Genomic DNA, 57,671 nt, shown 5'->3' on the forward strand with positions numbered 1-57,671 from the left:
ATTTATTTGTGCCTAAGTATTCTGTAATGCCATCTGTAAAAGGATTTTTTGCGCAAGCTAATAAAATCACGAACACTATCGATTTGTCTTGGGAATACTCAAACAATACTGTCGATAGTTTCGAAATTTATAAGGCATCAGATAAAGATCCTTTGCAATTAATTCAGGTTGTAGTTGGAAAAACAAAACGCTTGTCTGACCCAACAATTGCTATCAACACTACTTATAAATATGGTATCAGAGCTGTATTTAAAGACGGAAGAACATCTCAAATGGAATTTTATACTGTTAAATTTTAATCTATGAAAATGCTATATTTCGATTACGAATATTAGAAATAAAACCATTATGAAAAAAATATACTTGATGCTTATTGTCATTTTATCTGTCAGCTCTTATGGGCAGTCATTTAATATGGAATCTACAGGATACTTAGCTAACGCTGCTCCTTCCTGCATTACTTATGGCCACTTTGATTATTATTTTTTTGCATACGGTATTGGATCAAATGATCATAATTTTAGTTCTACTATTCCTGGCTTAAGTGAATTTACAATAGATAAAATACCAAATCTTCCAGCATCAACTATTGATATATCTATGTTTTTAAAGCAAATAGATTGTATGAACCCTGTAAAAGTTTTTGTGAATAGTAAGAGTTTTAAAAAAACAATAGTACAATTAATAACCGGTGATTGGGATTGGAACGTTTCTAGTGGAGATATGAGTTTTCCTGTAGGATACAAGACAACAAAATTTACACCGATAGGTATGAGTCTGGCATCAAATATTAGTACTGTATGCTCTGGCTCTCAATTAGATTTTTTAATTGTATCTCCAGCTGGTTTCCAAAAAGAAGTTTATCATTGGCAATATTCCTTAGACAATAAAGCAACGTGGAAAGACGCGGTAAATTTAATGGATCAGTCTGAAATTAACAATACTCAAATACCTCAATTTACAATTCAACAGATTTTAGGTAATGAGCATGAGAAATATTTTGACAAGCAAATATTCTTCAGACTTGGCTATAGGCAAGACAGGCCATTTACAAATTCTGTAGCAGTAACTTATTTATCATGTGCGCCTGTAGCAGAATATATAAATTATGAAGCGCCCCAATGTAAAGGAGATAATATTCAGAAAATTGAAGTTTTTTTTGATAGAAAATTAAAGGATGGTGAGGATTTAAGCATTATTTATGTAATGAATACAGATCCTATGAAAACTACTCCACGTTTTCAAAATACTGCATTAGTTACCTCATTTATTTTAGATCCGGCAACTAATTTGTATAAATACTCCTTTCCAAATTTAGGGGAAGCATTAGAAAACGGAAACTTTTATACTGTAAAGTATCAGGCACGATTAAACGGACAGCCGATGGGTTCCCTCCAGGTTTCCCAACAACCTTTCCAGTATATTGACCCTGCAAAAATGCAATTTAAAATAACGGGACAAACTCAGCCAACTTGTTTTGGTGCAGAAGATGCAACAATTGATATTGAAATTTTAAGTGGAGAATCACCTTATAATTTTTATGTAGATAATGTTTTAAGGGCAGCATCTAAAATTGACAATTTACACTATAGGATAATAGATTTAAAAGCAAATGCAATAGAGTATAAAATTAAAGTAACAGACAAAAATGATTGTATTGAAAAAGTATATTAAAACAACTTTCATTTTATTATTCTTAGCTATTAAAACCAATAGCCAAACTTATAATATTACTCTGAAATACAGTGCAAACGGTGCTGGGTGTCATGCTGCTAGTTATAATTGGAGTTTTTACGGAGATGGTGTCTTGCTTGATGATTTCGGCTCAGGAGGTAATAATATGAATGTGCCTCTAAAAACTGTTGTTTATGATACTTACGCAAACTCTTCCTTCTCTTTATCAATTTCAAGTGGATGTACTCCCTTAGGTGCCTCTACTAAAGATTGTAATGATGAATTCAATTACAGTACAACTGCTGTTAATTTAATTAAAGGAACAGCAGGCTTATCAGCCAGCGGATGTAATGGTAGTGTTTACATATCAAAATTTATTCCAAATGTAAATATTAAAAATTTAGATACTTCAACGCCAACAGAGGTTTGCGCAGGTTTTCAACTAAGTTTGGCAGCCTTTCCTGCAGGTTTTCCTCAAGAGGCATATCATTGGCAATATTCTGTAAACAATAAAGTCTCGTGGATTGATGTACCTGCTACTATGTCAGGCAGACAGACAAATGATATTGCTACACCAACATTTTCTATGCAGGAACTTTTGGGTGCAACTCATGCAAATTATATGGACAAACAAATATTTTTTAGATTGGGATATTCTGGGACAGCTTTTACAACTCCACTAGCATTAACTTATTCTGCATGTTCTCCAATAGTTACTAATATAGAATATGATCCTCCAAAATGTAATGGAGACCAAATCCCTAAAGTATCCGTATCATTTAACAGACCATTAAATACAACTGAATATCTATCTTATATTTCTATTGTAGACAAAAATAATGGAGCATTAAGTAATCAACGCATAAATACAGTTTTTGACATAGATAATCCTCAAAAATATACTTTTTACAATATTACACCATTAGAAGATACCAGAACTTACCAAATTAGTTATCAAGCACAAGAAGGATCTATTGCACGAGGTTCAATGCTTTCCACTTTGGATTTCACCTATAATGATCCTAAAAAAATGCAATTTAAAATAACAGGCCAAACTCAGCCAACTTGTTTTGGAGGAACTGACGGATCTATAGAAGTTGAAATTCTTAGTGGTGCAAATCCCTATAATTTTTACATCGATAATGTTTTACAACCTATATCCGAAATTACACAAATAGATGCATCCCATTATAAAATAACAGGTTTAAAAGCAAATGTTTTGGGATATAAAATTAAAGTAACAGACAAAAATGATTGTATTGAAAAAGTATTTTAAAATAACTGTCGTTATATTATTTGCTGTTATCTACAGCAGCTATGGACAAACCTATACTATCAAAGTCGCATATGATGCGTCTAGTGCGGGTTGTCATGCTGCAAGCTTTGGATGGAAATTAAGTGGTAATATGGTAACAATTGGATCATTCAGTAAGGGGGGAAATAGTATGAATATTAATGAGAGTCAGACTTTCGCTACTGTTCCCACTTACACTTCTTTTAGTTTATCCCATAGTAGTAATTGTACACCTCTCCGTAAAGATGATATTGATTGCATTGATAGTTACACACTCACTAAAACTGTTGTAGAGATGCTGCAAGGTGCCTATCTGGGAATGGGCGGTTGTAATGGAGGAGTTGATGTTAGCTTTTTCCAGCCCAATGTCAGTATCGAGAATTTAGACACTGCATCGCCAACAAAATTGTGTGCAGGATTCTCATTAAGTTTAGCAGCTTTTCCTTTAGGATTTCCCGTTGAAGCATATCATTGGCAATATTCTACAGATAATCAATCAACTTGGATAGATGTTCCGGCTGGCATGAATAATACTCCCACCCCATCATTTACAATGCAACAACTTTTAGGTGCTAATCATGCGAATTATTTGAATACGCCAATTTATTTTAGATTAGGTTACACAACCAGAGCTTTTACAACGCCTTTAGCTATAACATATTCTTCGTGTGCTCCAGTAGCACAATACATTAATTATGAAGCACCAAAATGCAACGGTAACAGCATCGAGAAAATTGAAGTCTTTTTTAAAGAAAAATTAAAAACTGGTGAGGATTTAAGCATTATATATGTAGTAAATACGGATCCCGCAAAAACTACTCCACGTTTTCAAAACACTGCATTAGTAACCTCGTTTATTTTAGATCCGGCAACTAATTTGTATAAATATTCCTTTCCAAATTTAGGGGAAGCATTAGAAAACGGAAACTTTTATACGGTAAAGTATCAGGCACGATTAAACGGACAGCCTATGGGTTCCCTCCAGGTTTCCCAACAACCTTTCCAGTATATTGACCCTGCCAAAATGCAATTTAAAATAACAGGCCAAACTCAGCCAACTTGTTTTGGTTCTGAAGACGGGACAATTGATATTGAAATATTGAGTGGTGAATTGCCTTATAATTTTTATGTGGACAATGTTTTAAAAACAGCATCTAAAATTGACAACTTACATTATAAAATAACAGGTTTAAAAGCAAATGTTTTGGGATATAAAATTAAAGTAACAGATAAAAATGATTGTATTGAAAAATTATAAGCTCCTTTTTATATTATTATTTGCCTTTATAACAAAAGGCTATAATCAGACCTATACTATAAAAATTGACTATGACGCTTCGTCTGATGGTTGTCATGCCGCTGGTTATTCTTGGGATTTTAAAGGAAATACCTCAATAATAACATCTTTTGGCGATGGCGGAAACAACATGGAAGTTAATGAAAGCCAAACTTTTACAGCTGTACCAAATTATTCCTCTTTTAGTTTTTCACTTCATAGTAGTTGTGTCGCGCTTGGTTCGTCTACTACTAATTGTAACAACAACTTCACTGCTACTAAGACTGCTGTTCAAATGCTGCAAGGCGGGTATTTAGGATTAGGAGGTTGTAATGGTGGGGTAAATATTGATTCTTTTAAACCAAATGTGGTAATACAAAATTTAGACACAACAGATCCTTCAAATATATGTGCTGGATTTTCGCTGAGTTTAGCGGGTTTCCCTGCTAATTTTCCTGCGGAAGCTTATCATTGGCAATATTCAGTAAATAATCAGGTAACTTGGATTGATGTTCCAGCTACAATTGCAGGAAGAGCAACAAATAATACTCCTACCCCAACATTTTCTATGCAGGAACTTTTGGGTGTTAATCATACTAATTACATAAACAAGCCAATTTATTTTAGATTAGGTTACGCAACTACTTCTTTTACAACTCCATTGATATTATACTATTCTGCCTGTACTCCTGTAGTAACAAATATAGAATATGAAGCTCCAAATTGTAATGGGGATGCAATTCCTAAAGTTGCGATTTCATTTGACAGGCCCTTAGATAACGATGAGACACTTGTCTACATATATATTAGGGATAAAAATAATGGTGCTATAAGTAATCAACGTAATAATGTAGTTTTTGATACAGCTGATCCTAAAAAATACACCTTTTATAACATTAGTCCTCTTGAAAACACAAGAACTTATGAGATAGGTTATCAAGCAAAAAAAGGAACAATAATGCGTGGATCGATGTTTTCTACACAAAGTTTCACTTATAATGATCCTGCAAAAATGCAATTTAAAGTGACTGGTCAATCCTTACCTACTTGTTTTGGAAACGAAGATGCAACAATTGATATTGAAATTTTAAGTGGTGAGTCTCCTTATAATTTTTATGTAGATAATGTTTTAACCACTGCTTCTAAAATTGATAATTCACACTATAAAATTACAGGCTTAAAGGCTAATGCAGTTGGTTATAAAATTAAAGTAACAGATAAAAACAACTGTATAGAAAAATAAACAACCCAAATACAAAATGATGATGAAAAAATACTACTTACTATTATTATTCCTTACTAGTTTATTGGGTTATTCGCAAGTTGGAGCACTTCAGCCGGACGGATCAAGAGCAGTAACAATAACACAACCTTCTGCAATAGAAATATTAGGATCAGCTGTTAATGCAAAAGGAAATAGCCAACCTAATGGGGAAATAAGCGGTTACGGAATTTCTGGCGGAACACCGTTTAGTGGTCCTTCGTACACAGAGACATGGACAAAAAACGGAGCTTCTTTTTCTATGACTAATCCGAATGCCCTGTCAGCAGGAGTATATGTTGTAAATGTATGGGATTCTAAAGGATGTAATACCTCTCAAAGTTTTACAATTAACGAGCCTGCGCCGTTATTAGTTAGTATTACAACTCCACAAAAAATAACGTGTTATGATAAAAATACGGGGACTCTAACTGCAAATCCAAGCGATGGTTATCCCTATAGTGCAACACCTATTACTCGTGCTTATTCATATGAATGGTTTAAAACAGATAATCTGGCAGGAGCAAATCCAGTAGCGATCAATCAATATTCTCAAACGGCAATTAACCTAAAAGCAGGATTTTATAAAGTTACTATTAAAGATGGTGGAGATAATTATGCATCTGCTTATGCAGAGTTAATTCAAAACGATCTTATAACAGCAACACCAACCATAACAAATGTAAAATGTAAAGGAGATGCAACTGGAGCTATTTTCCTGACACTTGCTAATGGGACAGGATCTTATGATGTGAGCTGGAATGATGGGCCAGTAACTAAAGACAGAACAGGATTAACATCAGGATTGTATAAATATACCATTACAGATGCTGCTGTTCCCGGATGTTCTATTACAGGTAACGTGAACATAACAGAACCTAATGATGAATTAATTTTTAATCCAATAATACAGACACAACCTTCTACTCCTCTTTCTAGTGATGGAACCATAAAAATTACTGCAACTGGCGGTACTTCTCCGTACACTTATCAATGGACAAAAGATGGAAGCGCTTTTACTCCAAATACCAATAGTTCAACAGGTTTGACAACAGGATTAACAAACGGAAAATACAAAGTTATTGTTACAGATAGTAATAGTTGTACTCAAGAAAGCCCAGAAATGGTGCTCGATGCGCTAGGTATTATACTTTTAAACAAAGTAGATATTTATTGTAAAGGTGATGCAAGTGGTAGTATAACAATTAAAGCAGTTGGTGGTTTTGGAAACTATGCTTATCAATGGTATGAAATGAATGGCACAATAGCAACTCCTTTAATTAATGAAACAAATCCAACATTAACTCTTCAGCAAACAGGATTCTATCGCATCAGAGTTCAGGATCATGTTAATCCTGATGTTTATGCTGATTATGAATTAACAGAACCTGCTCAACCACTTTCAGCAACATTTACTTCTACAAGTGTTAATTGTGCTGGAGGAAATGACGGAACTGCTTTTATTGCAGCAACCGGTGGAACTCCAAATAGCGGTGTATATACTTACGAATGGTTTAAGGATGGTATTTTGTTATCTACGATTACAACTTCTAGCTTAAATACACTTTCTGCCGGAGTTTATAAAGTAATTATCAAGGATAAATTACAATGTTCTACAGAGGTAAATTTTACTGTCATTGCTCCTACTGCTATTATTATTCCGAATGCGACAATAACAAACGTTGCCATTTTTGGACAATATACAGGTGAAATTAAATTGGCCCCTGTAACAGGTGGAAACGGTACATATTCATATAAATGGACTTATGATCTTGATCCTTTATTTATTAAATCCACAAAAGATATCGCTGGCTTAAAAGCAGGAACTTATATTCTTGAAGTACGAGACGCAAAAGCGGGAGTAGCTGATAATGTAGGATGTATTGCTACAAGAAGTTTTATAGTTACTCAAAACCCTGAATTAATTGTGACTGTACAAGAAACAAAATCTATTCTATGTAATGGAGACTTGAATGGTGAAATCAAAGCCAATGTATCTGGTGGAGTTTTAGGATATAATTATGTATGGTACAACAGTAAAGGAGATATAATTGGAGGGGACACAAATACAATTACAAATTTAGGTGCAGAACAATATAAAGTAGTTGTGACAGATTCTCAAGGGGCTCAAAAGACTTCTTCAATTTTAAATTTAATTCAGCCAGACAAATTAACCGTCTCATTAGCAAATAAAGTTAATGTTTTATGTTACGGAAATCAAACCGGAACAATTGATATTAATATCGTTGGAGGAACTTTACCTTATACATTTGCATGGAAAAAAGATGCTCAACAAGCAGTTTATGCTACATCAGAAGATTTAAACAATTTAACATCCGGAATATATAGTGTTTTAATTAAAGATAAAAATAATTGTGAGATTTCATTAGACAACATCACAATTACACAACCAAATGCTCCGTTAGCAATAAAAGATATTGAAGTTAAAAACCTTAGTGGTTTTGAAACCAAAAATGGTAGCATAGAAGTTTTAATATCAGGAGGAACGCCAATTTACACATATGCCTGGAGAGTAAAAGGATCTGCAACAATTATTGGAAACAAAAGTTTATTAGATCAATTAGCAATTGGTACTTATGAACTGACTGTAACAGATGCTAATAATTGTACTATAGTTAAGGAATATACTTTAATACAGCCAGACAAGCTTTTGATTACTGCAATAAATGAAACCGAATCAATAAAATGTTTTGGTTACAAAGAAGCTGTTTTAAAAGCGACAATAAGCGGAGGTGCTCCTATAGGAGTTGCCGATGCTGATAAAAATTATATTTATAAATGGTATAATGAACTTAATCCTTCTGTAATAGTATCAACTACTAATCCAACAGAAGCATTAATTGCAGGAAATTATTTCTTAGAAGTTTCAGACGGATTTGGAAATAGTTATACTTCAAATAAAGTAATCGTAAAAGAACCTACTCCGGTAAAAATCAATTTTACACAAACAAATGTTTCATGTAAAAATCAGCAAGACGGATCAATTCATATCACAACAAGCGGTGGTACAGGAATACACACAATTACATGGAGTAAAACTTCAGATGCAGATCCTAATTCTATAAGCAATCTTTTTGCAGGTAATTATTCAGTTACCGTAAGAGATGCTAATAATTGTACTGCCACTCAGAATTTTGTAATAACTGAACCCGAAGTATTAGCTATAAATAAAGTAGTTAAAACACCTCCGTCAGGTCAGGGAGTTGATGATGCAAGTATTGCTGTAACAGTTCAGGGAGGTACCCCAAATTATAATTTTCAGTGGTATGATCAAAATATGAATTTGATTTATACAGATAATAATAAAGCTTCAAATACCAGCATCTATAATATTTATGCAGGGCAATATTTCATAAGTGTTACAGATGCAAATGGATGTTCGATTGTAGCAAGAGATTTAGACAAAGTTGATCCGTTATTTATTAACGTTGTACAAATAAACACCGTACAATGCCACGGCGATGCAACTGCCAGTATAAAGGCGCTTACTTCTGGCGGTCTTCCTGGTTATTATTATAAATGGTATGAAGTAAATAATCCATCTGTTATAGTGAGTCAGGCAGAAACTTTAATAAATGCAAAAGCAGGTACCTATTATGTCATTGCTACAGATTCTTTTGATAAATCTATTCAAAGTCAAAATATTACAATCACAGAACCTACCCTATTAACTAATTCTCTTTCTGCAGAATATGTTCGTTGTGGAGATGGTAATGATTGGACTATTGTTTCAAATGCTTCAGAAGGTTCTGCTCCTTACACCTATTTATGGAATACAGGTGCAAAAACGCCTAATTTAATTGATGTGGTTCCAGGAAACTATTCATTAGTAGTAACCGATAAAAACGGATGTACAATCAATAAAAGCATAAATATTACAACTCCGGCACATTTAGATGCATCAGAAAACATAAAAATTCCAACCTGTTATGCAGGTTCAGATGCTACAATCGTTGTAACGACAATTGCAGGAACTGCACCATACATTTATTTATGGAATACAGGAGAAACATCAAATACGTTAAGCAACGCTAAAGCAGGAACTTATTCAATCGAAATTAAAGATGCTAAAGGCTGTATTATTTCAAGAACGTATACAATTGTAGATCCACCAAAAGATGTAATTGATCTTGGTGAAGATGTAACGTTGTGCTTTGATCAGACCTTAACAATCAATGCTACTATTGCTGATAATCAAGCAACGTATTCATGGACATCAGACAAAGGTTTTAAAAGTACTAATGCTATGATTACGGTTTCTGAACCTGCGAATTATACCGTTATTGTAACGAATAAATTAGGATGTGAAGCTACCGATACCATCAAAATATCGAGTCAAAGCACTGCTATTAGTGCTGAATTTGCTGTTTCATCGCAAGCCTTTTTAAATGAAAAAATTATAATTGTAGATATCAGTAATCCTATTCCTGATACTGTCGAATGGATTTTGCCAGCTGGCGCAACTGTAGTTTCAAAAGATAAAGATTATGCTGAAATAAGTTTTAATCAGCTTGGAGAACATGATATTACGATAATTACAACAAAAGGAAATTGCGTTGCCACTCAGACCAAAACCGTAATGGTTACAGAAGGAGAATACGAAAATCCGGATAATACAGATTCTCAGAAAAAATTTGATTTAAAGATTTATCCAAATCCATCTGACGGAAAATTCACTGTAGATGTTACTCTGGATAAAATAATGCCAGGCCACATCAAAGTTTACAGTTTAAGCAATAATCAGGTAATAGACTCTAAATATGAGGAAGGCAAAGACAATTACTCTTTCAATTTTAGTTTAAATGGTCTTCCTTCAGGAGTTTATTTTGTTTTGTTTGAATCTCAACAAGGCACTAAATTGAGAAAAATAATCATCAAATAAGTTGTGTTTTTCAGAGTAAGTATCAATTAATAATGAAAATCAATCAGCAGAAAATAGCTGCTGATTTGATTCTCATATCATAACAAAGATGATTTTAAAAAGATTAAATTTTAATATAATATTACTTTTTGTAAGTGCATTTGGGTTTTCGCAGAACTTTAATGTTCAGGAAGTTGGTAAAGCAAAATTGGTAAATGTATCCGGAGGAGCATCTGCCAATACTGTATTTTATTCAGGAAATGCTGCCAGAGAACCTTTCAGCTATTTTTTAAACGGAAATATTAATTTTAATATAGCCGGATTATACAATATTCCATTATCGTTTTCATACACCAATCAAAAATTCGGATATGAAAAACCTGTACTAATGAACCGTTTGAGCATACATCCTTCTTATAAATGGATTACTGCACATATTGGTGATGTTAGCATGACATTTTCTCCTTATACCTTGAGCGGGCATCAATTTTCTGGTTTTGGAGTCGACTTAACTCCACAAGGAAAATTTAAAATTAGTGCGATGTACGGTCGATTGATAAAAAACAGCGAATACAATAGTGTTTATCCAACAATACTTCCCACTTATAAAAGATTCGGATATGGATTTAAAACAAATTATGCATTAGAAGAAATAACGCTTGGCCTTACTTTTTTTAAGGCAAAAGATGAAATAAACTCTATATCAAATCCAATTCCATTTGAATTAGGTGTTTCTCCGAAAGAAAATGCAACAGTAAGTTTTGAAACAAATTTTAAGCTTTTTCAAAAACTACAAGTCTTTACAGAATTTGCAAACAGTAGCATTACCGAAGATACCAGAACAAGCGATGGAACAAAAGCAAAAGGAGTTGCGGCTTTGTTTTTAAGCCCAAACAACACAACAGCAAGTTATAATGCTTTCAAAGGTCAATTGGTATATCCAGCCGGAAAAGGAACTCTAGGTTTAGGATATGAAAGAATTGATCCTAACTACAGAACATTAGGCGGATATTATTTTAACAATGACTTAGAAAATATTACGGTAAATGCTTCTCAATCTTTATACAAAGACAAAGTTTCTATCTCTGTAAATTTAGGATTGCAAAAAGACAATCTCGATAAACAAAAAGAAAGTCAGATGAAACGTTTAGTTTCAGCACTTACAATTGATTATAGAGCCAATGAAAAACTAAATTTTAATATCAATTATTCTAATTTCCAGTCTTACACCAACAGTCGAAATCAGTTTGATTATATTAATCAGGTTTCTGATTTTGATTATCTGGATACTTTAAATTTCAGGCAAGTCAATCAAAATGCTTCGCTTGCAGTAAACTATTTATTAAAGAGTGACAAGCGCATAAAAAAATCGATTAATGCTAACTTTTCGATGCAAGATGCCGTAAATCAGCAACAAGGAAAAACAATTGCAGGTGGTGCGAGCACTTATTACAACTCCGGCATTTCATATAGTATTGGATATCCTGAAAAAGATTTGAATATTAACGCTGCGATAAATAATACATACGGAAAAACCGACGACAATAAAAGTTTTATTATTGGTCCAACAATTGGCGCTACGAAGTTATTTTTCGATAAAAAATTCACAACTTCAGCATCAACAAGCTACAACACAAGTTATAACAATGGAGATAAGCAAAACGATATTATCAATTTTAGAGTAAACGGTTCTTATATCTATTTGCAGAAACATAATTTCAATATGGGAATTATTTCATTGTTCAGTAATTCTTCAAATGGTACTTCGACTCAAAAAAATAACGACTTAACTGGTACATTAACCTACACTTATTCTTTTGACAAGATAAAATTACGTCCTAAAAGAGAACCAAGAACGGAAGAAGATTTAAAATTAAATGGAGAACCAAATCTAAAAATAAGTTCTAACGGAAAAATATTTGAAGGTACGCGTGATGAAATTACAACACAATTAAAAGATATGCAACTGGCCTTAAATCCATTGCCTGCTGAAGAAGATACTAATCTGGAACATCTGTTAACATTATCAACTTTAACTCCTGATGAAAAACAGTTTAAAGATAAAGTATTGGATTATTTAGAAGCGTATGATTCTGAAGCAGAAACATTAAAAAAATACAACGAATATCTGGCTGAAGCTTCTCAAAAACTGGAAAAAGAAATTTCGACTAAAGATGAAAGTCTTGAAAATGCTTACGTAATTGCGATTGGAAGAGTAAATAGTCATCCGTTAAATGGTAAAAATGAAGCTGATATTATGGATAAATCAGCTTATAAATCGTATTTGAGATTGGTGGAAAGAAGTGATAATAGCCGTGATCAGCTAATGCATCACAGATGGATGATGAAGGAAATTTCGGCTTTGTCCAAAATCCCGGCGACTGAAATTCAGAAAAACCAATACGCAGCTGATTTTAGCAAACAAGAAATCGAAGAAGCTTTTAAATTAATAAAAGATAAAAAATCAGCAGTTGAAATAGTAGAAGCTATTGAAATAAAAATGATTCCATTTTATCATAATCTGGCAGTTAAAAATGCCACAATTGATGATATTGATTTAAAACATATTCAGAAATAAAAACTTTAGAAAATAAAGTCGAAAGACATCATAAGATATTAATACCAAAAATAATGGATAAACCACAATTACCCAAAATGCTAAAAAAACTACACCTACTTGTTTTTCTTGTATGCTCTTTAATAGGATTGAGTGGCTACGCACAAACCTTTCCTGTTACCATAAGTACACAGATCACGCAGCCCTCTCCTATTTATCTAAGCAATTATGCTGATGCAACTACGATAAATAGTCCGATAAAAATACAGCTGGTATTAAACGATTTAACGATATCTAACAGACAAGTTCGATTGAAATTTTATTTCCAGGGAAATTCTATTTCGTTTTCTACAAATGATTTTGTTGTAGGCGCAAGACCCTTATATCTTGAAGGAGGTTTTCCGCTGCAGCTTACCAATGTTGATTTAGCTCCTTATTTTGAATTCCAAAATATATTAGGCTTAAATCCAAATCAGTATGCGCAGCCATTACCTGAAGGTATTTACAATTTTTCTGTTGAAGTATATGATTTTGCTACAAACAAAAAACTGTCTAAGAAAACAAATGTAACTACTATCATATTTCAGAATGAACCTCCATTCTTAAACCTGCCTTTGAATAATGCTTCAATAATGCAGTCAAATATTCAAAACATTATATTTAGCTGGACACCAAGGAGTATTAATGTCAGCAATGTAGAATATGAATTTTCATTGGTTGAAATTTGGGATAATTATACACCGGTACAAAATGCATTTGCCTATTCACCACCCTTATATACAACGACCACAAGAAATACTACATTTCAGTATGGAATGAGTCAACCTCAACTTATTCCCGGGAAAAAATATGCCTGGCGTATAAAAGCAAAAGCTATTTTGGGTGCAGAAGAAATTGGTGTTTTTAAAAATAACGGTTACAGCGAAATTTTTTCTTTTAACTACGAAGTCTCTTGTACATCACCCTTATCGATAACAACAACCGGAGTTAGCGAAGATCAGGCAAAAGTAAGCTGGAGCGGTAACATTGATAATTTTGATTATCAGGTAAATTATCGCGAAAAAAATGCAAACTCAGAGTGGTACAAAGTTGTAACTCCCAGAGAATCGATAACCATTAGCAATTTAAAACCTAATGCAACTTACGAATATACAGTAGGAGCTTCCTGCGATGTTGGTAAATATACACACAGTACAATTCATGAATTTACAACACTTGCCAAAGATGAAATTGCATTTGCAGGTTGTGGTATAAAACCAGATCCTAAAGATTTGGCGAATAAAACACCGTTACCGCAACTTTTCCCGAATGATGTTGTAACAGCCGGAGATTTTCCAATTGTAGTCTTAAAAGCTACAGGAAGCAACGGAAACTTTACCGGAGAAGGATATGTAACCCTACCCTTCTTAGAAAAATTCAGAAAACTAATTGATGCAGCTGATGCTTTAGGTGGAGATAAAATTAATCTTGGTCAATTTTCACGTATCCGAATCACGTTTAATAATATTGGTGTAAATACTGATTTTAAATTAATTTCTGGAGAGATTGTGGCTAGTTACGATCCTGATTGGAAGAACATTGCTGACGGAGATAAAATTCTTACTGATGTTTTAGGAAGTGATGGAAAACCTGTAGAAGGTAAACTTGATTATGAAGTAAGGTCAGCTACATTAAATCCTGATGGAAGTACAACTATTATCGGAGCAGATGGGCAAACATCTACAATTGCAAAATCTGTATACGATCAGGTATACACAGATAGTAAAGGAAATACAGTTAATATTCCCGCAAATGGTAAAGGAGAACCAACTATTTCTAATCCTGCTGCAGGAGGTAAAGCAATTGCAGGAAATACAAATGGCGTCTCAAGCAGCGGTGAAGTTGCACAAATATCTTCATCTGATGTAATTATTACCTTTAAAGATGGTCCTGGTAAATATGCTTTTGATCAGAAACCGGATATGGGTTCTCAAAAATTAAAGGCAACTTATGAAGTAATTCCAGTTAAAGGCGGCAGTGATTATAATGTTAATTATAAAGCCGTTTCTGATTTAGATGGTTCTGATACTATTATTGCTGAAGCAAGTTTTAAAAACGGAAAAACAAAAGATGATATCGTTTTTAAAACAAATTCAGGCGCAAAAGTCGAGGCAAAATGGACAAGTAATACTAAAGCAGAAATAACGCTTACTAAAACGCTTAATTTCGCTAAAGAAAGTATTATTGCAACAGTAAATGGTGCTAAAGAAAAAGATCCAAAAGACGCAACCAAAACGATTGATGGTAAATCAGATGTTGCAGGTAAGGTAAATATTTGGCAGCTACCTCAAAAAACCGTTATAAGCGTAACACTTTTAAGTGTAAACGGAGCAGTTACGCCAACAGACAGCAAAGCAACGGCTTTCCTAAATGAAGTATATAACAAAGTAGGAGTAAAATTTGATGTCACTACTCAAAAAGTTACTATTGGTAAATTGCCAAACGAAATAGAATGCGGTGATAGCGATGTATTCAATGTATACACTGGCGGTCAGAATGATATAATAAGCCAGATAGAATCAATTGCTGATTTTAAATATAATGAAAAAACATATTATGTTTTATATACTGGAAAAAGTGGTCAAAATGGCTATGACGGTTTTATGCCTCTTGGAGGTCAGTATGCTTTTGTATTTGACAATAGTTTAAAAACTGCTGCTCACGAATTAGGCCATGGTATTTTTGGTCTTAAACATCCTTTCTCAACTAAATCCGAATCAGGTAAAACTAATCTGTTAATGGATTATGGAGCCGGCACTGTATTGTCTCATAATGATTGGGATATTATTCATAGCGGTGGTTGGAAGTTTTATGGGTTTCAAAAGAGTTCTTCCGGGGCATTGGCTGGTGGTTATGGAATTACTCCAAATTGGGGATTTGTAAAAACTAATGAAAACACTGTACTAACTGGTGAAGGAGTTCCAAAAGTCGCTGAAGGAATGCTTGGAGGTTTTGAAAGTACAGAAAATAATGTTATTGTAAATTATATTTGGAATATTAAAAGTAACACATATAAGGTAAACGGTACTGGAGCTGATTACCCTACTTCAAACTATGTAAACATATCAGATGATAAAGCTATTATTTGGTTAATATATAAGAATAATGAAGTTTGTAATAATAGAAAATATATTAGAACAAATTATGGTGCAATTAAAAGTTATATTCCTAAACAAGATCAAGCAGGCTTAGATAGCTATATTGATAAAATTGATAAAATTGCCAAAGCAGATAAATTAGCAATATATTCTAGCACATTAGGCTGCGTTGGAAGTAATACTTCTGGAAATACTTCTGGAGGTTATGTCTATGCAGAATATAAATTGGATGGAGAAGTAATAAATATATCAAGTGATAATAAATCAAAATTAGATAGCTTTTTTACGGCATTATCCGAAGTTTATGGTAAAGGTATCAAGGTCATTACCTATCCAAAGGGTTCTTCTAAAAAAGGAGAGGCAGATGCAGCCTACCAAGCAGAAATAAATGCTAAAAGAGCAGCTGTCGAAGTTGAGGTTGATGCTAATGGTACAATTACTAAAGCTGTATTTAATATAGAAAGTATAATAGGAGTAGGAAATGTTTGTATAGCTAACCTTGTTGAAGCCAAAATAGCCCAAAAGAAAAAAGACAACCCTAATTTTAATACCGAAGGAGTAGAAAGTATCATTTTTAAAGTATATTATTCCCTTCAATCATTTGTCGAATGTAGTTTAGGAGAAGAAAATAATAAAGACAGTTTTTTAGCTGGATTTTTATATGAGTTTTGTCAAACATTAGATATTCCTCAATTACTAGGAGGTCTAAAAGAATTAGGCGTAGGACTTGTAAAATATTCGTTGATAGAGCAACCCAAAGGTTATCTGCAACAAATGAAGAATATTTTTGAGATTTCTAAAAAATTAGCTAACAATGAGGCCATTACACAACAAGATTTGATATCTGTTGTAATAAACCCCGCTGCTTATGAAAAATATAAACAAGTAAAAGAAGCAGCACATAACCTCTACGGTATATTTATAACCAAAGGTAACCCGTGGCGATATGGCAGATTGACTATGATGGTCGTACCAGTTGTGCTAACATTAGGAGAATACTCGGCTGTTGTAGCAGCACGTTTAGGGATAGAGGCAGTAGAATTTGCAAAAATATGTCAAACCTTAAATAGAGTTACAAATTTAGGTTTTGAAATAGCTGTATTTGGAACAGGAAAAATAATTAAACCAATTACAAAAGGACTTTCTACTGTTGAAAGAACAAGTAATGTAGTAACTAGTAATTTAGATGAAATTGTAGCATTAACCGATGATGTTACTACAAATGAAACAATATTAGCAAGTGTAGTTGATGATGTAGAACAGCTTCCTAAAAATGTAGTATCATTAGGTACAAATGATGTAACTAAAGCCCAACAATACCTTTCAAAAATAGGGAATGCAGGAGACAAAGTGTACGTAATTGTACACGGTAGTGGAGAAACCTTCAGTGTAGTAAGAAATGGCATGTCTGATGTCGTTATGAACCACAAGGCACTAGCTTATTGGCTCTTAAAAAATAATTTGAAAAACAAGAATATTGTTTTACTTTCGTGTAGTGATTTAAATTCCGCTCAGAATCTAGTCAACAAGCTAGGCGGTACCAGCAAGGTTACCGCATGGGAAGGTGCCGTAACAGTTTTTGAAAATGGTGCTATAAGAGGAGAAGGTGCTTGCAAAGAGTTTTCGCCAGGTAATATAAGTAAAACTCTTTCTGAGTCAGAGATTCCTAAAGGAACTGCTGGGATTGAAAATGGTGAGAAAGTAGTTCTAGGAGGAGCCGGAAATGCTTTAGAAGATTTTGCAAATTTATTAAATACAAAAGGTTATTCTTACTTAAAAAATCAATTTAATGCGTTAGATGATGTTACTAAGAATAAGTTCATGCGTAATTTTCCTAAAGAAACACCAGATAATATATTGGCTGCATTGAACGATCCTAAAAAAGGATTACTAAATAAATGGAAAGATGGAACAATAAAAGGTAACCCCGAAGGGTTTGATAAATACTATTACGCTTCAAACGATCCGCTTACGCACGCTGACATAGGAGATTTTAAAAATCCAAGCAACCCAAGTGCATCTTTAGAATCTGGTAAAATGGCTGGTGGAGGTCATGGACAAAGTAATATTGATTATTTAGAGGCTACGGGCAAGCAATATAATATTGAACATACTTTTGATAACGGGGTAAGAACAGGAAATATACCTACACATGATGTTGCAGGTAAAAGAACTGGTGTCGGTCAATCTTGGTTTCCGACTAGTTGGACAAAGCAGGAAATTGATGCTGCCTCAAAATATGTTATTCAAAACAATCAATCTGCCTATAATGCTTTAGCTGATGGAGTATCTATATACGATACATATAAAGGTGTAAGAGTAGGGATAATAAAAACAGATGGCAAATTTGCAACAGCTTTTCCTGATAGTGAATTTCAACCGAATGCTTTAGGACAATTAATAAAGAACCCGAAATACTAAAAAAATGAATTTTGACACTAACTCAATAAATTGCATTTTCTCTTTTCGAGATGCTGAATTGTTATTTTTAGTTCACAATAAACAAAAGCTACATGTAAATGATTATGCTCATGTATTATATTCAAATATCATTGAGACGTTATTAATGATAAATGAAATTAAAACGATTGAGTTTGTTGAACGATTAGATAGCGAAGACGACTTTGAAGTTGTATCAAATCACTTTGCTAGATTGAGCGGCGTTTTTCAAAGTAATGTTTTTATAAATAGAATTGAAAATGCCGCTAAAAAATATACAAGCAGTAAATATTACAAGTGGATATTGGATAATATAGCTGAAGCAAAAAATGCTCTTGATAATAACGAAAGCCTCACTACTTGAGGCTTTCATTTTACATAAGTCATTTTACGCAAGAAAATTGATATGCTAGCGATATGGATGCTAATAATTATTCTCCCGGTCTTCGAAGTGTTCTTTTTAAAAATATAGTGCTACTCTGCTATTCGAAGTCTTCTTAAGAAAAGCTGCGCAAATGTCTTTGACTTTGCGCAATTTTTTTTGTTGTTATATATTGTAAATTTCATAAAGTCCCCGACTTTTTACGGTTGGTTTTTAATGTTAAAACACAAAAACAAATCGTTTACTTTTGAAACAAAATACTTTGCATGAAATAAAAAGATATATAATTCAAGATCAGACGATAATAAAAATTTTAGATTCTTAGTCATTAACTCGTTACGATTTATATTGAAATATACTTTAAAGTCAGAGACTTTAGACATTTAGTTTTTAGATTATATTTGTTAGAAAGTAGCGCAAAGTCAGAGACATTTGCGCAGCGCAGCCGGGGACGCCAACTGGTAAAATATTAAAAGCCAATAATTTTGATGGAGAAGTGGAAATAATTAAAAATACTGCTGAAGAAGTTAGTCTATATTTTAATTCTAAATTATAAAAAATGAGATTCTTCTACATAATAAATAAAGATGGCAACTTAGTTGAGTTTGGAAAAATATCTTCAGAAAGATTTAATTTACTAGAATCAATAAGTCATACTATTGCAATAACAACTTTCCTAGAGCCTATACAATGCGAATTAGACGTTATTAAAGTTGAAAAAAAAATAATTGATCTGTTAAAAAAGCGAAAATCTATTCATTTAGATATTGATTACATAAGAAATTTTTCTGAAGATGATGTCTTTGAAATAAAATTATTTAAAAATGAAAAGTTAAAACTTTGTAATAGTGGCTTTGACAATCATATTATCTTTTTAATTAATATTTATGATAGTCTTTTAAAATTTCAAGGGCCTTATAATCTGTTATTTTCAAATAACAATATGAAATTTAATAATTGGTTAGAAGAATACAAACTATCTACTCGCCCTATCTCGTACATAAAAAATATGGATCAGGAATTTGCTTCTTATACATTTTTCGATGGTTTAAAATTACATCAAGTACTTAACCAATATGATGATTGGTTAAGTACTACTGATTATTCTCTGTGGAGTAACTCATATATAGAAATTCAAAATAAAAAAATTTACATTATAATAGAAAATGTAAAAGTATTATCCACTTTTAGATATTTTGATAAAACAGAACTTGAGGGACTAGCTAAGAAATATAATTTCAAAATAAAAGAAGAAAATGGTATTTATTATACGTATACCGACGATCATAGTTCTAGACAATTTGAAATTTCTGAAAATAACGAATTAGTTGTTATTTATTGCATAGAAGGTGGAAATATGCCCGAAAGTATTTTTATTTATGGAGTTTTCGAAAAATAGATAGTCGTTAACAATAATTTATTAACATATAAAACCAATCCAAATGCAAACCTCAAAATACACAAATTTGCGATAATCATACTGGAATGTTATTCGTAGTTCTTAGCGTTATCAGCTAACAAAACAAAAAATGAAAAAGCCTTCTGGAATTCAGAAGGCTTTTTCATTTTTACTAAGTAGAGTTAGCGAATCATGTTCGCATCATTAGTTGCTAATCCTGCCCATTTGTTATTTTCAATAAATAAGTTCCTTCCGGTAAGTCACCAATATTAGAAGCATTGCTTCCTATTATTTTTTTTCCTTGTGAGAAAACCTCAACTTTTTTAGAAATTGTATTACTGTTTAGAGGAGTTGTAGAAGCTGTTGTCTTTGCTACAGTTTTTGTATCTGCTGCGCCTTTTTTTACAGTTGGCGCTTTCTCCACTACCGGAGCAGGAATAGGTTTAGAACTGTTATAAGACTCCATAACCTGCTCATCTGTCATTGCGACATTATATATTTTTAAATCGTCTATATCGGCATTAATACCAATTGTTGTGTTTAGCTCTCCAAGTCTAAAAATATATCCTTTCGTTAAGCGGGAAATTCCGTCTACTGATTTTAATAATTCACCATTGCGGTATACTTTAGAAGTGTTTCCATCATACGTAATACTATAATGATACCATACCTCTTTTGAAAGCGGAACTGAAACCAGAACATCATTACCGGCTCCCCACCCTGCCAGACTTACTTCAGAATTACCCGAAGATGCCGCTTGTTGTAACAAACCAAAATACTGAGCATTTGCTGCGCCACCATAACCTAAAATATAATTTGGTGCAACTATAGAATTAAATTTTATCCAAATCGATACAGAGCGAGGTTTTTTGTCTTGTGGAAGATCTCCTACTACAGCTTGCAAAGCTTTGTTAGTAAGTCGCTGTGCTCCGTTAGCAACTCCCATTCTGTCAGTTACAAAATTAGCGGTTCCAACAAACGAAATTGTTTTATCGGCATTATTCAGATTTCCGTTGAAATTGAATTCCTGAATCGGATTTTGGGCATTGGTATTAAAAAAACTTACAAACATTATTGTGAGTAGTATTCTCTTCATATAGTAGGTTTTGGTATTAAGACATGTGTCATTTTAACACATCTAATCTATACTATTATACAGTTTATCAAAAACTTTACCGATAACTGACTTAAATAATCGTTGAAAAAATAAAAACAGAAGACTTTACCTACTTTTGAATCGATTAAAATGTTAGCTATATTCTTAAAATAATGAATTAACTTTAAACAAATATAAAAATAATCCTTTACAAATACGTTATTAGTACAATTTTAAGAGAATTAATTTAAACCGATTAACCATTCAAATTTAAAATTGCAGTAGATTCAATATTTGACATATCTATTAATAAAAAAGCTCCGAATATTTCTATTCGGAGCTTTTTTATTTTAGAAGTAATGTAATTACTTTACAAATTCAATTTTTTGAACTTCTTCTTCGTTGATACTATCAAAGAATCCTTGTTCATTCATCCAGTCATCGCTAAATACTTTACTCATATAACGAGAACCATGATCTGGGAAAATAGCGATGATATTACTGTCTTTTGTAAACTCACCTTCTTCTGCGTATTGTTTAATCGCCTGCATTACTGCACCTGAAGTATATCCAACAAATAAACCTTCTTTACGAGTGATTTCTCTTGCTGAGTGAGCACTTTCTTCATCCGTAACTTTCATGAATTTATCGATGATATCAAAATCAGTAGCAGATGGAATTAAGTTTTTACCTAAACCTTCTATACGATACGGATAAATTTCTTTGTTATCGAATTCTCTTGTTTCGTGGTATTTTTTTAATACTGAGCCAAATGCATCGACTCCAAGAATTCTAATGTTAGGATTTTGCTCTTTTAAGAATTTTGCAGTTCCTGAGATTGTTCCTCCAGTTCCGCTACAAGCAATAAGGTGGGTAATTTGTCCTCTGGTTTGTTCCCAAATTTCAGGACCTGTAGTGTTATAGTGAGCATCAATATTTAACTGATTAAAATATTGATTGATATATACTGAACCTTTTGTTTCTTCATGCAGGCGCTTGGCAACATTATAATATGACCTTTCGTCATCTGCAGAAACATTGGCGGGACATACATATACCTTCGCTCCTAAACTTCTCAACATGTCAATTTTATCTTTCGATGATTTTGAGCTTACTGCCAATATACAATTATAACCTTTTATAATGCTTACCATAGCTAAACTAAATCCTGTGTTACCAGATGTTGTTTCGATTATGGTATCTCCGGGAGAAAGAATTCCTTTTTTCTCAGCTTCTTCGATAATATATAACGCTATTCTATCTTTTGAGGAATGTCCTGGGTTAAAAGCTTCTACCTTTGCGTAGAAATTACCTTCTAACTCTTCGGTGATTTTATTTAGCTTAATAAGGGGGGTGTTACCTATTAATTCTAAAACATTATTATAAGCGTTTATTTCTTCTTTCATAAAAAAATAGTTAATCAAAGGTATTTTTAAATAACCCCGATAGGTTGCAAATTTAACAAAAAATTTCTAATTAGCCTTTAATTTTCTCTAAATCTAATAAAAAACTAAATTCTTTTGCTAAGTCTTTTAAAGCCTCAAATCGTCCTGAAGCACCGCCATGTCCAGCATCCATGTTGGTATCTAGAAACAAAAGATTATCGTTTGTTTTCATGTTTCTCAACTTAGCTACCCATTTGGCAGGCTCCCAATACTGTACTTGCGAATCATGCAATCCTGTAGAAACGTACATATTTGGATATTGTTGCGCTTTTACGTTATCGTACGGCGAATACGACAACATATAATCGTAATATTTTTTATTATTTGGGTTTCCCCATTCGTCATATTCCCCAGTTGTTAGCGGAATACTGTCATCGAGCATGGTTGTAATAACATCTACAAAAGGAACCTGAGCAATAACTCCGTTGTACAATTCCGGAGCTTCATTTACAATAACGCCCATCAAAAGTCCTCCTGCAGATCCTCCTTCTGCATACAAATGTTCGGCAGAAGTATATTTCTCGTTTATTACAAATTTAGAGCAATCAATGAAATCTGTAAAGGTATTTTTCTTTTTTAACAGTTTTCCATCTTCATACCATTGTCTCCCTAAATCTTCTCCTCCTCTAATATGTGCAATGGCATAAACAAAACCGCGGTCTAAGAGCGAAAGTCTTGTTGACGAAAAATAAGTATCCATAGTTATCCCATAAGAACCATAGGCATAAAGAAGCAGCGGATTTTTACCATTTTTCTCTAATCCTTTTCTATAAATCATCGAAATTGGAACCTTTACTCCATCTCTGGCGGTTGCCCAAACGCGTTCTTCAATATAATTCTCTTTATCAAATTTTCCTCCTAAAACCTGTTGCTCTTTTAAGATTTCTTTGGTTTTGGTCTTCATATTAAAATCAATTACAGACGATGGCGTTGCAAGCGACTGATAACTGTAACGTAATATATCGGTATCAAAATCAATATTGGTTGTGGTGTAAGCATTATACGTTTCGCTGCCAAAAGGAAGGTAATAATCCGGCTCGTCATTCCAAGGCATGATTCTGATATGATTTAAACCATTTGATCTTTCTTCAACTACTAAATAGTTTTTGAAGATTTCAATATCTTCCAGTAAAACATCTTCACGATGCGGAATAAGATCAACCCAGTTTTTCTTTCCTGTTTTATTTTCAGGCGTTTTCATCAACTTAAAGTTGGTTGCCTTGTCTTTATTGGTTAAAATATAAAAAGAGTCTTCAAAATGCGAAATACTATATTCCAGACCACGTACACGAGTTTGAAACACTTCAAATTCACCATCGGGATTATCAGAATTCAGAATTCGATATTCGGTTGTTAAAGTACTTCCTGAACCAATAACAATATATTTTCTTGATTTTTCTTTGCTTATCGAAACATTAAATGTATCATCGGTTTCATTAAAAACCAAAACGTCAGCTGATGAATCAGTATTTAATTTATGTCTGAATACTTTATCTGATCTTAAAGTAACTTCATCTTGTTTGACATAAAATATGGTTTGATTGTCATTTGCCCAAACAGAACCGCCCGTTGCATTTTCGATTTTATCTGACAAAATTTCTCCTGTCTCTAAATTTTTAATTTGAATGGTATAAATTCTTCTTCCAACAATATCAAGTCCAAAACTTGCAAATTTATTGTCCGGACTTATGCTTAATCCTCCTAATTTAAAATACGCATACCCTTTTGCCATCTCGTTACAGTTGAATAAAATTTCTTCATCTGCAGAAAGGCTTCCTTTTTTTCTTGAAAATATTGGATAATCTTGACCGGTTTCAAAACGAGTAATATAAAAATAACCATTGTAAAAATAAGGAACAGAAGAATCATCTTCTTTTATTCGGCTCTTCATTTCTTCATATAAAGATTCCTGAAGCTGTTTTGTATGCGCTGTCATGCTTTGGTAATAAGCATTTTCCTGATTTAAATAATCAATTACCTCAGGATTTTCACGGTCATTTAGCCAAAAATAGTTATCAGTTCGTATTTCTTTATGTTTTTTTAATGATTTTGAAATTTCTTTGGCCTTTGGTGCCTTTATATCGTTTTGCATTTGTTGGACATTAATTTTTATAAGAAGGAGCAAAAATACTATAATCACAATAGAACGGGATTAATTTTTTCATAAAATATTCTATTGTTTTAATACAGCAATATACTAATTTTGTATGAGATAATTTAAAAATCAACAAAATGGATTTAATGGGAATGATGGGTAAACTTAAAGAGACCCAACAAAAGATAGAAGATACAAAAAAGCGTTTGGATACCGTTTTAATTGATGAACAAAGCGCTGACGGATTATTAAAGGTGACATTAACAGCTAATAGAAAGGTACAATCAATCTCTATTGATGATTCTTTATTAGAAGACAAAGAACAACTTGAAGATTACTTAATTGTAACCTTAAATAAAGCAATTGAAAAAGCAACAAGCGTAAACGAAAGAGAACTTGACGCCGTTGCCAAAATGGATATGCCGATGATTCCGGGAATGGATGATCTTTTTAAATAAAGGTACTGAGGTTCTAGGTAAAAAAGGTTCAAAGGTTTTCACATTGTGAGTAACCTTTGAACCTTTATCTTTTATACCAATAAGTTGAAGCCTTTGTTCCTCTGAACCTTTGCAACTTTGAACTTTTTCCTAAAATTTCGAAAGCGTCTCTAAAACATACGTATGCATTACTTCTCTATAATCTAAATGCGTTACAATTCGAAGTTTATTATGTCCCATTGAGCTTATTGAGATATTCTTTTGTTTTAGTTTTTCGATTAAAAGATGGTCTTTATACCCTTCTGCCAATGAAAAAATCAAAATATTGGTTTCTACAGGTTCTATTGCTGCAACCCATGGTTTTGTAGCTAAAACTGCTGCAATTTCTTTAGCTCTACGGTGGTCTTCGGCTAATCTTTCAATATTATGTGCCAATGCATATAATCCGGCCGCGGCCAAATAACCAACCTGACGCATCCCTCCGCCAAATATCTTCCTGATTCTCAACGCTCTATGAATATCAGCTTTACTTCCAAGTAAAACAGAACCTATGGGAGCGCCCAATCCCTTTGATAAACAAACCGAAATTGTGTCGAAAATAGCCCCAAATTCCTTAGGATTTTGTCTTTTCGCTACCAATGCATTCCAAATTCTGGCACCATCTAAATGGAACTTTAAATTATTGGCGTCACATACTTTTTTTATTTCTCTTAAATCATCTAATTCGTAACACGCGCCACCACCTTTATTGGTTGTATTTTCTACACAAACCAAACTCGTTAAAGGACTATGATAGAACTCCGGATCGTTAATCGCCGCCGCTACCTGAGCTGCATTTATCATTCCTCTGTCTCCATCTATCAAACAGCAGGATACGCCGCTATTAAAGGAAACTCCTCCTCCTTCATAATGATAAACATGCGCATATTTATCTGCAATTAATTGTTCTCCTGGTTGTGTATGTAATTTAATTGCGGTTTGATTTGCCATAGTTCCTGACGGAAAAAAAAGTCCAGCTTCCATACCAAAAAATTCGGCTACTCTTGTCTCTAATTCGATAACCGTAGGATCTTGTTTGTATACGTCGTCGCCAACCTGAGCGTTAAACATATATTGTAACATTTCGTATGTAGGTTTGGTAATGGTATCGCTAATTAAATTTATTTCCATATTCTAAAAACTATATCTTATTTTTGTACAACAAAATTACGTATTACTTATAGTTATTCTTTGTGAGTTTTAATAAATTTTAACTCATCAATAAACTAAAACCAAATTAACGTAATATTTATAAAAAACATATAAAACTAATATTAATTTATGACAACTACCGAACAAATAAAAGGTATTGTGGAGCGCCTTGGTGCGTTGAGGAGGTATCTTTGACGTTGATGCCAAATTAATTGAAATTGCCAACGAAGAAGAAAAAACCTTCGCTCCCGATTTTTGGAATAATGCAAAAGAAGCTGAAGTCATTGTAAAGAACCTTCGAAACAAAAAAAAATGGATCGAAGATTACAACAAAGCTATCGAACTTACTGATGAGCTGCAGCTTGCCTATGATTTTTATAAAGAAGGGGAACTTTCTTCAGAAGAATTAGACGAGCACTATAACACAACGCAAACTCATATTGAAAACATCGAGTTTAAAAACATGCTTTCTGACGAAGGTGACAGTTTAAGTGCTGTTGTTCAGATTACTGCCGGAGCCGGCGGAACCGAAAGCTGCGACTGGGCCGGAATGCTGATGCGTATGTACATGATGTGGGGAGAAAGTTATGGCTATAAAATAAAAGAACTTAACTTTCAGGAAGGTGAGGTTGCAGGAATTAAAACTGTTACTTTAGAGTTTGAAGGTGATTATTCTTTTGGCTATTTAAAAGGAGAAAACGGCGTACATCGTTTAGTCCGAATTTCGCCTTTTGATAGTAATGCCAAACGTCACACTTCATTTGTATCTGTTTACGTTTATCCGCTTGTTGATGATAGTATCGAAATTGACATTAATCCTGCTGATATCGAAATTACAACTTCGCGATCAAGTGGTGCCGGAGGACAAAACGTAAATAAGGTTGAGACAAAAGTGCAATTGGTACACAAACCAACCGGAATTCAGGTTCAGTGTTCAGAAACCCGATCTCAACAAGACAACAGACAACGTGCCATGCAAATGTTACGCTCTCAATTATATGAAATTGAGTTGAAAAAACAACAAGCGCAACGTGCTGATATTGAAGCCGGAAAAATGAAAATAGAATGGGGTTCGCAAATACGTAATTATGTTATGCAGCCTTATAAATTAGTAAAAGATGTTCGTACCGGTTACGAAACCAGCGATGTTGATGGCGTAATGAACGGAAATATTGATGCTTTCCTAAAAGCATTTTTAATGATGATGGGACAAAAAGAAGAGGAATAAAATTTTAAACATTTAAAATTTTTCTTTGAACCATTAAGTTATTAAGTTTCATTAAGAAGCAAAAACTTAATTTTTCTTAATATCTTAATGGTTAATTAAATAATTTTCATTTTAAATCTATATAGTATGATTAAATGGGCAGATGTAATTCGTTTTACAAATAAAGGAAATCCAATTCCGGAAAAAAGAGTAGAGAAAACAGAGGAAGAATGGAAACAGATCTTAACCCCTGAAGAATATCAGGTAACACGTTTAAAAGGTACCGAAAGATCATTTAGCTCAGAACTTTGCAGTTTATTTGATCCTGGAATTTATGAATGCAAATGTTGTGGAACTTTGCTTTTTGATGCGTCAGAAAAATTTGAATCCGGAACAGGCTGGCCTTCATTTACACAACCAATTAAAGAAAATGCAATCGCCTATCATGCTGACAAATCACACGGAATGATTCGTGTTGAGGTTGTTTGCAGTACTTGTGATGCGCATTTGGGGCATATTTTCCCTGATGGTCCTGAACCAAGCGGCTTACGTTATTGTATAAACGCTGTGTCATTATCTAAAATAAAATAATAATTTAAGATTAAATTATTCAAGAAAAGCGATTCCTTTTTATCCAAAAAGAGAATCGCTTTTTTATTTGTAGTCTGTTTCAACTAACAATAACTAAAAATAAGTTTTAACTTACCAATTATAATTGTTGTCAATATTGATTGTAAACATTAACAAAATCTATTTAAAAATCCTTACTATAATTTTCATCAACAATTGGACAAAAAAATAACTGATCTCTGATGATAATCAAAAAAAGTGCAATAACTTACAAAATACGGTACTCTCTCAATCATCAAAAAAGACTTAATTTATAAGCCGCAGTAATATCTAAAATAGCTAAACCTTAAACAGATAGATTATTACAAATTATAAAATTACATATTCCTATTATTGCCTCAAAAAAATATTTTAAACTTACATATGATATAATAAGTGATGTAATAAAAGCCTCACATTGCACTTTGCAAATACAAATCAAACAATAAATTAATAGTATTTATGTTAATTTTGTAATATTTAAACTATTATTTATAATACTGTGTAAAAAACTTCAGAATAAGATTAGGTAATTTAAATGTAAATCATTTTATTTGGCGAATATTAAACCTTAAGTCAACTAAATTTACTAAATGAAATCCTACTCAATTCATGAAATCAATGAAGTTATAAATGGCGTAATATACGGCAATACTTCTCAATGCATTACAGCTACAGAACAATTAGAAAAAGCTACAACCTCTGAAATTTCTTTTATTGGAAACAAGAAATATGAAAAATTATGGGAAGTATCAAAAGCTTCAGTTGCAGTTGTTAACGAAGACATTTCGATTGAACCTGGAGAAAACCGTGCTTTTATCAAAGTAAAAAATGCAGATTTGGCAATGTCTCAAATTTTGGCACTTTTTGCTCCTCCTACTCCAATTTTTCATACCAACATTCATAAAACTGCTACAGTAGATGAAACTGCAACTATTGGCGAAGGAGCCAGAATTGGTGCAGGTTGTTATATTGGCCCAAATGTAGAAATTGGAGCTAACGCCACTATTTATCCAAATGTGACAATTTTAGACGAATGTACCATTGGTAAAAACACTATTATATGGTCTGGAACTGTAGTTCGTGAACGTTGTCATATTGGTAGCGATTGCATTATTCACCCAAACGCAACAATTGGTGCTGATGGTTTCGGATTCCGTCCTTGTAAAGAAAAAGGATTAGTGAAAATTCCACAAATTGGAAATGTTATTATCGGAAACGGAGTTGAAATTGGCGCAAACTCTTGTGTTGATCGTGGAAAATTCAGTTCTACAATTCTTGGTGATGGCTGTAAAATTGATAATCTGGTTCAGATTGGGCATAACAGTAAATTAGGGAAGTTTTGTATTATGGCAGGAAATAGTGGTTTAGCCGGTTCTGTAACTTTAGGAAATGGTGTAATTATTGGCGGAAGCGCTTCGATAAAAGATCATACCACTATTGGCGACGGAGCTATTGTTGGTGCTGGTTCGGGGGTTACCGGAGATATTGCCGCCGGAAAAACAATGTTAGGATATCCAGCTGTTGAAGCACGTGATGCACTAAAACAATGGGCTATTTTAAAGAGAATGGTTTGCGATTCTAAAAAATAAATTAAACGATATTATATATAAAAAAAACAGAAGTTAATCTTCTGTTTTTTTTTGCTTTATACTTTTATAAGGCTTCACATTCAAAGCCCAGAATCTTCATTAAAATAATAATCTCTTTCATAATATTATTATCGGATTCAAATCGCAAAATCCGATCGCAATCTTCAAGATCAAAATTCCATTTAGAGTTCGGAAATAATCTATTCAGTTTTGGAGTAATCCGCTGTACTTTCGAAAGCGTATTTACATTTGTTTTAAATACTAAAACCATGGTTTGAATTCTTTTGGTCATTAAATGTTTTAGTTTTTCAAATCTATTTTACTTAAAATTTTGGCATCGATATAAAAAGTCCCAAACGGAATTATACACGACAGAAGAACTTTCCAGGTTGTATCCTTAAATTTCCAATTTTGTTCAACACCTACACTCAAAGTATTAAAAACGAAGAGCAAAAACAAAGCTCCGTGTATTGTACCAACTGGTCTGGTTAAAATTGGCATTTCAAAAATATATTTTAAAGGCATCGCAATAAAAAGCAAAATCAATAATGATGTTCCTTCTAAAAACCCAATAATTCGTAATCTTCCGGTATTTGTCTGCAGTAAATTTTTCATAAGTTTTATCTAAAATAAGGTCTGTTTGCTAAAGGAGAAAATGGCCAGGGAATGGCAATAAAAATCACAATTAAAGCAATAGAAAACCAAACTAACATCGTTTTAAATTTATCATTATCATTTGCCTTTCTTTTGGCTAAAGCCGAACCAATCGTAATTAAAACAATAGCAGATAACATCAGGAAAATATGCAATAACCCGAAAAATACGATCTCGGTATTTTGAATTCCTTCTTTAAAGTTTTTCCAGAAGTACTTTACTATCGGACTTTGTACATAGATTAAAATCCCAAAAACTAACTGAATATGGGCAATCGTTGCAGTCCAATGTCGAACTGAATTGTCTGTCTTTGTAAAAATTGAATGAGTAGAATAACCTTTATAAGCTCTGAAAATCGAGTACAATAAGCTTCCTAATACGAGCCATCGCAAGATCGAATGGCAAAATAATAGCGTTTGATACATTGTTTTTTGATTATGACAATGCAAATATATTCAAAAACATACTAATTGGTATGTTTTTGAAAGTAAAATTATTTTAAGCTATTTAAATAATTTTTAAACTCTTGTAAATAAAGCACATAACATGAATTATTATCCTGAAGTTTTCCGAAATTACGGATTCCCCAATATCCCGACATGATAAAAAAAGCAACTTGTTCACCGTTTACATCTTTCCTGATTAAACCCGATTTTTGACCGTTCAAAATACCTTTTTCAATAATTCTTTTCCATTGCTCTACTAATTCAGACAAGGCAATGCTAAACTGATTATTCCAAGGCGTCATTTCTTGTGTGAGGTTTCCAACTGGACAGCCGTACTTTACCTGTAAAAAAGGATCTTCAAGAAGCAAATAAGAAATCATATTGTAAAAATCATCAACAGGATTTAAAGAATTCTCAATTGGCTGTATAAAACTTTCCATCATTACAGGTTTTAAAATCTCCTCAATAATGGCAACTCCCATTTCATCTTTTGTTTTAAAATGATAATAAAACGCACCTTTTGTTACTTGCGTTGTCGCAATAATATCATCGATACTAGTGGTTTGATATCCTTTAGAATAAATCAATTCAAACGCTTTGTTCAGAATTGTCAGTCTTGTATTTGCAGCTTTTGACATAAAAAATACTAATTAGTATGAAATAACAAATTAAGGCAAAAAATATGACTTCCTGTAAATTCAGAATTAATACATAAAATCAATTAAAGTTTTTATTTTATGAAATCATAAATCCAATTTATCAATTGATTTTGTAAATTAGCCAACAGTATTTTGTAAAAACATCAATTTCTTATGGATTTAAACTTCAATAAAAACGAAGATCACAATAAACTATTACTTTCTGACCTAAAACAAAAATTTGCCAAAGTAAAATTGGGCGGAGGTGAAAAACGTATCGAAAAACTACATGCCGAAGGTAAAATGACGGCTCGCGAACGCATCGATTATTTGCTAGATGAAAACTCGAAAAGCATCGAAATTGGAGGATTTGTTGGTGAAGGAATGTATGCTGAACATGGCGGCTGCCCTTCTGGCGGTGTTGTTATTAAAATAGGATATATAAAAGGAAAACAATGTATTGTTGTTGCCAACGATGCCACTGTAAAAGCAGGTGCCTGGTTTCCTATTACAGGAAAGAAAAACCTTCGCGCACAGGAAATTGCAATGGAAAACAGATTGCCAATTATTTATTTAGTCGATAGTGCCGGTGTTTATTTACCGCTTCAGGATGAAATTTTTCCTGACAAAGAACATTTTGGCCGAATCTTTAGAAACAATGCTCAAATGAGCAGTATGGGAATCACTCAAATCGCTGCCGTTATGGGAAGTTGTGTTGCAGGTGGTGCTTATTTACCTATTATGAGCGACGAAGCTTTAATCGTTGATAAAACCGGAAGTATTTTCCTTGCCGGAAGTTATTTAGTAAAAGCGGCTATTGGAGAAACTATTGATAATGAAACTTTAGGCGGAGCAACGACACATTGCGAGATTTCCGGAGTGACAGATTATAAAGCAAAAGACGATAAAGATGCTTTAGATAAAATAAAAAATATTGTAGACAAAATTGGCGATTATGATAAAGCTGGCTACAGCAGAATCAAAGCTGAAAAACCTAAATTAGAACCAAAAGACATTTATGGAATTTTGCCAAAAGCCAGAAATGAGCAATATGATATGATGGAAATCATCAATCGTTTGGTCGATAATTCTGAATTTGAAGCCTATAAAGATGGTTACGGACAAACTATAATAACCGGATACGCCAGAATTGACGGTTGGGCTGTTGGGATTGTTGCTAACCAAAGAAAAGTAGTTAAAACCAAAAAAGGCGAGATGCAGTTTGGTGGCGTAATTTACTCTGACAGTGCAGATAAAGCAACCCGTTTTATTGCGAATTGCAATCAAAAGAAAATTCCATTAGTTTTTATACAAGATGTTACCGGTTTTATGGTTGGTTCAAAATCTGAACATGGCGGAATTATAAAAGATGGCGCCAAAATGGTAAATGCCGTAAGTAATTCGGTTGTACCAAAATTTACTGTAATCGTTGGAAATTCATACGGAGCAGGAAATTATGCGATGTGCGGAAAAGCTTATGACCCGAGGTTAATTTTTGCCTGGCCAAGTGCAGAACTTGCCGTTATGGGCGGAACTCAGGCTGCAAAAGTGTTGGCTCAAATTGAAGCTTCTTCGCTTAAAGCAAAAGGAGAAGTTGTAGATGAGGCTAAAGAAACAGAGTTATTCAATAAAATAAAAGCACGTTACGACGAACAAACTTCGCCTTATTACGCCGCTTCAAGATTATGGACAGATGCCATTATTGATCCGTTAGATACCAGAACATGGATTTCTATGGGGATTGAAGCTGCAAACCATGCACCTATTCAAAAACAATTTAATTTGGGCGTAATTCAGGTTTAGCTTTTCTATATTCTCAAAATGAGTTAAATAAATAGTAAAAAACTCATTTTCAATACATTGAAATACATTATATGATTAAAAATTACTAACTTTAGTATGAATTTTTAATCTATTAGTATCATGGAAAATGTAAAAAGTTTAAATAAATGGGCAAATTCGCACACTTATTTACCAGTAGATTTAGTACGTATTGTATTGGGCGTTTTTTTATTTATGAAAGGTGTCTGGTTTGTAACCAACATTCAGTATTTGCATGATTTAATTTCTCCTGTCGATAGGTTTGGAGGCGGAATGTTTATGTTACATTACATTGCTCCGGCTCATATGATTGGAGGTATAATGATTGTTTTTGGGTTGCTTACCCGTTGGGCGATAGCAGCTCAGTTACCCATTTTATTTGGGGCTGTTATTATCAATTTTATGGGAAACATGCACTCTGAAAATTTAATTCTGGCAGTAGTTACCTTATTAGTTTGTATTTTCTTTTTGTTTTATGGCAGCGGAAAACATTCCGCTGATTATTATTTCAAAATGCAGCAATAATAATATTTATCCTCGACGGTAAAATGTTGAGGATAAATAACAACTCTCTTTTTAAAGTTAATCTTTTCTTTAAAATTTCTTTAATTGTGTTTTATGCATTAAATTCGCCACCATGAATTGGATTCGTAAAACCGTTATTTTTCTATCACTTTTGGTCATGGCTTTTTTTGCTTTTCAGGCAAACCAGCTTGCTGTACAAAAAGTTGAAACTCAAAAATCAGATACGAATTTTTCTCTTGATTATCTGGATGCGTCAGATTTTATTCAGCCACAAACCAGCTATCAATTTGCTGCAAATATTAAAACGAGCCAACCTACTTTAATTAAATGGTTTGACTCTTTATTGGTTTTAATTCCGAGTCATAAGGTTGTAAAATCTGTAGCAAACTTTTCCAACCAATATTCTCTGCAGAGCAAAAAAGTCTTATTACTGCTCTACCCTTTCCACTATTTTTGGTAATTAAATACATGAAATTTTAGCGTGAAGAATTATTTCTTCCAAATAAATTAAACTGTTTTCCAATCCGGAAACTGTTTATCATTTCATATTATTTAATTTAAAAAACATGGATACAAGTGTAACTATAATTGGTATTGTGATTGCGGTCATAGTAGCAATTCCCGTATATTTTTCTGCCCGAACGAGCGCTGCAAACAAATCTAAAATTCTGGACATCAAAAAGAAATTCAATCCCGCACATCCGGAAGATTTTGATTTAACCGAAACTCAGAGCAACAAAACGCTTACAATCGATCAAAAAAATCGAAAGTTTATTTTAATGAATTTCAACCCAAATCAACAGGAAGCAACATTTGTAGATTTAAAAACGGTTTCGTCCTGCAAATTAATTCCAACAACAGACGGAAATTCAGATACAATTTTAAAAATTGATTTTGAATTTCAGGAAAGGGAAACTTCTAAAAAAATTACAATTCCATTCTATGATTTTGATGATGACCGCATCAAACAAATAAGCGCTTACCAAGATCATATGTTTGCAAAAAAATGGCTTAAAATCATTCAGGATTCTATTTAGTGTTAGTTATTTAATTCAGTAAAAAGAGGCTCATTTTGAGTCTCTTTTTTTTATAGTATTAATCCGTTGTGTGTAATTTTCAAACACATAGAAACATAGATTTATACCTAAAAAGAATACAAAGAGAAACGTATTTCTTTCACATATCTAAGCTCTGTGCATTTTAAATAAACGAAACGCCTTTTTTAAGAGCCTAGAGTCTATGTTTCTATGTGTTTAAATTAATTACACCCTAGTAATATGATATTTATCATTTTATGTTTTGGATTTAGGAATTAATTTTGATGATCCAACATAGACTTTTATGAAAATTTCATTGATTCAAAAATACAACGTTCCCGGTCCAAGATATACAAGTTATCCAACTGTTCCGTACTGGAATGAAGCCAATTTTACTACCGAAAAATGGATCGAATCTTTTCAAAAAGCCTTTTCAGAAAGTAATTCACAAAACGGAATCAGTTTATATATTCATTTGCCTTTTTGTGAAAGCATGTGTACTTTTTGCGGATGCAACAAACGCATTACTAAAAATCACTCGGTTGAAGAAACGTACATAAAAGCACTTTTAAAAGAATGGAGTTTATATTGCAAAGTACTTCCGGAAAGACCTCTTATAAAAGAAATTCATTTAGGCGGAGGAACTCCAACCTTCTTTTCAAAAAACAATTTAGAACATCTTATTAATGGTATTTTTAGTTTTGCTAATAAAGCTGAAAATTATGAATTCAGTTTTGAAGGACATCCTAATAATACGACTTACGAACAACTCAAAAAATTATATGATTTAGGCTTTCGCCGAGTGAGTTTTGGTGTTCAGGATTATGCCGAAAAAGTTCAAAAAGCCATTAACCGAATTCAGCCTTTTCATAATGTAGCTAAAGCAACTTTTTGGGCAAAAGAAATTGGATATACTTCTATCGGCCACGATATTATTTTTGGTCTTCCGTTTCAAACTCTTGAAGATGTTGTTGATACAGTAGAAAAAACAAATTCTCTAAAACCGGATCGTTTAGCATTTTACAGCTACGCACATGTGCCGTGGATAAAAGGAAACGGACAGCGCGGTTTTAATGATGAAAACCTTCCTAAAGATGCCGAAAAAAGAAAACTTTACGAAGTTGGCAAACAACTCCTTTCAGAAAATGGTTATCATGAAATTGGAATGGATCATTTTGCATTAGAATCTGACAGTTTGTATAAAGCTGCGCAAAACAATAAACTGCACCGAAATTTTATGGGCTATAGCGCTTCAAAAACTCAATTGATGATTGGTTTAGGCGTTTCATCTATTAGCGACAGCTGGTATAGTTTTGCTCAGAATACTAAGAATCTTGAAGATTATTATCAATTATTAGAATGGGATAAATTGCCTATTGTTAAAGGTCATATTCTAACTGATGAGGATCTTATTATTCGAAAACACATTTTGAACTTAACTTGTGAGTTTGAAACTTCCTGGAGCGATCAATCTTTTTATTTTGAAGAACTTCCTGAAGTCTTATCTTATTTGAAAGAAATAGAAAAAGATCAATTAATTGTAATTGAAGAAAATAAAATAAGAATTACCGAAGCCGGAAAACCTTTTGTTCGTAATATTTGTATGGCTTTTGATTTGCATTTAAAAAGAAAATCACCGGAAACAAGTTTGTTTTCGATGACTGTTTAATGGCAGTTAGGAACTTGCTGTACAAATAAACTCATATTAGATGGTGAAATATAAGGAATCCCTAACCCTAAACCTCTTAGAATAAATAAAACGCCAATAATCACGGCTACATAAGGAATTGCTTTTTGAATTTTATTTCTAAACGGAAGTTTTATCATTGAATGAATGTACACGACCAACGTCATTAAAGGCAGAGTTCCTAAACCGAATAAAATCATATACAAAATTCCCAAACTGGCGCTTTGCATTGCTATTGCGCCAAATAAAGCAACATAAACCATTCCGCAAGGCAAGAATCCGTTTAGCAATCCAATTATAAAAAGTGATTTAAAACTTTTATTTTTAAATTGATTTCCTAAGTTTGATTTTATTTTTGAAATGATTTTATAAACCGGTTTTGAAAAATTATATTTTGAAAATACTTTTTCAGGAATTAAAGCAACAAGTATCATTGCCAAACCAATAAATATCGACATTTTTTGTTGCAAACCCGCTAAGAAAAAACCTCTTCCTAATAATCCAAAAATTAAACCAATTGAAGCGTAAGCGGTTAATCTACCAAAATGATATGTTAGTGTTTGGGTTACCTTTTTCGCTTCATTTTGATGATCTACAGGTAACATCATAGCAATTGGACCGCACATTCCGATGCAGTGCAGGCTGCTGATAAGTCCAAATATAAAAGCGGAGTACAACATTTGTTTTTATTATTAATTTACATAAATAACTTCTTTTGTTAAGTACTTCTTTCCATCGTATTGCCATTCCATATTAACGTCCCAACGTCCTTTTACCAATTTATTCTTTGGAATCAGTAAAGTAGAATTTGTCAATGAAATTTGGGTATTGAAATCAAATTTCTTGTTTGAAGGTCTGTACAGCAAAATATTCCCTTTTATTTTATCACTTTCTAATGTAGTTGGAAAAGCAATTTTTACACCATCTTCAGTATATTTAATAGAAGGCTTTTGTTGCAAATCATGAGCATTTTGAATTCGGGCCATTTCTTCCTGAAAATGCGAATCGTGTTTATAATATTCTTCTACAACCAAATCGTTATCATACTTGCTATTGGATTGTACTTCAAAAACAAAATATAAAATGAATGTCATAAACAGCGCAAAGGCAATGACAATTCCGGTTCCCCAATTGATTTTCATAATATATCTTTTAATTAAAACTTCGTGGACCTAAAAAATTTGTACTTGTAGTTTCAAGCAATTCTTTGCCGTTATAAACTCCAATTTCAACTTTTGTTTTATCACTTTCTAAAAGTGCTTTTTCTATTTCTATAAATAAGGTTCCTTGTGAGATTCCTTCTTTTTTAACTTTAAAATGCTCTTTTCCTACATTCTTAATCTGACCTTTTTGATTAATTAATTCAAAATGAATATCATTGTAATCATTCATCGTTTTATTGACAATTTTATAAGTGTATACATTACTGATTTTATCACCTTTATGTTGAAAAAGCTGTCCTGGCAAACGTAAAATTATCGCCTCAACATCCGTTCTTAAAAATAACATTCCCGCAAAAACACTTAGTAAAATAAATAAAACAGCCGTGTAACCTTTCATTCTTGCTGTGAACTTAAAAGGTTCTTTTTTTGCAATTTCATCTTCAGATGCATAACGAATAAGTCCTTTTGGTAAGCCAACAGTTTCCATTATGGTATCGCATTCGTCAATACAGGCAGTGCAATTGGTACATTCTAATTGAGTTCCGTTTCGAATATCAATTCCCATAGGGCAAACATGCACACATTGATGACAATCGATGCAATCTCCTTTTCCGGTTATGGCTCTGTCTTCTTTTTTATTAAATTTAGCACGACCAGCTTCTTTTTCTCCACGAACAAAATCATAGGCAACATTAATCGATTTATTATCTAAAAGAACGCCTTGCAACCTACCATACGGACAGGCAATAATACAAACCTGTTCCCGAAACCAGACAAATACAAAATAAAACACTCCTGTAAAAATAAGCAGTGCAACAAAATTACTTGCTTGCTGAACCGGGCCTTCTTCAACCATTAAAAACAAAACATCGCTACCTACCAAATAGGCTAGAAAAACATTGGCTATACCAAAAGAAATCAGGAAAAATATAGACCATTTAATGAGCCTTTTTCGGATTTTTTCTGCATTCCATTCTTGCCTTGCCAAACGGGATTGAGCACCGCGGTCGCCATCAATCCAATACTCTATTCTTCGGAAAACCATTTCAAGAAAAATAGTCTGGGGACAAATCCATCCACAAAAAATCCTTCCAAAAACAACTGTAAACAATATAATAAAGACAATACCAACGAGCATTGATATTACAAAAAGGTAAAAATCCTGCGGCCAAAAAGGGGATCCAAAAATATTGAAACGACGCTCCATAACATTGAACATCATAAATTGATTTCCGTTTACTTTTATAAACGGATTTGCAATTAAAATGGCCAATAAAACGTAGCTGACTATTTTTCGATAATTGTAAAACTTACCAGACGGTTTCTTCGGAAAAATAAATTTTCGATTTCCACCTTCATCAATAGTTCCAATGGTATCTCTAAAAGCTTCGTCTGGTAAATTTGACATGATTGTTATTTTTTAACTTCGGTATTATCTGTTCCTTTAACTTCTGCAGCATCTGTTTTAGGAGCACTTTCGTCTACCCAAATTTCTCCGTCCGGTGCTTTTGGATCTTTTGGATTACTTCCTTGCAGAGACAAAATATAACTTGCCACTTTTTGAATTTCTTTAGGTTTTAAAGTTCCTTTCCAGGAAATCATTCCTTTACCATCACGTCCACCATTGGTAATCGTATGAAACAGGTTTTTAATTCCTCCACCCAAGATCCAGTGGTTATCAGTTAAATTCGGACCAATTTGTCCTCCGGCATCCGCTCTGTGACAAGCAGCACAATTGGTTGTGAATATTTCTTTACCAGCTGCTAAATTTTCCGGATCAGTTAGTAAAACAACTGTTTTTTCATCCATCAAATCCGGTGCTGTTTTAAGGTATTCTTCTACGTCAACTTTTGCCTGAGCCATTTCTGTTTTTAATTCAGCTTCCTGATCGGCTGCACCAAAAACCTCATATCTTGTAAAATAAATTACTCCAAAAACAATAGTGATATAGAATAAATAAATCCACCAGGGCGGTAAATTATTGTCTAATTCTTTAATTCCGTCATAGTCATGATGCATCAATAAATCACCTTCACGTTCAATAGGTTGCGTTTTGGTAAGTTTATGCATTAGGTTTTTATACCAATTGCTTTCTTTTAAACTTAAACTATCTTCATATGCTAATTTTGCTTTTTCTTCCGGAGTCATCAATTGGTACATGATACGGTTTACTGCACTTAATGTAATTTCAATAGCAATTAAAATAAACAGAAATGCAAATAAGAAAACAGAAAGCATTGGATATTTTATAAAAGCCGGTCGGTCACCAGAATCAATAAAAAATTCCATTAAACCAAAAACGATGAAGAAAATCAGCGGTACTCTTACATATACTGGGAAAAATTTTTTCATTTTATTATCTTTTGAAATTATACTGCTCCTTCATCTAAAGGAATTTCACTCATTTCCTGAATTTTATCTTTCTTGTATGAGAATACCCAAAAGCCTAAGCCTACAAAAAACGAAAAGAATATCAGGAGAGAAATAATCGGGTAAATTTCTATACCCGATATATTCTCCATATTGTGTTTTATTTGTTCGAACATGATGTTATTTTTTAGAATTATCTTTTACTTTAATATCAGTTCCAAGCCTTTGTATATAAGCAATCAATGCTACAATTTCTCTCTCGTTCATTGGTGTAAATTTTTCACCTTTGGCCGCTGCAGCTTTTTTACTGTCCTCATAACTTTTTACATAATCAGGATCATTTTCTAAACTTTTTTCTATCGAAATTGCCTGTGTTCTTAATGCCTTTTGAGCATTTGCTACTTCAGCTTCGGTGTAGGGAACACCAAGAGAAACCATAATCTGCATTTTCTTTTGCGTTAATGAAATATCCATTGGCTTATTATCAAACAGCCATTTATAACCTGGCATGATTGAACCTGCAGAAATACTTTGTGGATTCCAGAAATGGTTAAAATGCCAATTGTCATTATACTTTCCTCCTACTCTTAACAAATCAGGACCGGTACGTTTTGATCCCCATAAAAATGGATGATCGTATACAAATTCTCCTGCTTTAGATTGTGGTCCGTAACGTTCTACCTCACTTCTAAAAGGACGAACGGACTGAGAGTGACAACCTACACAACCTTCTCTTATATATAAATCACGTCCTTCAATTTCCAAAGGTGTATAAGGTTTTACACTTGAAATTGTTGGAATATTTGATTTGACCATTATTGTTGGTACAATTTGAATAACACCTCCTATTAAAATAGCAATCGTTGCTAAAATGGTTAACTGAATTGGTTTTCTTTCTAACCATGAATGGAATTTTTCTCCACTTAATCTATTACTGCTTATTCTTTGTAGTGCCGGAGCCTGAGCCAATTCATCTTCGATTGTTTCACCAGCTCTTACAGTCATAATAATGTTGTAAACCAATGTCAGCATTCCTACTAGATATAAAGAACCACCAATAGCTCTCATCCAATACAACGGCATAATTGCTGTTACTGTTTCAAGGAAATTACCATAGGTTAAAGTTCCATCCGGATTAAACTGTTTCCACATTGATGCCTGTTGAAAACCAGCCACGTACATTGGTAATGCATATAAAATGATTCCTAATGTCCCAATCCAGAAATGGAAATTGGCTAACTTATTAGAGAATAATTTGCTTTTTGCCATTCGTGGAATCAACCAGTAAATCACACCAAACGACATAAATCCGTTCCATGCTAAGGCACCTACGTGTACGTGTGCAACGATCCAGTCTGTATAGTGCGCAATTGCGTTTACATTTTTTAAGGAAAGCATTGGTCCTTCAAAAGTTGCCATTCCATATCCTGTAATGGCTACTACAAAGAACTTTAAAACTGGTTCTTCGCGAACTTTATCCCACGCTCCTCTTAAAGTTAAAAGTCCGTTGATCATACCTCCCCAAGACGGAGCGATAAGCATTATTGAAAATGCAACACCTAAATTCTGAGCCCAACTTGGTAAGGCTGAATATAATAAATGGTGCGGTCCAGCCCAGATATATATAAAAATCAATGACCAAAAGTGGATAATCGATAAACGATAGGAATATATAGGACGATTGGCAACTTTTGGAATAAAGTAATACATTAAACCTAAAAATGGAGTCGTCAGGAAAAATGCTACTGCATTATGCCCGTACCACCATTGTACCAGCGCATCCTGAACACCCGCATATACAGAATAACTTTTTAATCCTGAAACCGGAATTTCTATATTATTAAAAATATGTAAAACAGCAACTGTTACGAATGTGGCCAAATAAAACCATATTGCCACATATAAATGACGCTCTCTACGACGTAACATTGTACCAATCATGTTGATACCCATAACAACCCAAATAACTGCAATTGCAATATCAATAGGCCACTCCAGTTCAGCATATTCTTTTGATGAAGTATAACCTAAAGGTAATGTTATGGCTGCGGCAACAATAATTAACTGCCAGCCCCAAAAATGCAAATTGCTTAAAAAATCACTAAACATTCTGGCTTTTAGCAATCGCTGCATCGAATAATACATTCCGGCAAAAAAAGCATTTCCTACAAAGGCAAAAATAACGGCGTTTGTATGCAAAGGCCTTAATCTACCGTAGCTAAGCCACGAAATCCCATCAGTCATGTTGGGAAAAAGGTACATAACCGCCAGGGTTAGCCCTACTAACATACCAACTACTCCAAAAAGAATAGTGGCGTAAATGAATTTTTTTACAATTTTGTTGTCGTAATAAAACTGTTCCATTTCCATAATTTATACTTGTTTTTCTTCGATTTGTGCATCATTTGTTTGGGAAGTAATTTTTGTCTCATCATCAAAAAGAATTCTGACCGAGGGCGTATAATCATCATCGTACTGACCGGATTTGACAGCAACAATGAAAGCAATAAAGAAACCTATTGCCACGAAAATACTTACTGAAATTAATAGATAAATAACACTCATACCGTAAATTTATGTTAACAAAATTACTAGGTTACAGGCGTTTAAAACATGATAAATATCATGGTCAGAGAAGAATGTTAAAATTAATAAAAAATTCTTTACTGTAGCAAAAAACTTACTTTAATTTTCTGACACTTAAATAGTTAGTCATAATTGTTACAAAACTTACTATGGTAATAGTACTTAAAGGCATGATTATGGCGGCGACCAAAGGGAGTAAATTGCCTGTAATTGCGAAGGAAAGCCCAACAATATTATAGAGTAATGACAAACCAAAACTCATCTTAATTATTGTAATTGATTTGTGTGATACTTTTAAAAAATAGTCCAGTTTTGAGAATTCACTTGCAGCTAAAATAGCGTCGCAGGCTGGAGAAAAAACATTGACATTTTCTGAGATTGAAATTCCAACGTTACTTTGTGCTAAAGCTCCGGCATCGTTTAAACCATCTCCAACCATCATTACATTTTGTCCATTTTGCTGCAAAGCCTTTATAAAATCTAATTTTTGTTCCGGTTTCTGATTAAAAATAAGCTGCGTGTTTTTTGGTAATAAAGCTTCAAGATTGGCTCTTTCGCCATCATTATCTCCTGACAATATTTTTATTTGATAGGTTTTACTAAGTTTTAAAAACAGCTCTTCAAGACCTTCACGATATTGGTTTTTAAAGTTGAACTTTCCATAATAAATTCCATCAATTTTGATATGAAGTGAAGTGGTTTCTATATCGGATGAATCTGAAATTGGAGCTTCAATAAATGAAGCAGAACCGATCACAATTTGCTTGTTTTCAACAAAAGCCTGAATTCCTTTTCCGGTTATTTCCTGAAAATCTTCAATTTTAATTTTCGTTGTTTGTGGTAAAAAATCATATAACATTCGGCTTAACGGATGATTGGATCCGCGAAGAACATTTTTTATAAGTATATTATCTTCTTCTGATATTATATTTCCATCATAAGTAATATTCGCCTTTTTATGCGTTGTGATAGTTCCTGTTTTATCAAAAACTATAGTATCAACTTTGGCCAATTGTTCTATTACCAATGCATTTTTAAGATACAATTTTTGCTTTCCTAAAATTCGTAAAATATTTCCAAAAGTAAACGGTGCTGTCAATGCGAGCGCACAAGGACAGGCCACAATTAATACTGCTGTAAATACATTAAACGCTGTGTTGGCATCAATAAATATCCAATAACCAAAACCGACAAAAGCAATTAGCAATAATATTGGTGTGAAATATCTACTAATAGTATCTGTAATTGTTTTGTGTTTTTGCTGTACATTTTTCTGAAAAATTTCATTGCTCCACAATTGAGTGAGGTAACTTTGAGAAACAGAATGCAATACTTCCATTTCGATCACTTTTCCAATTTGTTTTCCTCCGGCAAATACTTTATCTCCGGATTTTTTAGTGATGGGAATTGCTTCTCCGGTAACGAAACTATAATCAATTTCGGCTTTTTCGCTAATTAAAATACCATCAACCGGAATCAATTCCTGGTTTCTGATCAATAATCTATTCCCTTTTAAAATGTCATAAATTGGTACACTTTCTTCAGAAGTATCTGCATTAATTCGGGTAACGGCAATTGGAAAATAGGATTTAAAATCTCTTTCAAAACTTAGAAAACTGTAGGTTTTAATTTGAAACATTTTTCCGAGCAACATAAAGAAAACTAAACCGGTTAAGCTGTCAAAAAAACCAGGCCCATAATCCATAAGCATATCAAACGTGCTTCGAATAAACATTACGATAATTCCTAACGCTATAGGAATATCAATATTCAACATTTTAGATTTGATGCTTTTATAGGCTGAAACGTAATAACCGCTTGCGGAATATAAAAAACTGGGTAAGGATAAAACAAAAATTAAAGCTCTGAAAAAGGGCTTATAATTATCGAGCCAAAATTCTTTTATTTCAAAATATTCGGGAAATGAGAGCAGCATAATATTTCCAAAACAAAAAAATGCAACTCCTAATTTATAAGTCAGCGTTCGGTCGACATTGCTTTTTCCTGTTTCATAATTTTCTAAACTAATATAAGGTTCATAGCCAATTGAACTTAGCATATAAACAATAGTTTTTAGTGAAACCAGATCAGAATTATAGGTGATACGGACTTTTTTCTCAGGAAAATTAACTTGAGAAATATTGATACCTGATTGTAGTTTATTAAGATTTTCAAGAATCCAAATACATGAGCTACAATGAATATGTGGAATATTTAGTGAAACAATGGCTGTATTTCCTTCCTGAAACTCCAGTACTTTTGACAATATAGTTTCATTATCGAGAAAATCGTATTTTCCCTGAATGTCTTGCGGAGTGGCGCCGGGCGATTTTTCAAAGTCATAATAACAGGTTAAATCATGAAGGCTAAAAATTTCGTAGACTGTTTTGCAGCCGTTACAACAAAACTTTTTTTCATCAAAATTGATTTCTTCATTTTTAGCGATGGTCAAACCACAATGAAAACAACCTTGCTCGTTCATAATTTGTTTTTTAACTTTTGCAAAGTTTATATATTACAAAAGACTATAAATATGACATTTATCATGCTTTAATAAAATAAGATTCTAATTTACTAAAAATAAAAAAGCGAAATTTTTTATTTAGATTATTTCTTATTCTTTTCTGAAATAATTAAGCTTTTAGATATGAATAATGGTTAATTTTGTTCAAAATTTTTGTCATGAATAAATGCGACCAATGTATCGTTCGACAATTAACTTCTTTGAAAGCCCTAAGTAAAGATGAAGTTATAAAACTAGCCAACAGCAAAACAACTTACAAGATAAAAAAAGGTGATGCTATTTTTGAGGAAGGTGAAGTAACTAACGGTGTCTTTTGTGTAAAAGACGGGGTTGGAAAACTATCGAAACTGAGCGCAAACGGAAAAGATCAGATTGTAAAATTGGTTAAATCAGGAGAGCTTTTAGGCCAGCGTTCTATGATTAGCAACGAACCAGCCAATTTATCTGCAAAAGCTATTGCTGATATGGAAGTTTGTTTTATTCCAAAATCTGAAATTATCCACTTTTTTAATAACAACAATCAATTTTCTATGAACCTGATGCAATCTGTTTGTGAAGATTTAAAAGAATCCGAAAACGACAAAATTGCATTGGCTCAAAAAACAGTAAAACAACGATTGGCTGAGACTTTATTATACCTACACCATACTTTTGGCGAGAATACAGATCACACCTTAAAAGTGAAGCTTACCAGAGAAGAATTAGCCGGAATGATAGGAACTGCAACTGAAAGCTGTATTCGTTTATTATCTGATTTTAATAAATTAGAATTGATAGAGTTATCGGGTAAAAAGATTGTTCTGAAAAATATAAAGGCTTTAAAAAAACTCGCAGAATAATCAGAGTTTTTTAGCTTCATTCCAAAACACATCCATTTCTGCCAAAGTCATGTCCATTAAAGGTTTCCCTGATTCACCCGCTTTGCTTTCTAAATATTGAAAACGCTTGATGAATTTTTTATTAGTTCGCTCTAAAGCATCTTCAGGATTTACATTTAAAAATCTGGCATAGTTGATCATCGAAAACAAAACATCGCCAAATTCAGCTTCTATTTTATCCTGATCGCCAGCATTAACTTCGACTTGTAATTCTTGTAATTCTTCCTGGACTTTATCCCAAACCTGATGTGGTTCTTCCCAATCAAAACCAACTCCTTTTACTTTATCCTGAATTCTACTTGCTTTTACCAATGCAGGCAAACTTTTAGGAACGCCTTCTAAAACTGATTTTTTGCCTTCTTTTAGTTTTAATTTTTCCCAGTTTTGTTTCACTTCTTCTTCATCTTTTACAACTGTATCGCTGTAAATATGAGGATGACGATGGATTAGTTTTTCGCATATTTCATTACAAACATCAGCGATATCAAAGTCATTGGTTTCTGAACCTATTTTGGCGTAAAAAACAATATGCAGTAACAAGTCACCTAATTCTTTTTTTACTTCGTTTAAATCATTGTCTAAAATGGCATCTCCTAATTCGTAAGTTTCTTCGATAGTAAGATGTCTCAGTGTTTGCAAAGTTTGCTTTTTATCCCACGGACATTGCTCGCGCAACTCATCCATGATAATTAATAATCTCTCGAAAGCTTTTAGTTGAAGTTCTTTGCTCATCTTTTTATTTTATAATCCAAAATTAGAATAATTTATTGAGTATTATATTATGTCAAAAAAAAGAAGGCAAATTATGCCTTCTTTTTTATTAGATTGATTCTTTAATTTTCCTTCCGTTTAATTCCTGAACATTTCTGAAATTATTAAGTGGCATTATTTTTCTCAAATCTTTAATCATTTTGATAGAAACATCGATTTGGTTTTTAAAAATAAACCATTGAACTCCTTCTGTACAAGGTGGAGTTGTCAATGAACCTGTATACGTATAGTAAGTTTTATTTTGAGGAAGAACATTATTGATATTAAAATCATTGTTAACCTTTACAGTATCATTAACTTTTGTTGGTAAATATTTATCAAGAAACTCAAAAGTTTCATTGCTTTTTTATCCTCCTGAGCCATAATCGCCAAAACAGCAAATTTTCCTTCTTTGCTTTTATGAACCATATGAATGACCAATGGATATCTGACACCTTTTATAGTATGTTCAGCCGGTTCATGAAAGTGAAATTGTTTAAGTTCATACTGATCTCCGTTGATAACAACATAATCTCCGGGTTCAAAATCAAACTGAATAGAATGTCCGTTATTTATAACGTCATGAATTTTTGTTTTTTGATTGTAATGAAATTCAATTGGTTTTAAGGTTTTATCTTTTTCTGTTTCAACAATATCAACTGGTGATTGTGCATTTCCTCCACAATCATTCTGATCAATTTCTGACCAATTTTCCGGTCCAGTTTCTCCCTCATAATTCCAATGCTTTTTATGATGCTCTTCTGTTTTTGTTGAATCGGAAGATGTTACAGAATTTTCAGTTTCTTTAGGTTTGTTATTACAAGCCGTAATTACAAATGCAGCTAAACCTGTCACTAATGTTGTTTTTATACTTCTCATAGTCAATTGAAATAAATATTAATATTCCGTTATAAATCAACATAAAAAATAACAAACTATTTTTTATTTAATTAAAAAATTTAAGTTTAAATCTTGTTTTGATGTATCATTATTTTTCTTACAAAAATAATGTTTTTATTTCTTTTACAATTACAATCGTACTAATTATTAAAAACAAAAAATCCTGTCAAGAAAGATCTTAACAGGATTTATATATTTGAAATGTAGTTAACTACTATTCTTCTTTTTTAGCTTTTGCTGTTTTAGCAGCTGGTGCTTTTTTTGCAGCCGGTGCTTTTTTAGCTTTTTCTTCTGCAACAGGAGCTTCTTCTTTAGTTTCAGCTGGAGCCGGCGCTAAATCAGTAACCAGACCTTTTGCCTGAAGTGTGTTGTACCAGTTTAATACTTTTTTAATATCAGAAGGATAAACTCTTTCTTCATCATATTCCGGCAAAATTTCTTTAAAATAAGCTGATAATTTAGTATTATCTTCTTTATGAGAAAGAGCCTGACCTTTGTTTTCTTTTGTTGCAATACGTTGCATAACATCCGTTAGAGGTTTTTCTCCTTCGTAAGTATAAATTGAAATTTCAGACAGTAAGCTTACGTTACTTTTTAAACTAACAGTAACTTTTTTTCCGTCTAATAATGATTCTGCCACAAAACCTGTACGAGTTTGCACTTTCAATACATATAAACCTGGTTTCCCAGAAATGGCTAAAATTTTCTCTAAATTCATGTTTATTAAAATTAGTATTAAGAATTCTTTTCTATTTTTCTAATGCTCTTTTTATGTTAGAACATTAATTATCTCCCTTTTTTTGCCGCAGCAAATCTCATTCTGTATTCCTGAAAAGTCTTGCCTTCTGTGATATTTTTTAATTTCTTTTGAATCAAACGCTTTTTCAATGAAGATATTTTATCGGTAAACAAAACTCCTTCGATATGATCGTATTCATGTTGAATAACTCTTGCAATTAAACCATCAAAAACTTCGGTTTTGATTACAAAATCTTCTTCACAATATTCGATCGTAACAGTTGGTTTTCTGTATACATCTTCGCGAACATCGGGAATGCTTAAACATCCTTCGTTAAAACTCCACTCTTCACCTTCTTCTTTAACAATTTTAGCATTGATAAAAGTTTTTTTGAAACCTTTTAAATCTTTTTGCTCATCTGCCGCCAAATCTTCATCATCGCTAAAAGGAGTCGTATCAATAACAAATAATCGTATCGCTACGCCTACCTGCGGTGCAGCCAGTCCCACGCCATAAGCATTATACATGGTTTCATACATGTTTGCTATTGTTTCTTTTAAGTTAGGATAATCTGGCGTAATTGCCTCACCCACTTTTCTTAAAACCGGATCACCATATCCTACAATTGGTAAAATCATTTGTATTAATTTAAGTATTATCTACTGAAAACACTGAATTTTATCTTCTAATTCAGCTGGCAAAAATAGTAAAAAATAGTCAACGAATAATTCTAAACAACATATTATAACGCATTTTTGTGAGCTTCCTAAAATCTCATCTATAATTATGCCAAATTAATTCGTACAATTCGTACTTTTGCTATAAACCGCAATATATGTTCGATCGAATCTCAAAATTTATAAACAGTACTTCATTTTTTAATGCATCAAAAGTAACTATCGCTTCTGTTGTTCCTGTTGTAATTTTGAACTATCTAGGACATTTTGAAATTGGTTTTACTATTGCTTTGGGAGCTTTTTACACGTATCCCAGTGATATCCCAAGTACTTTGAGCCATAAGATAAAGGGACTTATTGTTGCTTCCTTTATTGTTTCGGGCGTAAATTTATTAGTGAATTTTGCTTATCCTTTTCCATTTCTCTTTTATCCGTTTTTAGGATTTCTGTTATTTTTATGTTCGATGATTTCTGTTTACGGACAACGGGCAACTTTAGTTTCATTTTCGGCTTTGCTTTCTATTTCTTTATCTTTTGGTCATTTGCATCAGGGTTGGGAAGCCGTAGAATATTCCGGATTTATTTTTATTGGAGGTATTTTGTATTTAATTGTATCGCTTGTATTTCATTTTATACAACCTTATAAATATGTCGAATTGCAAATTTCTGATGGCATAAGATTAACTGCAAGATATTTAAAATTAAGGGGTAATTTATGGAGTCCGGAAGCGAACAGAACGGCTATTATTGAAAAACAATTAGCGCTTCAGGTTGATTTAAATTTGATAAATGAAGATTTAAGAAAGGTTTTAATCGGAAACCAGAATACTTCTGCAGCAAATAGCCAGAACAGAAAGATGCTGTTAGTTTTTATTACTTTAATAGAAATTCAGGAACTGGCTTTATACACTTCATTTGACCACAGTAAACTTCATGAAAAATTTAATAAATATCCTGAGGTTTTAAGAACGTACCAAAATGTAGCTTACAAACTGGCTTCAACCTTAAAAAAGCTTTCAAAAAACGTACATCAAATCGCAGTTTATGTTGACAAAAATGATTTGAAAAATGAACTGGATGCACTTGAGTTTGCGATTTTTGATTATGAAAAAACATTAGGAAAAGACGAAGCTGCGGAAGGCGTTTTGATGTTGACCAATATGCTGAAATATGCTAAAAACCAGGTCGGGAAAATCAAGATTATTCAAAGAGCTTTCTCTCTGGCCATGCAATCTTATAAATTAAAAGACAAGGATAAAGAGTTAGAAAAATTCTTAACTCCGCAATATTATCCAATACGAACCTTGATAGAAAACATGAGTTTTTCATCTTCTATTTTCAGGCATTCTTTGCGATTGACGATTACTATTTTGATTGGTTTTGTGATTGGAAAGTTTCTGCCGTTTCAGAATGTATATTGGATTTTGTTGACTATCGTGGTAATTATGCGTCCCGGATATGGTTTGACTAAAGAAAGATCATACAATAGAATCTTCGGAACTATTTTGGGAGGATTACTGGCTTTTGGAATTGTATCCTTGGTTCAGAATCACGTTGCATTGAGTATTTTTTCTATTGTTTGTATGTTGCTCGGAATTTCGTTTACGCAAATTAACTATAAAATAAGTGCCACTTTCGTCACGATGTATGTTGTTTTTATTTACGGAATTCTAACGCCTAATGTTGTCGAAGTAATTCAGTTTAGAATATTAGATTCGCTTACAGGAGCTATTTTAGCGTTTTTAGCCAATCAGTTTTTATGGCCGGCGTGGGAATTTATTAATACGCCTATTCATATCGAAAATTCAATTCGGGCGAATAAAAATTATCTTAAAGAGATAGCTGATTTTTATAATAAAAAAGGAGAAGTTCCAACTTCATACAGATTATCAAGAAAACATGCTTTTGTTGAAATTGGTAATTTAATGACTTCATTTCAGCGTATGATGCAGGAACCGAAATCAAAGCAAAAAACGCTTCCGTTAGTCAATAAATTGGTGGTTTTAAATCATTCACTTCTGTCTGCACTAGCTTCCTTGTCAACTTATATTCAATCTCACCAGACAACATCGGCTTCAGATTCGTTTAATTATATTATAAAAACCATTTTATCTAATCTGGAACAATCGATTTCTATTTTAAAAAATGAAACAATTATAGTTGATACTTTTTTTGAGAAGGAAGATGTGACTTTGCAATTTGAAGAGCTTAAGCGCGTCCATTTTTCGCGTTTGGCAACAGATGACGAGTTGGATAAAGAAACACGCCAGGCCAAAATGCAGGAAGCTCAAATGGTTATTGAGCAATTGATCTGGATGAGTAATATGGCAGAAAAGATTTTAAAAATTACAAAAGAATTAAAAGCAATAAATCCAGATTAATTCATCTGGATTTATTGCTTTTATAATATTATCTGAGTTATTAATTAGTCAATTTCAATACATCAGAAGTATGTTTTCTGATTTCTGATAACAACTCAGGTTTGTCGTTTAAAGTTTGTCCGTAAGACGGAATCATATTTTTCATTTTCGATTCCCATTCCGGTGTTTTAATTTGATTTGTAAAACATCTGCTAATTAAATCGATCATAATCGAAACGGCTGTTGATGCTCCCGGAGAAGCTCCTAATAATACGGCCAAAGTTCCGTCATGTGTATTAATAACTTCAGTTCCAAATTCTAAAACTCCACCTTCTTTTTCGTCTTTTTTAATTACCTGAACACGTTGTCCTGCTCTTTCTAATTTCCAGTCTTTAGAACGTGCTGTTGGTAAATATTCACGAAGCGCATTCATTCTGTCTTTTGGAGATTGACGAACTTGCTCGATTAAATATTTAGTTAGTGGAATATTGTGAAATCCCGCTGATAACATCGGAATTAAATTGTTTGCTTTTATAGATAATGGTAAATCAAGATAAGATCCGTTTTTTAAGAAACGGGTTGAAAATCCTGCAAAAGGTCCAAAAAGCAATGCTTTTTCTCCGTCAATTACACGTGTATCAATATGTGGAACTGACATTGGCGGTGCTCCAACGCTTGCTTTTCCGTAAACTTTTGCCTGATGTTTTGCAATTACTTCAGGATTTGTACATTTTAACCACTGCCCGCTTACCGGAAAACCTCCGTAACCGTTTCCTTCAGGTACATTTGCTTTTTCTAATAATGGCAATGAACCTCCACCTGCACCAATGAATACAAATTTAGTATATGCTTTTCTTGTTGTATCGTTTGATAAATCAGTAATTTTAATTCTCCACGATTTATCCTCGCGCTGTCTTAATTTTCTAACCTCATGATTATAATGCAAAGTTACTCCATCCAGCTTTTCTAAGTAATTAAACATACTTCTGGTTAAAGCACCAAAATTCACATCAGTACCAATAGGCATGTGGGTTGCAGCTAATTTTTCGTTAGTTTCTCTGCCTTCCATTACAAGTGGCATCCATTGTTTTAGTTGCTCAAAATCTGTACTGAAAGTCATTTGAGAAAAAATTGGATTGCTTTGCAAAGTATCGAATCTCTTTTTAAGATATTCAACATTTTTATCTCCCCAAACAAAACTCATGTGAGGGACACTTTTTATAAAATTATCAGGAGATGGAACTTTATTTTCCTGCACTAAATACGACCAGAACTGACGAGAAACCTCGAATGATTCTGCTATACTTATTGCTTTTTTTGGATCAATACTTCCGTCTGCCTTTTCGGGAGTGTAATTAAGTTCACAAAAGGCAGAATGTCCTGTTCCTGCATTATTCCAAGCATCAGAGCTTTCGGCTGCAGCAATATCTAATCTTTCGTAAATTTCAATTTTAATATCGGGTTGTAACTCTTTCAAAATTAGTCCAAGAGTGGCGCTCATAATTCCAGCTCCAATTAGTACTACATCACTATTAGAACGTATCGTTTCGTCAGGCATAACAGTATTTATTTTAAAATGCAAAGGTAATTTTTATAATTGCAAAAAAAAACTAATTTGACATGATAAAAGTTATGTTTTTCTTAAAAATAAAATGAATTGTGATTAATGAAAGAAAATTCTAAAATCTTTTTGAGGAAAGATAATCCTGAAGCATTATTGTAGCAGAAATTTCGTCGATTAAATCTTTATTCTGACGTTGTTTTTTGCTCAATCCGCTGTCGATCATAGTTTGAAATGCCATTTTTGAAGTAAAGCGCTCGTCTACGCGGACCACTTTCATATCCGGAAAAATATTTGAAAAATGAGTTACAAAACCTTTAATTATTGATGCACTTTCTGATGGCTGCCCATTCATTTGTTTAGGCTCACCAATTAAGACTGCTTCGACTTTTTCTTTGGTAAAATAGTCTTTCAAAAAATCAATTAAAGTGTTTGTCGGAATAGTTGTTAAACCCGAAGCTATAATTTGCATTTCGTCTGTAACAGCAATTCCTGTTCGTTTTTGTCCGTAATCTATAGAGAGGATTCTTGGCATTTTGTAGTTTTTATCAAAGATATAAAGGAAATTTATAATCTTGAACATGAAACAAATAAATAAACAAAAACTAAGTCTAAAATATATTCAATCAAGTTAATTTATATTCAATCTTCAAATAAAAAATCCGCTTTGAAAATTCAAAACGGATTTACTCCAAGTGTTCAAAACCTAAAAAATCAATAATTATTACCTATTAAATAAACGGCTAAAAAAGCCTCTTTCTTCTTCGTCTTCTTCAACATGTTTTTCTTCATATTGATCAAATTTTGCGTGTCCTTTTTCTTGTTCAAAAATCAGGTCTTTAATATATTGGACATAGCTTTTTCCTTTTTCTTCTAAAAATCCTATCAGGTATTTTTCGCTAAATTCTATTCCGCTTGCTGCTTCAATTTGCAACAATTTTTTATATAAAGGTTCAATGTGAAGTGCAATAACTTCTTGAGGTACAGCTTGTCTTCTGCCAAAATAGTTTACAATAACATCATTTTCATCTCTCGAAATTTCAAAATCAGTAATTACCCAGTAGTATCTTCCTGATTTGGCTAGATTTTTTACAATGGCATGAAAGTTTTTACCATTTTTAAGATTTTCCCATAACACCTTAAAGATTACTCTTGGCATATCGGGATGGCGAATAATATTATGAGGCTGCCCCATTAATTCATAATCTTCATAACCTGAAACATCGACAAATATCTCATTGGCATATTCAATAATCCCGAATGCATTTGTTTTACTCATGATTACCTGAGTTTTGTCCCATGAGACTTCTTTATCGATAATAGTTCTTTCTTGTTTTTGAAGTTGATTTTCCTGATTCATGTGTATGGATTAAAGCTTTTGTTTTTGAATTTGCATTTTGATAATTCGCATCTTGTATTGCAAAAAACCTAAGGCGAAATTAAGCTGAAGTAAGAAGACAAAACCTGACTTTTGTCATATTCTGATAGTAAAAAAACTTATAGAGGTGGTTTGTTTCATTAATAAAAGAAATTAATAATTATTTTATTTATCAAATTAAAAACAAAAAGTTAAATCTGTAACATTTTCAAAGGGTTTTACTTTTTTGCTTTTGCCCAAATACGCTATCTTTGCAAAAAATTAAAACTTATGAATTCTTTACAGACTATAATTGAACAAGCTTGGGAAAACAGAGCTTTATTGCAAGAAACTACAACAACTGATGCTATTAGAGAAGTTATTGAATTAGTAGACGCTGGAAAATTACGTTGTGCTGAACCAGTTGGCGACAAGTGGCAAGTAAACGAGTGGGTGAAAAAAGCGGTTGTTATGTATTTCCCAATTCAAAAAATGGAAACATGGGAGTCTGGCATTTTCGAATATCACGACAAAATGTTGCTAAAAAGAGGTTTTGCTGAAAAAGGAATTCGTGTTGTACCAAATGCTGTTGCACGTTACGGAGCTTATATTTCGAGCGGTGTTATTTTAATGCCAAGTTATGTAAATATTGGTGCTTATGTAGACGAAGGAACAATGGTAGATACCTGGGCAACTGTTGGTAGTTGTGCACAAATTGGTAAAAATGTTCACTTAAGCGGTGGTGTTGGTATTGGTGGTGTTTTAGAGCCATTGCAAGCTGCTCCGGTTATTATTGAAGACGGTGCTTTTATTGGTTCTCGTTGTATTGTTGTAGAAGGAGTTCACGTTGGTAAAGAAGCTGTTCTTGGCGCTAACGTTTGTTTGACTGCTTCAACAAAAATTATTGATGTTACTGGTGATGAGCCTGTTGAAATGAAAGGTTTTGTTCCTGCACGTTCTGTTGTAATTCCGGGAAGTTATACTAAAAAATTCGCTGCCGGAGAATTTCAGGTTCCATGTGCTTTGATTATTGGTACTCGTAAGCCATCTACAGATTTAAAAACTTCATTAAACAATGCACTTCGCGAATATGATGTAGCTGTTTAATTTTTTAAACTCCAAATAAAAAATTCCAAATTCCAATCATTATCAATTGGAATTTGGAATTTTCATTTTTTGGAAGTTTTATAATTTATTCTTTTTCTGAAGTTTTAAAAGCTTTGCATATTTCATGTAAGAGAAGAAACTCTGGATCATTGCAATTGACAATCCGTCCACGCCATTAAAGATACCTTTCTTAAAAAAGTAGCAGCGAATAAAAGCAACTGTTCCGTTAAGAATTGGTTTAAATGCATTTACTCTTTTTCCCTGATCAAACAATTGCTGTGCGTGCCAGCCAGAATATTGATTCTTTTTTGCAATGATCTGATCTAATGACTCCCAACCGTAGTGTAATATATGTACAGCTACTTTTTTCTCGTTTTGAGTTATTATTTTTTGATGTACAATTGAGTCTGAAGGATGTGCAGTTTGCTTATTAAAAAAACGAACTTTGTGATCCGGATACCATCCTGAAAAATCGATAAGTTTATCTGCTAAAAAGTTTTTTACCCTGAAACTAAAAGCATCATAATTTCCTTCAAGATATTTTTTAATTAAAATAAATTGCTCGGCATCTTTATCCAGAAATTCATCAGCATCAAGATTTAAAATCCAGTCATTTTTACAATAAGGCAAACCATGTGTGCGTTGTGGCCCATCACCTAAAAAAGCCTGCTCAATTACTATTGCTCCTTTTTGTTTAGCAATTTCAACTGTACGATCTTTGCTAAAAGAGTCTACTATGATTACTTCGTCACAAACTTTTAGTAAAGCATCTATGCATTTTCCTATGTTTTTTTCTTCATTAAAAGTAATAACCAGACCGCTAATTTCCATTGCAAAATTTAATTTATTAACCACAAAAATATAACTTTTTTATTTTAGTTTACTCTTATTCTCCCATTACGGTTGCACACTTCATAAAATAGTTTGTAATTTAGCCTTGAAAATTGAACACGAAAATAATGAGAATATTAATCATTCAGCAAAAAAGAATTGGAGACGTATTAACAAGTACCATAATTTGCAACAACTTAAAAACTAAGTTTCCGGATGCTGCGATAGATTATATGTGCTATCCCAATTCTGTGGATGTACTAAAAGAAAATCCAAATATTGATACAATTATTCCATTAACAAATAAGGTAAGAAAATCAATTCCTTCTTTGTTTAAATTTATTTTTCAAATTCGTAGAAAAAAATACGATGCCGTGATTGATGTATATTCAAAATTAGAAACCAATTTAATCACTTTATTTTCAGGAGCAAAATACAAAGTTTCTTATCATAAATGGTACACAAAAATATTCTACAATTACACCTACGAACGTTTTGATGCTGTAGAATCTGAACACGGATTAGCAATTGAAAATAGATTATTACTGCTTAAACCCTTTATTTCTGAAAAAATTACAGATGTAAAACCAAAGATATTTTTAAAAGAATCAGAAATTCAAGAAGCAAAAAATCTTTTGAAAACTCATAATGTCGACAGCAGTAAACCTTTAATTATGTTTGGCATTTTAGGAAGCGAAGTTTATAAAACTTATCCTTTAGAAGGAATGGCAAAAATTATAGATTTTACCGTTGCCAAAACCAATGCTACGATTATCTTCAACTATGTACCTTTTCAAAAAGATCTTGCATTGGAAGTATATAATTATTGTTCAGAAGAAACAAAAAAGCACATTATTTTTGATTTGTATTGTACCGAATTACGTCCCTTTTTGAGTTTACTATCACAATGTGAAATGCTTATTGGTAACGAAGGCGGAGCAGTAAACATGGCTAAAGCATTAGATATTCCGACATTCTCGATATTTACACCTTCTGTTAGAAAAGAGACATGGCAATTATTTGAAAATGAGGCCAAAAACGCTTCGATTCATTTAAAAGATCTTAAGCCTGAAATTTACGAACAGCA

At 32.8% G+C, this 57,671-nt stretch carries 48 protein-coding genes (2 of these 48 cut by a window edge); 23 read left to right on the plus strand and 25 right to left on the minus strand.

Translation table 11 applies throughout. The features are described 5' to 3' along the window. The 10 genes from EV143_RS14110 to EV143_RS14155 all read left to right on the plus strand — a co-directional run. Window positions 1-299, plus strand: partial view of a fibronectin type III domain-containing protein gene (locus EV143_RS14110; RefSeq protein ID WP_133508586.1) — the 3' end only. Its footprint begins 1,777 nt before the window's first position; only the last 299 of its 2,076 coding nucleotides appear in the window; its start codon lies off the left edge, out of view; its stop codon occupies window positions 297-299. Window positions 300-348: 49 nt separating this feature from the next. Next, the gene (locus tag EV143_RS14115; protein ID WP_133508587.1) at window positions 349-1,674 is read left to right on the plus strand and encodes a hypothetical protein; all 1,326 of its coding nucleotides are present in this window, start codon (window positions 349-351) and stop codon (window positions 1,672-1,674) included. After that, entirely contained in the window at window positions 1,658-2,950 is a 1,293-nt protein-coding gene (locus tag EV143_RS14120; RefSeq protein ID WP_133508588.1) for a SprB repeat-containing protein, read from the plus strand. Before EV143_RS14115 ends, EV143_RS14120 begins: the two co-directional genes overlap by 17 nt. Next, window positions 2,934-4,226, plus strand: a complete 1,293-nt coding sequence (locus EV143_RS14125) for a hypothetical protein (protein ID WP_133508589.1) — start codon at window positions 2,934-2,936, stop codon at window positions 4,224-4,226. The genes EV143_RS14120 and EV143_RS14125 overlap by 17 nt, the downstream gene beginning before the upstream one ends. After that, complete coding sequence (locus EV143_RS14130) at window positions 4,213-5,487, plus strand: hypothetical protein (RefSeq protein WP_133508590.1); 1,275 nt, start codon at window positions 4,213-4,215, stop codon at window positions 5,485-5,487. The genes EV143_RS14125 and EV143_RS14130 overlap by 14 nt, the downstream gene beginning before the upstream one ends. Before the next feature lie 22 nt (window positions 5,488-5,509). Continuing rightward, window positions 5,510-10,408: a T9SS type A sorting domain-containing protein gene (locus EV143_RS14135; RefSeq protein ID WP_166638159.1), complete on the plus strand. Its 4,899-nt coding sequence runs from the start codon at window positions 5,510-5,512 to the stop codon at window positions 10,406-10,408. An 88-nt stretch (window positions 10,409-10,496) separates the two neighbouring features. Continuing rightward, the gene (locus EV143_RS14140) at window positions 10,497-12,965 is read left to right on the plus strand and encodes a hypothetical protein (RefSeq protein ID WP_133508592.1); all 2,469 of its coding nucleotides are present in this window, start codon (window positions 10,497-10,499) and stop codon (window positions 12,963-12,965) included. A gap of 53 nt (window positions 12,966-13,018) precedes the next feature. After that, window positions 13,019-18,502: an EndoU domain-containing protein gene (locus tag EV143_RS14145; RefSeq protein WP_133508593.1), complete on the plus strand. Its 5,484-nt coding sequence runs from the start codon at window positions 13,019-13,021 to the stop codon at window positions 18,500-18,502. A 4-nt stretch (window positions 18,503-18,506) separates the two neighbouring features. Beyond that, entirely contained in the window at window positions 18,507-18,884 is a 378-nt protein-coding gene (locus tag EV143_RS14150) for a hypothetical protein (protein ID WP_133508594.1), read from the plus strand. A gap of 577 nt (window positions 18,885-19,461) precedes the next feature. Continuing rightward, window positions 19,462-20,301, plus strand: coding sequence for a hypothetical protein (locus EV143_RS14155; protein WP_133508595.1), 840 nt, complete (start codon window positions 19,462-19,464; stop codon window positions 20,299-20,301). Window positions 20,302-20,512: 211 nt separating this feature from the next. Here the strand turns inward: EV143_RS14155 and EV143_RS14160 are convergent, their stop codons facing one another. From EV143_RS14160 to EV143_RS14170, 3 genes are all read right to left on the minus strand, one after another. Then, entirely contained in the window at window positions 20,513-21,397 is an 885-nt protein-coding gene (locus tag EV143_RS14160) for a LamG domain-containing protein (protein ID WP_133508596.1), read from the minus strand. A gap of 365 nt (window positions 21,398-21,762) precedes the next feature. Continuing rightward, on the minus strand, window positions 21,763-22,803 hold the full coding sequence (locus EV143_RS14165; RefSeq protein ID WP_133508597.1) for a PLP-dependent cysteine synthase family protein: 1,041 nt from the start codon (window positions 22,801-22,803) through the stop codon (window positions 21,763-21,765). A 70-nt stretch (window positions 22,804-22,873) separates the two neighbouring features. Continuing rightward, window positions 22,874-24,934 (minus strand): S9 family peptidase, encoded by a 2,061-nt coding sequence (locus EV143_RS14170; protein ID WP_133508598.1) that lies wholly within the window; start codon window positions 24,932-24,934, stop codon window positions 22,874-22,876. Window positions 24,935-25,074: 140 nt separating this feature from the next. Here EV143_RS14170 and EV143_RS14175 point away from each other — a divergent pair, with 140 nt between their 5' ends. After that, window positions 25,075-25,395 carry a YbaB/EbfC family nucleoid-associated protein gene (locus EV143_RS14175; RefSeq protein WP_133508599.1) on the plus strand — a complete coding sequence of 107 codons (321 nt, stop codon included), beginning with the start codon at window positions 25,075-25,077 and terminating at the stop codon, window positions 25,393-25,395. Window positions 25,396-25,524: 129 nt separating this feature from the next. Here the strand turns inward: EV143_RS14175 and EV143_RS14180 are convergent, their stop codons facing one another. Beyond that, window positions 25,525-26,544, minus strand: a complete 1,020-nt coding sequence (locus tag EV143_RS14180; protein ID WP_133508600.1) for a threonine aldolase family protein — start codon at window positions 26,542-26,544, stop codon at window positions 25,525-25,527. 150 nt (window positions 26,545-26,694) lie between these two features. On the opposite strand from EV143_RS14180, the gene prfB reads away from it, so the two are divergent. The 3 genes from prfB to lpxD all read left to right on the plus strand — a co-directional run bounded on the left by prfB (window position 26,695) and on the right by lpxD (window position 29,973). Further along, window positions 26,695-27,793 (plus strand): peptide chain release factor 2 gene (gene prfB / locus EV143_RS14185; RefSeq protein WP_133508601.1). Its coding sequence is split into 2 segments (ribosomal slippage): window positions 26,695-26,757 and window positions 26,759-27,793, totalling 1,098 coding nucleotides; the frame shifts between segments, so codons are not numbered across the junction. Between the two features lie 126 nt (window positions 27,794-27,919). Beyond that, entirely contained in the window at window positions 27,920-28,363 is a 444-nt protein-coding gene (msrB, locus tag EV143_RS14190; protein ID WP_133508602.1) for a peptide-methionine (R)-S-oxide reductase MsrB, read from the plus strand. Between the two features lie 611 nt (window positions 28,364-28,974). Next, complete coding sequence (gene lpxD / locus EV143_RS14195; protein ID WP_133508603.1) at window positions 28,975-29,973, plus strand: UDP-3-O-(3-hydroxymyristoyl)glucosamine N-acyltransferase; 999 nt, start codon at window positions 28,975-28,977, stop codon at window positions 29,971-29,973. A gap of 64 nt (window positions 29,974-30,037) precedes the next feature. Here the strand turns inward: lpxD and EV143_RS14200 are convergent, their stop codons facing one another. The 4 genes from EV143_RS14200 to EV143_RS14215 all read right to left on the minus strand — a co-directional run bounded on the left by EV143_RS14200 (window position 30,038) and on the right by EV143_RS14215 (window position 31,711). Further along, the gene (locus EV143_RS14200) at window positions 30,038-30,265 is read right to left on the minus strand and encodes a hypothetical protein (protein WP_243739876.1); all 228 of its coding nucleotides are present in this window, start codon (window positions 30,263-30,265) and stop codon (window positions 30,038-30,040) included. A gap of 8 nt (window positions 30,266-30,273) precedes the next feature. Then, window positions 30,274-30,588, minus strand: coding sequence for a DUF3817 domain-containing protein (locus EV143_RS14205; protein ID WP_133508605.1), 315 nt, complete (start codon window positions 30,586-30,588; stop codon window positions 30,274-30,276). Window positions 30,589-30,593: 5 nt separating this feature from the next. Next, on the minus strand, window positions 30,594-31,052 hold the full coding sequence (locus EV143_RS14210; protein ID WP_133508606.1) for a hypothetical protein: 459 nt from the start codon (window positions 31,050-31,052) through the stop codon (window positions 30,594-30,596). A 68-nt stretch (window positions 31,053-31,120) separates the two neighbouring features. Beyond that, complete coding sequence (locus EV143_RS14215) at window positions 31,121-31,711, minus strand: TetR/AcrR family transcriptional regulator (protein ID WP_133508607.1); 591 nt, start codon at window positions 31,709-31,711, stop codon at window positions 31,121-31,123. Window positions 31,712-31,885: 174 nt separating this feature from the next. Between EV143_RS14215 and EV143_RS14220 the strand changes: the two genes are divergently transcribed. The 5 genes from EV143_RS14220 (at window position 31,886) to hemN (ending at window position 36,763) form a co-directional block, all read left to right on the plus strand. Then, on the plus strand, window positions 31,886-33,514 hold the full coding sequence (locus EV143_RS14220; protein WP_133508608.1) for an acyl-CoA carboxylase subunit beta: 1,629 nt from the start codon (window positions 31,886-31,888) through the stop codon (window positions 33,512-33,514). Window positions 33,515-33,634: 120 nt separating this feature from the next. Further along, window positions 33,635-34,057 carry a DoxX family protein gene (locus EV143_RS14225; protein WP_133508609.1) on the plus strand — a complete coding sequence of 141 codons (423 nt, stop codon included), beginning with the start codon at window positions 33,635-33,637 and terminating at the stop codon, window positions 34,055-34,057. Window positions 34,058-34,169: 112 nt separating this feature from the next. After that, window positions 34,170-34,517, plus strand: coding sequence for a hypothetical protein (locus EV143_RS14230; protein ID WP_133508610.1), 348 nt, complete (start codon window positions 34,170-34,172; stop codon window positions 34,515-34,517). A 106-nt stretch (window positions 34,518-34,623) separates the two neighbouring features. Further along, window positions 34,624-35,094: a hypothetical protein gene (locus EV143_RS14235; RefSeq protein WP_133508611.1), complete on the plus strand. Its 471-nt coding sequence runs from the start codon at window positions 34,624-34,626 to the stop codon at window positions 35,092-35,094. Between the two features lie 304 nt (window positions 35,095-35,398). Beyond that, the gene (hemN, locus tag EV143_RS14240) at window positions 35,399-36,763 is read left to right on the plus strand and encodes an oxygen-independent coproporphyrinogen III oxidase (protein ID WP_133508612.1); all 1,365 of its coding nucleotides are present in this window, start codon (window positions 35,399-35,401) and stop codon (window positions 36,761-36,763) included. Here the strand turns inward: hemN and EV143_RS14245 are convergent. From EV143_RS14245 to EV143_RS14280, 8 genes are all read right to left on the minus strand, one after another. Next, window positions 36,760-37,461 (minus strand): sulfite exporter TauE/SafE family protein, encoded by a 702-nt coding sequence (locus EV143_RS14245; protein ID WP_133508613.1) that lies wholly within the window; start codon window positions 37,459-37,461, stop codon window positions 36,760-36,762. The two genes, hemN and EV143_RS14245, sit on opposite strands and share 4 nt — an antisense overlap. A gap of 12 nt (window positions 37,462-37,473) precedes the next feature. Continuing rightward, window positions 37,474-37,923: a FixH family protein gene (locus tag EV143_RS14250; RefSeq protein ID WP_133508614.1), complete on the minus strand. Its 450-nt coding sequence runs from the start codon at window positions 37,921-37,923 to the stop codon at window positions 37,474-37,476. Between the two features lie 10 nt (window positions 37,924-37,933). Continuing rightward, a complete protein-coding gene (ccoG, locus tag EV143_RS14255; protein WP_133508615.1) occupies window positions 37,934-39,352 on the minus strand; it encodes a cytochrome c oxidase accessory protein CcoG in 1,419 nt (472 codons plus the stop codon). Between the two features lie 5 nt (window positions 39,353-39,357). Further along, the gene (locus EV143_RS14260) at window positions 39,358-40,296 is read right to left on the minus strand and encodes a cbb3-type cytochrome c oxidase N-terminal domain-containing protein (RefSeq protein ID WP_133508616.1); all 939 of its coding nucleotides are present in this window, start codon (window positions 40,294-40,296) and stop codon (window positions 39,358-39,360) included. A 17-nt stretch (window positions 40,297-40,313) separates the two neighbouring features. Continuing rightward, complete coding sequence (locus EV143_RS14265) at window positions 40,314-40,490, minus strand: CcoQ/FixQ family Cbb3-type cytochrome c oxidase assembly chaperone (RefSeq protein ID WP_133508617.1); 177 nt, start codon at window positions 40,488-40,490, stop codon at window positions 40,314-40,316. A gap of 4 nt (window positions 40,491-40,494) precedes the next feature. Then, window positions 40,495-42,684, minus strand: a complete 2,190-nt coding sequence (gene ccoN, locus EV143_RS14270; protein WP_133508618.1) for a cytochrome-c oxidase, cbb3-type subunit I — start codon at window positions 42,682-42,684, stop codon at window positions 40,495-40,497. 3 nt (window positions 42,685-42,687) lie between these two features. Continuing rightward, window positions 42,688-42,879, minus strand: a complete 192-nt coding sequence (gene ccoS / locus EV143_RS14275; RefSeq protein ID WP_133508619.1) for a cbb3-type cytochrome oxidase assembly protein CcoS — start codon at window positions 42,877-42,879, stop codon at window positions 42,688-42,690. A gap of 115 nt (window positions 42,880-42,994) precedes the next feature. Continuing rightward, a complete protein-coding gene (locus EV143_RS14280) occupies window positions 42,995-45,382 on the minus strand; it encodes a heavy metal translocating P-type ATPase (RefSeq protein ID WP_133508620.1) in 2,388 nt (795 codons plus the stop codon). Window positions 45,383-45,582: 200 nt separating this feature from the next. On the opposite strand from EV143_RS14280, the gene EV143_RS14285 reads away from it, so the two are divergent. Further along, window positions 45,583-46,263 (plus strand): Crp/Fnr family transcriptional regulator, encoded by a 681-nt coding sequence (locus EV143_RS14285; RefSeq protein ID WP_133508621.1) that lies wholly within the window; start codon window positions 45,583-45,585, stop codon window positions 46,261-46,263. Here EV143_RS14285 and mazG read toward each other — a convergent pair whose 3' ends face one another. From mazG to def, 5 genes are all read right to left on the minus strand, one after another. Continuing rightward, window positions 46,264-47,034, minus strand: coding sequence for a nucleoside triphosphate pyrophosphohydrolase (gene mazG / locus EV143_RS14290; protein WP_133508622.1), 771 nt, complete (start codon window positions 47,032-47,034; stop codon window positions 46,264-46,266). It abuts the gene before it with no gap. Between the two features lie 88 nt (window positions 47,035-47,122). Next, the gene (locus EV143_RS22005) at window positions 47,123-47,335 is read right to left on the minus strand and encodes a carbonic anhydrase family protein (RefSeq protein ID WP_208111285.1); all 213 of its coding nucleotides are present in this window, start codon (window positions 47,333-47,335) and stop codon (window positions 47,123-47,125) included. Window positions 47,336-47,355: 20 nt separating this feature from the next. Continuing rightward, the gene (locus EV143_RS14295; RefSeq protein WP_208111281.1) at window positions 47,356-47,931 is read right to left on the minus strand and encodes a carbonic anhydrase family protein; all 576 of its coding nucleotides are present in this window, start codon (window positions 47,929-47,931) and stop codon (window positions 47,356-47,358) included. A gap of 235 nt (window positions 47,932-48,166) precedes the next feature. After that, window positions 48,167-48,670 carry a DUF5606 family protein gene (locus tag EV143_RS14300; RefSeq protein WP_133508623.1) on the minus strand — a complete coding sequence of 168 codons (504 nt, stop codon included), beginning with the start codon at window positions 48,668-48,670 and terminating at the stop codon, window positions 48,167-48,169. 68 nt (window positions 48,671-48,738) lie between these two features. Then, on the minus strand, window positions 48,739-49,329 hold the full coding sequence (gene def / locus EV143_RS14305; protein ID WP_133508624.1) for a peptide deformylase: 591 nt from the start codon (window positions 49,327-49,329) through the stop codon (window positions 48,739-48,741). 197 nt (window positions 49,330-49,526) lie between these two features. Here def and EV143_RS14310 point away from each other — a divergent pair, with 197 nt between their 5' ends. Then, window positions 49,527-51,749, plus strand: a complete 2,223-nt coding sequence (locus tag EV143_RS14310) for an FUSC family protein (RefSeq protein WP_133508625.1) — start codon at window positions 49,527-49,529, stop codon at window positions 51,747-51,749. Window positions 51,750-51,789: 40 nt separating this feature from the next. Here EV143_RS14310 and EV143_RS14315 read toward each other — a convergent pair whose 3' ends face one another. From EV143_RS14315 to EV143_RS14325, 3 genes are all read right to left on the minus strand, one after another. Beyond that, on the minus strand, window positions 51,790-53,286 hold the full coding sequence (locus EV143_RS14315) for a malate:quinone oxidoreductase (RefSeq protein WP_133508626.1): 1,497 nt from the start codon (window positions 53,284-53,286) through the stop codon (window positions 51,790-51,792). A gap of 121 nt (window positions 53,287-53,407) precedes the next feature. After that, window positions 53,408-53,824 (minus strand): Holliday junction resolvase RuvX, encoded by a 417-nt coding sequence (gene ruvX, locus EV143_RS14320; RefSeq protein WP_133508627.1) that lies wholly within the window; start codon window positions 53,822-53,824, stop codon window positions 53,408-53,410. 189 nt (window positions 53,825-54,013) lie between these two features. Next, on the minus strand, window positions 54,014-54,649 hold the full coding sequence (locus EV143_RS14325) for a PAS domain-containing protein (protein ID WP_133508628.1): 636 nt from the start codon (window positions 54,647-54,649) through the stop codon (window positions 54,014-54,016). A gap of 288 nt (window positions 54,650-54,937) precedes the next feature. On the opposite strand from EV143_RS14325, the gene EV143_RS14330 reads away from it, so the two are divergent. Continuing rightward, entirely contained in the window at window positions 54,938-55,753 is an 816-nt protein-coding gene (locus tag EV143_RS14330) for a 2,3,4,5-tetrahydropyridine-2,6-dicarboxylate N-succinyltransferase (RefSeq protein WP_133508629.1), read from the plus strand. A gap of 78 nt (window positions 55,754-55,831) precedes the next feature. Here the strand turns inward: EV143_RS14330 and EV143_RS14335 are convergent, their stop codons facing one another. Further along, the gene (locus EV143_RS14335; protein WP_133508822.1) at window positions 55,832-56,584 is read right to left on the minus strand and encodes a glycosyltransferase family 2 protein; all 753 of its coding nucleotides are present in this window, start codon (window positions 56,582-56,584) and stop codon (window positions 55,832-55,834) included. 128 nt (window positions 56,585-56,712) lie between these two features. Between EV143_RS14335 and EV143_RS14340 the strand changes: the two genes are divergently transcribed. Beyond that, window positions 56,713-57,671 carry the 5' portion of a glycosyltransferase family 9 protein gene (locus EV143_RS14340; RefSeq protein WP_133508630.1) on the plus strand. It continues 106 nt past the right edge of the window, so the window shows 959 of its 1,065 coding nt (coding positions 1-959); it begins with the start codon at window positions 56,713-56,715; its stop codon lies beyond the right edge, outside the window.

It is taken from the genome of Flavobacterium chryseum (genome assembly GCF_004362015.1).
Classification (GTDB): domain Bacteria; phylum Bacteroidota; class Bacteroidia; order Flavobacteriales; family Flavobacteriaceae; genus Flavobacterium.

What these genes read in the sequence shown, in the direction of transcription:
- ccoN (WP_133508618.1), bottom strand. Translation starts at nt 42,684, where the DNA reads ATGGAAATGGAACAGTTTTATTACGACAACAAAATTGTAAAAAAATTC.
- EV143_RS14250 (WP_133508614.1), bottom strand. Translation starts at nt 37,923, where the DNA reads ATGAAAATCAATTGGGGAACCGGAATTGTCATTGCCTTTGCGCTGTTT.
- EV143_RS14160 (WP_133508596.1), bottom strand. Translation starts at nt 21,397, where the DNA reads ATGAAGAGAATACTACTCACAATAATGTTTGTAAGTTTTTTTAATACC.
- EV143_RS14300 (WP_133508623.1), bottom strand. Translation starts at nt 48,670, where the DNA reads ATGAATTTAGAGAAAATTTTAGCCATTTCTGGGAAACCAGGTTTATAT.
- EV143_RS14150 (WP_133508594.1), top strand. Translation starts at nt 18,507, where the DNA reads ATGAATTTTGACACTAACTCAATAAATTGCATTTTCTCTTTTCGAGAT.
- lpxD (WP_133508603.1), top strand. Translation starts at nt 28,975, where the DNA reads ATGAAATCCTACTCAATTCATGAAATCAATGAAGTTATAAATGGCGTA.
- ccoG (WP_133508615.1), bottom strand. Translation starts at nt 39,352, where the DNA reads ATGTCAAATTTACCAGACGAAGCTTTTAGAGATACCATTGGAACTATT.
- EV143_RS14175 (WP_133508599.1), top strand. Translation starts at nt 25,075, where the DNA reads ATGGATTTAATGGGAATGATGGGTAAACTTAAAGAGACCCAACAAAAG.
- EV143_RS14315 (WP_133508626.1), bottom strand. Translation starts at nt 53,286, where the DNA reads ATGCCTGACGAAACGATACGTTCTAATAGTGATGTAGTACTAATTGGA.
- EV143_RS14170 (WP_133508598.1), bottom strand. Translation starts at nt 24,934, where the DNA reads ATGCAAAACGATATAAAGGCACCAAAGGCCAAAGAAATTTCAAAATCA.
- EV143_RS14140 (WP_133508592.1), top strand. Translation starts at nt 10,497, where the DNA reads ATGATTTTAAAAAGATTAAATTTTAATATAATATTACTTTTTGTAAGT.
- EV143_RS14205 (WP_133508605.1), bottom strand. Translation starts at nt 30,588, where the DNA reads ATGAAAAATTTACTGCAGACAAATACCGGAAGATTACGAATTATTGGG.
- EV143_RS14215 (WP_133508607.1), bottom strand. Translation starts at nt 31,711, where the DNA reads ATGTCAAAAGCTGCAAATACAAGACTGACAATTCTGAACAAAGCGTTT.
- hemN (WP_133508612.1), top strand. Translation starts at nt 35,399, where the DNA reads ATGAAAATTTCATTGATTCAAAAATACAACGTTCCCGGTCCAAGATAT.
- EV143_RS14245 (WP_133508613.1), bottom strand. Translation starts at nt 37,461, where the DNA reads ATGTTGTACTCCGCTTTTATATTTGGACTTATCAGCAGCCTGCACTGC.
- EV143_RS14280 (WP_133508620.1), bottom strand. Translation starts at nt 45,382, where the DNA reads ATGAACGAGCAAGGTTGTTTTCATTGTGGTTTGACCATCGCTAAAAAT.
- EV143_RS14145 (WP_133508593.1), top strand. Translation starts at nt 13,019, where the DNA reads ATGGATAAACCACAATTACCCAAAATGCTAAAAAAACTACACCTACTT.
- EV143_RS14115 (WP_133508587.1), top strand. Translation starts at nt 349, where the DNA reads ATGAAAAAAATATACTTGATGCTTATTGTCATTTTATCTGTCAGCTCT.
- EV143_RS14220 (WP_133508608.1), top strand. Translation starts at nt 31,886, where the DNA reads ATGGATTTAAACTTCAATAAAAACGAAGATCACAATAAACTATTACTT.
- EV143_RS14135 (WP_166638159.1), top strand. Translation starts at nt 5,510, where the DNA reads ATGAAAAAATACTACTTACTATTATTATTCCTTACTAGTTTATTGGGT.
- EV143_RS14225 (WP_133508609.1), top strand. Translation starts at nt 33,635, where the DNA reads ATGGAAAATGTAAAAAGTTTAAATAAATGGGCAAATTCGCACACTTAT.
- EV143_RS14310 (WP_133508625.1), top strand. Translation starts at nt 49,527, where the DNA reads ATGTTCGATCGAATCTCAAAATTTATAAACAGTACTTCATTTTTTAAT.
- EV143_RS14295 (WP_208111281.1), bottom strand. Translation starts at nt 47,931, where the DNA reads ATGAGAAGTATAAAAACAACATTAGTGACAGGTTTAGCTGCATTTGTA.
- EV143_RS14335 (WP_133508822.1), bottom strand. Translation starts at nt 56,584, where the DNA reads ATGGAAATTAGCGGTCTGGTTATTACTTTTAATGAAGAAAAAAACATA.
- msrB (WP_133508602.1), top strand. Translation starts at nt 27,920, where the DNA reads ATGATTAAATGGGCAGATGTAATTCGTTTTACAAATAAAGGAAATCCA.
- EV143_RS14235 (WP_133508611.1), top strand. Translation starts at nt 34,624, where the DNA reads ATGGATACAAGTGTAACTATAATTGGTATTGTGATTGCGGTCATAGTA.
- EV143_RS14260 (WP_133508616.1), bottom strand. Translation starts at nt 40,296, where the DNA reads ATGAAAAAATTTTTCCCAGTATATGTAAGAGTACCGCTGATTTTCTTC.
- EV143_RS14200 (WP_243739876.1), bottom strand. Translation starts at nt 30,265, where the DNA reads ATGACCAAAAGAATTCAAACCATGGTTTTAGTATTTAAAACAAATGTA.
- EV143_RS14285 (WP_133508621.1), top strand. Translation starts at nt 45,583, where the DNA reads ATGAATAAATGCGACCAATGTATCGTTCGACAATTAACTTCTTTGAAA.
- mazG (WP_133508622.1), bottom strand. Translation starts at nt 47,034, where the DNA reads ATGAGCAAAGAACTTCAACTAAAAGCTTTCGAGAGATTATTAATTATC.
- EV143_RS14330 (WP_133508629.1), top strand. Translation starts at nt 54,938, where the DNA reads ATGAATTCTTTACAGACTATAATTGAACAAGCTTGGGAAAACAGAGCT.
- def (WP_133508624.1), bottom strand. Translation starts at nt 49,329, where the DNA reads ATGATTTTACCAATTGTAGGATATGGTGATCCGGTTTTAAGAAAAGTG.
- EV143_RS14165 (WP_133508597.1), bottom strand. Translation starts at nt 22,803, where the DNA reads ATGAAAGAAGAAATAAACGCTTATAATAATGTTTTAGAATTAATAGGT.
- ruvX (WP_133508627.1), bottom strand. Translation starts at nt 53,824, where the DNA reads ATGCCAAGAATCCTCTCTATAGATTACGGACAAAAACGAACAGGAATT.
- EV143_RS14155 (WP_133508595.1), top strand. Translation starts at nt 19,462, where the DNA reads ATGAGATTCTTCTACATAATAAATAAAGATGGCAACTTAGTTGAGTTT.
- ccoS (WP_133508619.1), bottom strand. Translation starts at nt 42,879, where the DNA reads ATGAGTGTTATTTATCTATTAATTTCAGTAAGTATTTTCGTGGCAATA.
- EV143_RS14265 (WP_133508617.1), bottom strand. Translation starts at nt 40,490, where the DNA reads ATGTTCGAACAAATAAAACACAATATGGAGAATATATCGGGTATAGAA.
- EV143_RS14210 (WP_133508606.1), bottom strand. Translation starts at nt 31,052, where the DNA reads ATGTATCAAACGCTATTATTTTGCCATTCGATCTTGCGATGGCTCGTA.
- EV143_RS14325 (WP_133508628.1), bottom strand. Translation starts at nt 54,649, where the DNA reads ATGAATCAGGAAAATCAACTTCAAAAACAAGAAAGAACTATTATCGAT.
- EV143_RS14230 (WP_133508610.1), top strand. Translation starts at nt 34,170, where the DNA reads ATGAATTGGATTCGTAAAACCGTTATTTTTCTATCACTTTTGGTCATG.
- EV143_RS14180 (WP_133508600.1), bottom strand. Translation starts at nt 26,544, where the DNA reads ATGGAAATAAATTTAATTAGCGATACCATTACCAAACCTACATACGAA.